Origin of the sequence: Flavobacterium sp. A45 (assembly GCF_002001005.1) — a bacterium.
Classification (GTDB): Bacteria; Bacteroidota; Bacteroidia; order Flavobacteriales; family Flavobacteriaceae; genus Flavobacterium.
Map to the genome: position 1 here is coordinate 1 of NZ_MUNX01000086.1, position 47405 is coordinate 47405.

Annotated in this window: 43 protein-coding genes and 1 tRNA gene; 19 read left to right on the forward strand and 25 right to left on the reverse strand. The window is 35.0% G+C overall.

The annotated features are described in order from the left end of the window. Positions 1–141 precede the first annotated feature (141 nt). On the reverse strand, positions 142–1683 hold the full coding sequence (locus tag B0E44_RS10225) for a glycine--tRNA ligase (RefSeq protein WP_077373997.1): 1542 nt from the start codon (positions 1681–1683) through the stop codon (positions 142–144). Between the two features lie 96 nt (positions 1684–1779). Between B0E44_RS10225 and B0E44_RS10230 the strand changes: the two genes are divergently transcribed. Next, positions 1780–2463: a ComF family protein gene (locus B0E44_RS10230; protein ID WP_077374000.1), complete on the forward strand. Its 684-nt coding sequence runs from the start codon at positions 1780–1782 to the stop codon at positions 2461–2463. 167 nt (positions 2464–2630) lie between these two features. Here B0E44_RS10230 and B0E44_RS10235 read toward each other — a convergent pair whose 3' ends face one another. From B0E44_RS10235 to B0E44_RS10245, 4 genes are read right to left on the reverse strand one after another with little or no spacing between them, the layout of a single operon-like run. Beyond that, a complete protein-coding gene (locus B0E44_RS10235) occupies positions 2631–4892 on the reverse strand; it encodes a hypothetical protein (protein WP_077374003.1) in 2262 nt (753 codons plus the stop codon). Continuing rightward, the gene (locus B0E44_RS10240) at positions 4852–5856 is read right to left on the reverse strand and encodes a hypothetical protein (RefSeq protein WP_077374006.1); all 1005 of its coding nucleotides are present in this window, start codon (positions 5854–5856) and stop codon (positions 4852–4854) included. The genes B0E44_RS10235 and B0E44_RS10240 overlap by 41 nt, the downstream gene beginning before the upstream one ends. A gap of 21 nt (positions 5857–5877) precedes the next feature. After that, complete coding sequence (locus tag B0E44_RS18810) at positions 5878–6048, reverse strand: hypothetical protein (protein WP_165688787.1); 171 nt, start codon at positions 6046–6048, stop codon at positions 5878–5880. Positions 6049–6050: 2 nt separating this feature from the next. Then, complete coding sequence (locus tag B0E44_RS10245; RefSeq protein WP_077374008.1) at positions 6051–6809, reverse strand: enoyl-CoA hydratase/isomerase family protein; 759 nt, start codon at positions 6807–6809, stop codon at positions 6051–6053. 126 nt (positions 6810–6935) lie between these two features. Here B0E44_RS10245 and B0E44_RS10250 point away from each other — a divergent pair. Continuing rightward, positions 6936–7009: transfer RNA gene (locus B0E44_RS10250), tRNA-Ala, on the forward strand. Positions 7010–7238: 229 nt separating this feature from the next. On the opposite strand, the gene B0E44_RS10255 is transcribed toward B0E44_RS10250, so the two are convergent. Next, a complete protein-coding gene (locus B0E44_RS10255; RefSeq protein WP_077374011.1) occupies positions 7239–8531 on the reverse strand; it encodes an FISUMP domain-containing protein in 1293 nt (430 codons plus the stop codon). Positions 8532–8833: 302 nt separating this feature from the next. Here B0E44_RS10255 and B0E44_RS10260 point away from each other — a divergent pair, with 302 nt between their 5' ends. From B0E44_RS10260 to B0E44_RS10270, 3 genes are all read left to right on the forward strand, one after another. Beyond that, positions 8834–10930 (forward strand): prolyl oligopeptidase family protein, encoded by a 2097-nt coding sequence (locus B0E44_RS10260; protein WP_371594754.1) that lies wholly within the window; start codon positions 8834–8836, stop codon positions 10928–10930. 530 nt (positions 10931–11460) lie between these two features. Beyond that, positions 11461–12234, forward strand: coding sequence for a threonine/serine exporter ThrE family protein (locus tag B0E44_RS10265; RefSeq protein ID WP_077374017.1), 774 nt, complete (start codon positions 11461–11463; stop codon positions 12232–12234). Between the two features lies 1 nt (position 12235). Further along, positions 12236–12757, forward strand: coding sequence for a threonine/serine exporter family protein (locus tag B0E44_RS10270; RefSeq protein WP_077374020.1), 522 nt, complete (start codon positions 12236–12238; stop codon positions 12755–12757). A gap of 71 nt (positions 12758–12828) precedes the next feature. Here the strand turns inward: B0E44_RS10270 and B0E44_RS10275 are convergent, their stop codons facing one another. Beyond that, positions 12829–13956, reverse strand: coding sequence for a Fic family protein (locus tag B0E44_RS10275; protein ID WP_077374023.1), 1128 nt, complete (start codon positions 13954–13956; stop codon positions 12829–12831). A 483-nt stretch (positions 13957–14439) separates the two neighbouring features. Between B0E44_RS10275 and B0E44_RS10280 the strand changes: the two genes are divergently transcribed. Then, positions 14440–14754 carry an HPF/RaiA family ribosome-associated protein gene (locus B0E44_RS10280; RefSeq protein WP_077374026.1) on the forward strand — a complete coding sequence of 105 codons (315 nt, stop codon included), beginning with the start codon at positions 14440–14442 and terminating at the stop codon, positions 14752–14754. Positions 14755–15013: 259 nt separating this feature from the next. On the opposite strand, the gene B0E44_RS10285 is transcribed toward B0E44_RS10280, so the two are convergent. Further along, complete coding sequence (locus tag B0E44_RS10285) at positions 15014–16606, reverse strand: murein L,D-transpeptidase (protein WP_077374029.1); 1593 nt, start codon at positions 16604–16606, stop codon at positions 15014–15016. Between the two features lie 99 nt (positions 16607–16705). Continuing rightward, complete coding sequence (locus B0E44_RS10290; protein ID WP_077374032.1) at positions 16706–17236, reverse strand: porin family protein; 531 nt, start codon at positions 17234–17236, stop codon at positions 16706–16708. Between the two features lie 310 nt (positions 17237–17546). On the opposite strand from B0E44_RS10290, the gene B0E44_RS10295 reads away from it, so the two are divergent. The 9 genes from B0E44_RS10295 (at position 17547) to B0E44_RS10335 (ending at position 25178) form a co-directional block, all read left to right on the forward strand. Then, the gene (locus tag B0E44_RS10295) at positions 17547–20024 is read left to right on the forward strand and encodes an AsmA family protein (protein ID WP_077374036.1); all 2478 of its coding nucleotides are present in this window, start codon (positions 17547–17549) and stop codon (positions 20022–20024) included. After that, positions 20021–20530 carry a nuclear transport factor 2 family protein gene (locus tag B0E44_RS10300; RefSeq protein WP_077374039.1) on the forward strand — a complete coding sequence of 170 codons (510 nt, stop codon included), beginning with the start codon at positions 20021–20023 and terminating at the stop codon, positions 20528–20530. Before B0E44_RS10295 ends, B0E44_RS10300 begins: the two co-directional genes overlap by 4 nt. A 73-nt stretch (positions 20531–20603) precedes the next feature. After that, entirely contained in the window at positions 20604–21278 is a 675-nt protein-coding gene (gene trmB / locus B0E44_RS10305) for a tRNA (guanosine(46)-N7)-methyltransferase TrmB (RefSeq protein WP_077374042.1), read from the forward strand. A gap of 59 nt (positions 21279–21337) precedes the next feature. Beyond that, the gene (locus B0E44_RS10310) at positions 21338–21973 is read left to right on the forward strand and encodes a LysE family transporter (RefSeq protein ID WP_077374045.1); all 636 of its coding nucleotides are present in this window, start codon (positions 21338–21340) and stop codon (positions 21971–21973) included. A gap of 4 nt (positions 21974–21977) precedes the next feature. Next, on the forward strand, positions 21978–22310 hold the full coding sequence (locus tag B0E44_RS10315; protein ID WP_077374118.1) for an MGMT family protein: 333 nt from the start codon (positions 21978–21980) through the stop codon (positions 22308–22310). A 284-nt stretch (positions 22311–22594) separates the two neighbouring features. After that, a complete protein-coding gene (locus tag B0E44_RS10320) occupies positions 22595–23722 on the forward strand; it encodes an Mrp/NBP35 family ATP-binding protein (protein WP_077374049.1) in 1128 nt (375 codons plus the stop codon). A 77-nt stretch (positions 23723–23799) separates the two neighbouring features. After that, a complete protein-coding gene (locus B0E44_RS10325; protein WP_077374053.1) occupies positions 23800–24039 on the forward strand; it encodes a NifU family protein in 240 nt (79 codons plus the stop codon). 294 nt (positions 24040–24333) lie between these two features. Continuing rightward, the gene (locus B0E44_RS10330; protein ID WP_077374056.1) at positions 24334–24810 is read left to right on the forward strand and encodes a hypothetical protein; all 477 of its coding nucleotides are present in this window, start codon (positions 24334–24336) and stop codon (positions 24808–24810) included. Between the two features lie 50 nt (positions 24811–24860). Then, a complete protein-coding gene (locus B0E44_RS10335; protein ID WP_073205174.1) occupies positions 24861–25178 on the forward strand; it encodes a 2Fe-2S iron-sulfur cluster-binding protein in 318 nt (105 codons plus the stop codon). Positions 25179–25184: 6 nt separating this feature from the next. On the opposite strand, the gene B0E44_RS10340 is transcribed toward B0E44_RS10335, so the two are convergent. The 3 genes from B0E44_RS10340 to B0E44_RS10350 form a co-directional block, all read right to left on the reverse strand. Further along, positions 25185–25925: an SGNH/GDSL hydrolase family protein gene (locus B0E44_RS10340; RefSeq protein ID WP_077374059.1), complete on the reverse strand. Its 741-nt coding sequence runs from the start codon at positions 25923–25925 to the stop codon at positions 25185–25187. Between the two features lie 49 nt (positions 25926–25974). Next, positions 25975–26757: a DUF3050 domain-containing protein gene (locus tag B0E44_RS10345; RefSeq protein WP_077374061.1), complete on the reverse strand. Its 783-nt coding sequence runs from the start codon at positions 26755–26757 to the stop codon at positions 25975–25977. Between the two features lie 93 nt (positions 26758–26850). After that, positions 26851–28029 carry an acyl-CoA dehydrogenase family protein gene (locus tag B0E44_RS10350; protein ID WP_077374064.1) on the reverse strand — a complete coding sequence of 393 codons (1179 nt, stop codon included), beginning with the start codon at positions 28027–28029 and terminating at the stop codon, positions 26851–26853. Between the two features lie 423 nt (positions 28030–28452). On the opposite strand from B0E44_RS10350, the gene B0E44_RS10355 reads away from it, so the two are divergent. Continuing rightward, positions 28453–28839 (forward strand): hypothetical protein, encoded by a 387-nt coding sequence (locus B0E44_RS10355; RefSeq protein WP_077374067.1) that lies wholly within the window; start codon positions 28453–28455, stop codon positions 28837–28839. Positions 28840–28978: 139 nt separating this feature from the next. Here the strand turns inward: B0E44_RS10355 and B0E44_RS10360 are convergent, their stop codons facing one another. From B0E44_RS10360 to B0E44_RS10380, 5 genes are all read right to left on the reverse strand, one after another. Next, on the reverse strand, positions 28979–30385 hold the full coding sequence (locus tag B0E44_RS10360; protein ID WP_077374070.1) for a carbohydrate porin: 1407 nt from the start codon (positions 30383–30385) through the stop codon (positions 28979–28981). A gap of 155 nt (positions 30386–30540) precedes the next feature. Further along, the gene (locus B0E44_RS10365) at positions 30541–31212 is read right to left on the reverse strand and encodes an RDD family protein (RefSeq protein ID WP_077374073.1); all 672 of its coding nucleotides are present in this window, start codon (positions 31210–31212) and stop codon (positions 30541–30543) included. 89 nt (positions 31213–31301) lie between these two features. Next, complete coding sequence (locus B0E44_RS10370; RefSeq protein ID WP_077374076.1) at positions 31302–32015, reverse strand: tRNA1(Val) (adenine(37)-N6)-methyltransferase; 714 nt, start codon at positions 32013–32015, stop codon at positions 31302–31304. A gap of 77 nt (positions 32016–32092) precedes the next feature. Then, the gene (gene rimM / locus B0E44_RS10375) at positions 32093–32617 is read right to left on the reverse strand and encodes a ribosome maturation factor RimM (RefSeq protein WP_077374079.1); all 525 of its coding nucleotides are present in this window, start codon (positions 32615–32617) and stop codon (positions 32093–32095) included. 14 nt (positions 32618–32631) lie between these two features. Further along, complete coding sequence (locus tag B0E44_RS10380) at positions 32632–33195, reverse strand: 30S ribosomal protein S16 (protein ID WP_077374082.1); 564 nt, start codon at positions 33193–33195, stop codon at positions 32632–32634. A 199-nt stretch (positions 33196–33394) separates the two neighbouring features. On the opposite strand from B0E44_RS10380, the gene B0E44_RS10385 reads away from it, so the two are divergent. Both B0E44_RS10385 and B0E44_RS10390 read left to right on the forward strand, forming a co-directional pair. Then, positions 33395–33883, forward strand: a complete 489-nt coding sequence (locus B0E44_RS10385; protein ID WP_077374086.1) for a DUF6252 family protein — start codon at positions 33395–33397, stop codon at positions 33881–33883. 239 nt (positions 33884–34122) lie between these two features. Continuing rightward, positions 34123–34482 (forward strand): RNA-binding protein, encoded by a 360-nt coding sequence (locus B0E44_RS10390; RefSeq protein ID WP_077374089.1) that lies wholly within the window; start codon positions 34123–34125, stop codon positions 34480–34482. A 128-nt stretch (positions 34483–34610) separates the two neighbouring features. On the opposite strand, the gene leuB is transcribed toward B0E44_RS10390, so the two are convergent. The 7 genes from leuB to leuC form a co-directional block, all read right to left on the reverse strand. Next, positions 34611–35672, reverse strand: coding sequence for a 3-isopropylmalate dehydrogenase (leuB, locus tag B0E44_RS10395; RefSeq protein ID WP_077374091.1), 1062 nt, complete (start codon positions 35670–35672; stop codon positions 34611–34613). A gap of 55 nt (positions 35673–35727) precedes the next feature. After that, the gene (locus B0E44_RS10400) at positions 35728–37251 is read right to left on the reverse strand and encodes an alpha-isopropylmalate synthase regulatory domain-containing protein (RefSeq protein WP_077374094.1); all 1524 of its coding nucleotides are present in this window, start codon (positions 37249–37251) and stop codon (positions 35728–35730) included. A gap of 74 nt (positions 37252–37325) precedes the next feature. Then, positions 37326–38117 carry a methyltransferase domain-containing protein gene (locus B0E44_RS10405; protein WP_077374097.1) on the reverse strand — a complete coding sequence of 264 codons (792 nt, stop codon included), beginning with the start codon at positions 38115–38117 and terminating at the stop codon, positions 37326–37328. Positions 38118–38121: 4 nt separating this feature from the next. Continuing rightward, positions 38122–38826, reverse strand: a complete 705-nt coding sequence (locus tag B0E44_RS10410; RefSeq protein WP_077374100.1) for a class I SAM-dependent methyltransferase — start codon at positions 38824–38826, stop codon at positions 38122–38124. A 16-nt stretch (positions 38827–38842) separates the two neighbouring features. Next, positions 38843–39163, reverse strand: a complete 321-nt coding sequence (locus B0E44_RS10415; protein ID WP_254423282.1) for an antibiotic biosynthesis monooxygenase — start codon at positions 39161–39163, stop codon at positions 38843–38845. 53 nt (positions 39164–39216) lie between these two features. Beyond that, positions 39217–39813 (reverse strand): 3-isopropylmalate dehydratase small subunit, encoded by a 597-nt coding sequence (gene leuD, locus B0E44_RS10420; protein WP_077374106.1) that lies wholly within the window; start codon positions 39811–39813, stop codon positions 39217–39219. Positions 39814–39920: 107 nt separating this feature from the next. Beyond that, positions 39921–41315: a 3-isopropylmalate dehydratase large subunit gene (gene leuC, locus B0E44_RS10425; RefSeq protein ID WP_077374109.1), complete on the reverse strand. Its 1395-nt coding sequence runs from the start codon at positions 41313–41315 to the stop codon at positions 39921–39923. A gap of 887 nt (positions 41316–42202) precedes the next feature. Between leuC and dnaE the strand changes: the two genes are divergently transcribed. Continuing rightward, complete coding sequence (dnaE, locus tag B0E44_RS10430) at positions 42203–46726, forward strand: DNA polymerase III subunit alpha (RefSeq protein WP_077374112.1); 4524 nt, start codon at positions 42203–42205, stop codon at positions 46724–46726. 160 nt (positions 46727–46886) lie between these two features. Here the strand turns inward: dnaE and B0E44_RS10435 are convergent, their stop codons facing one another. Continuing rightward, positions 46887–47177 carry a hypothetical protein gene (locus B0E44_RS10435; RefSeq protein WP_077374115.1) on the reverse strand — a complete coding sequence of 97 codons (291 nt, stop codon included), beginning with the start codon at positions 47175–47177 and terminating at the stop codon, positions 46887–46889. Positions 47178–47405 lie beyond the last annotated feature (228 nt).

Below are 47405 nucleotides of genomic sequence, written 5' to 3' on the forward strand. Positions count from 1 at the left end.
GTTAAAAATTGTTTAAAAACTAAATAGTATTCAATTGTGAACTAAAGATATACGCTTAATTATAAGAGTTTTTTAATGATTTATAAGTAAAAAAAATGCTTCTCGATTGAGAAGCATTTTTAATATTTTATAATGAAATAATTACATTTTCATCAACCAATTTTTCATCGAAACTTCATTTTCGATAATTGATTTTAATTCGGAGATAGCAACGCGATCTTGTTTCATCGTATCTCTATGACGAATGGTTACCGTTTGGTCTTCGATAGTTTGGTGATCCACCGTGATACAGAAAGGAGTTCCTAAAGCATCTTGTCTTCTGTAACGTCTTCCTACTGCATCTTTTTCATCATAGGCCACATTGAAATCCCATTTCAAATCATCGATTATTTTTTTGGAAATTTCCGGTAATCCATCTTTTTTAACCAATGGTAAAACGGCTGCTTTTGTTGGAGCTAAAACAGCTGGTAATTTCAATACAGTTCTTGTTGAACCATCTTCTAGCGTTTCTTCTTTTAAAGAAGTAGCGAAAACGGCCAAGAACATTCTGTCTAAACCTACTGAGGTTTCCACCACATAAGGAACATAGTTTTGGTTCAATTCAGCATCGAAATATTGTAGTTTTCTACCAGAGAATTCTTCGTGTGCTTTTAAGTCAAAGTCAGTTCTGGAGTGAATTCCTTCCAATTCTTTGAAACCAAAAGGAAAATTAAATTCGATATCGGCAGCAGCATTCGCGTAGTGAGCCAATTTTTCGTGATCGTGAAAACGGTAATTCTCTTTTCCTAAACCTAGAGATAAATGCCAATTCAAACGAGTGGTTTTCCAATGTTCGTACCATTGCATTTCCTCACCTGGACGCACAAAAAATTGCATTTCCATTTGTTCAAATTCACGCATACGGAAGATGAATTGTCTTGCAACTATTTCATTTCTGAACGCTTTTCCAGTTTGAGCAATTCCAAAAGGAACTTTCATTCTTCCTGATTTTTGAACGTTCAAGAAGTTAACAAAAATACCTTGAGCCGTTTCTGGACGCAAGTATAAATCCATTGCTGTATCTGCAGAAGCTCCTAATTTGGTACCGAACATCAAGTTGAATTGACGCACTTCAGTCCAATTTCTAGAACCTGATTCAGGACAAGCAATTTCTAATTCTTCAATTAATGCTTTTACATCTTCCAAGTCTCCAGCTCCTAAAGAACGCCCCATTCTTTCCAGAATTTCTCTTTCTTTAGCTAGATATTCTACAACTCTAGTGTTTGTTGTGATGAATTCTTGTTCATTAAAAGCCTCTCCAAAACGAGCTTTCGCTTTTTCGATTTCTTTTTTTGCTTTCAGATTTAACTTTTCAGCATAATCTTCAATCAAAACATCGGCTCTGTATCTTCTTTTGGAATCTTTGTTGTCTATCAATGGATCGTTGAAGGCATCAACGTGACCTGAAGCTTTCCAAGTAGTTGGGTGCATCAATATTGCCGCGTCCAACCCTACGATGTTCTCGTTCATTTGAACCATCGATTTCCACCAATATTCGCGTATGTTCTTTTTTAATTCTACTCCGTTTTGTGCATAATCATAGACTGCACTTAAACCATCGTATATTTCGCTTGACGGAAAAATAAATCCGTATTCTTTTGCGTGCGAAACTACATTCTTAAATAAATCTTCTTGTTTTGCCATAATAGTGCAAAAATATAAAAAGGGAAATTAAAAAAAGAAAAAAAATGAAGTTTGAAGGGGGCATTTTCTTATTTTTATGGATAAATCATTTTTTTTATGTTTAATTCCTTGATTAATTTATTTTTTCCAAAGGTTTGCGCTGGTTGTAAATCATTTATAGGTACTAATGAATATATAATTTGTACGGTTTGCCGTCATGAATTGCCTCTTACGAATCATCATTTGAATTCTGAAAATGAAGCATTCAAAAAGTTTTATGGTCGAATTCCGGTCGAACACGTTTCGGCATTATTGTATTTTCATAAGAAAGGAATGGTTCAGGAAATAATCCATAATTTGAAATACAAAGGGCATGAAGAAATAGGAAGCTTTTTGGGCGAATGGTATGCATCCGATCTGAAGAACAATTCTATTGTGAATAATGTAGACGTAATTATTCCAGTTCCTTTGCATAAAAAGCGATTGAAAGAACGGGGTTATAATCAGGTTACCAATTTTGGATTAGCCTTGTCCGAGAATTTTAAAATTCCAATGAACGATTCCATTCTAAAGCGGAAAGTGTATTCTAAAACGCAATCAAAGAAAAATCTTTTGGGACGAACCGAAGGAATTGAAACGGTTTTTGATGTTGCTTTCACCGAAGAAGACATCAATAAACATTACTTACTAATTGATGATGTGCTGACTACAGGTGCCACTCTCGAAGCCTGTTCCAAAGCGTTGTTGAAAATTCCCGGAGCCAAGATTAGTATTGTTTGTATGGCGATGGCACATTCTTGATGTTGTATTTGATACTTGGTTCTGTCCTCAAGAGGTGAATCTTTGTCAAAGTTCAAAACTTTGACAAAGATGAAGTTCCATAGTAGAACATCTTGTGTTTATAGTAAAGATCTTGATGATATGCGTGAGGGATAGAAGCTAGCTACCGAAGTAAATTATTTTTAGAACTATTTTTGGACGTAGGTCTTGAAATACCCGCATTCATTGATGATTTCTTTGTAATACTTGGTTTTTGAATAATTTGCCTTAATATTTTGGAAGCCTTGCCAAGCAATAAAGTTTGTTTGGTCGTCCTGAATGTCCCAAGTGGATAAATTAAGTGAATAGTATTTTTTGTTGTAATAATCGTTACGCTCACATTTAGCCATCATATATTGGGTTTTGGCTCTTTGTTCGCTGTTTTTAGCGGCAGAAAATGCTTTTTCATAATAGGCTTTCGCTAAAGAGCAATTGGTAATCATGTCTCTAATTGGATCTCTAAAAAAATCGGGAGTTGAGCCAGAACCAGCAATGTTTCCTTCATAAAACAGTCGGCCGTTGCCAAAATGTGTAATGTTGTAAAAGGCATGACCGAGCAAAAGACTGTTGTTGTACACATCGACTTTTTTAGCAATATCGCTCTGCATTTTTTGGATAATGGTTAGGAAGTCAAGCATAGTATATTTCTTTTTTTGAGCGGCCTGATGATCACAATCATGGCAGTCTTTTATATTTCCAAGAAATGGATTCCCATAAAAAACAGTGTTTTGAAGCTTGTCTGATTGTTTCATAAAAGCAATGGCTTCTGGGATTTTGTTATCGAAAGTGGCTTTAACCGCTTGAAAATAATTGATGTCAGCCAGTTTTATTTCATAAGTGGAAGCACCAATTTTTTCTAATTCGGTTTTATTTGCTTTGGATAAAAAAGCCTTCATGTTTAGCAATTGTTTTTCATTGTCATAAAAGTTGGATTCATGATTGAAAATTTCTGTCATTACGGTATTTTTTTGAGAGCGGTATAATGCCGCCAAATAGTTTTTGCTCCAAGCGGAAGCATTTTCATAACGAAAATTTTCAACAGCATTTTTAGGCAATTCAAAATACAACCAAGATAAATCGGCCAAGAGGGTTTTTTCGTTTTCTGGATTCAGTTGGTCTATTTTACTGAGATTATTTACAAATCGTAACAAACGTACTTGGTCAATTGCCAAAGGAGTTTTGGGCATTTTGTTTTCGGCTTCAATAAAATTTTTGTCGGCTTGTTTGAAATTTCCGTTTAGTGTTTCTAGATAGCCCGCAGCCACATTCCATAAATAAGGTTTTGATGTTTTGTCCGATTCTGCAATTTTGGTAACCAAATTGATTGTTGATTTTTGAATGCTGTCTTTGGTTCTTTTTTTGTTTTCAAGTACCGTTTTGTCTTTGAAAGATTGGTCTATTTTATTTTCCTGATTATTGATTAATCGGGTCAATAAATAGTCTAGGTGTTGGCTTTTTGGTTGCAGTTTGTAGATTTCTGCAATGGCTCTCTCTTCGTCATTGTAGTAGCCTTGGATGGCCCAAAGTGCCGCTTTTTCATCGTCTGTTTTAGCCATAGCCAAAGATTGTTTCCAGTCTTTTTGTTCTTGTGGATGAAAACAATAGGCCGAAACTACTCTCATAGTTGGGCATTTGTCAAAAACCTGACTGTAGAGAAAATTGGATTTGGCATAATGCTTTTGCTTGTATTCTATTCCGGCTACATAAGCTAATGCTCTGTAATATAAAGTATTTTTGGGTGCAGATTTTTCGGTTTGGTTAAAGAAAGTAATTCCATTTGCTGGTTTGTCACTGTAAAAATTAGCTTTTACAATCAAAAACCAATACCTGTTTTTTAAAAATGGGTCTTTGGTGTCGCTGTATTTTTTAACCAATAATTTAATCCAATTGCTATCAGACAAAACCTCTGGCTTCACCGTTTCGTCATAATTCCATGAATCAAATTGTTGAGTAGAATAGGTTTCTACAGTTTGGGCATCATTCAAAAACATTAGGAAGTTTTTTATTTTGTTATCGTTTAGGTTGAATTTTTTATTCCATTTTTCAGTCCATTTGGTTGTTTTCCCCTTTTTGAAATAGACCACCAAATCAGCAACATCTGTACTGCTTGAATCGGTCAAGAAAAAGGTCAAGTCTTTTTCGTCGATCTTACCTTCAAGATAGGTTGACCAGTCTTTTATGTTCTCGGAGTTGAATCGTGTACGGTGATCAGTATCAAAACCTATTCCATAAAAAACATCGGTGGATAGGAAAAGCGGAGAGTAGGATTTGTCCACAAAAGTTTCGGGTGTGAAGTTGGAATCAAATGACCAGCCCCAATCTCCATCAGCGCAAGCATAAATAGTTCCATAGACTAAAAGCGCAAGAGCACTAAAAGCAATCAATAATTTTTTTAAAAAGGCCTTTTTCATAGTTTTTTAAATTGAATTCGTCAAGATCATAAAAGATAATTTCTTTCGGATTTTGAGTAATATTTTCTTCAAGATTACCTGCCATCTCTAGCAAATCGTTTTCTGATATTGTTTCTATTTTTATCTGGTCATTTTTTTTGTAAAAAATGCCATTATTAAAGGTAGAGTTTGAAACAGCAAACTGATTATTTTTTGTAAGAACAAAACTACTGCTATTTTTTAAATTATGGATATCAATTTTGTTTCTTAAACCAATTATTTTTCCCTCTCTAATGTGAATTCCCCATGAATAAATAGGCAGTGCAATGTCTATAGGCAAAGGATAGCTTTTTAGACTTGATAAATAACGATTGGCAATGCTGGAATCGTATATCGAATTTAAAGAATCGGTCGCTATTTTTCCCATATTGTAATACATCAATACTCCACGATCCACATTTGGGATTTTAGTCTTTTTATAATATTTTATCTGATGGAGGCGAATAGTAGCCGATAGTTTTTTGTTCGAAACCTTTTTGAAAGTTTCTATAAAACGCAAATAATTGTCTTTGCTTTCAAGAGTCCAATCACAATCGATTTGGATTTCCTGAATGGTAATATTGTTTTTGGTGTTGATTTGCTGAATGAAGCTATTTGTTTTTTGTGCCAAATCCATCACATCTAATTTTTTGTCCAGCATCACCTTATTTTTGATGTAGACCACAGGAATAATTTCAAAACCAGAAGTTATATCTTCGAAACGAATAGGAGTCCTTGGGAATGGTTTTTGAGTTTTCGAACTTAAGTCAATATCAAAATACCGAATATAAAGTCTCTTGACCTCGTTTGTAGTCAAGGTGTTTTTTTCTTTTGGCGAAAGCCTAAAAATAGTTTTCCAATAATAAAAAGAGATTGTAGGTTGTTCCTGTTGCTGGCAGGAAAAAAGGAGACAGAGGATAATACCAAAAAGAATTATTTTTTTCAAAGAGAAGTTGTTTTTAATGAGTTACTCTTTTCTGTTTTTGGCTCGAGTGTAAGTCCAATAGGCTAGTAAAACCAATATAACAAACGGTAAGTAGGAACCGATAAGAACACCTATTTGATAGCCTTCGTCGGGAGCATTTTTAATTTTTTCGTTAATGTTTACCTTTTGAAGTAGTAAAATGAAAGCCGTCATTGTTATTTAATTAGAGCGTTTTTTGTAAAATCAGAAAGGACTAGTTTACCGGAAATGGCGGCTCTTTCCTTTAATAGTCTGTCCCAATGGGCTGTTCCTTCCCAAAATACTTTTTTCATTTCGGCAAGTGCCTCTGGATTGTAATGGGACAGTTTTTTGGAGAAAGTGGTCACTTCTAGATCTAGTTCTTCTTGGGTTTCCAGCACTTTGGCATATAATCCTTTTTGGTGGGCCCAGGAAGCTGCTTTCCATTCGTGTGCGGCCAAAGTCATTTCGGCCATTGCTGTTTTTCCAATTTTCCGGCTTACGGCAGGTTCTATCACAAATGGACCAATACCAATTGCCAACTCTGATAATTTGACAGCACTTTCTTGGGTTGCCAGAGCATAATCACAGGCTGCAATAATACCAACACCACCACCTACAGCTTTTCCTTGAATACGTCCTATAATTATTTTTTTGCAAGAGCGAATAGCATTAATCAAATTGGCAAACCCAGAGAAAAAGCGGGTGCCTTCATCAAGATTACTTACCGCAAGTAATTCGTCAAAGGAAGCACCTGCGCAAAAAGCCCCGTTGCCTTCACTTTTTAAAACTATTACTGAAATTTCGGGATTATCACTCAAAAAAGTAAGTTCATTGGTCAATCGATCCAACAATACTCTGGGAAAAGAGTTACTTGCTGGATGACCAAACTGCACCGTAGCGATTTTGTTTTCTATGGTTGTTAAGAGTGTTCCGTTTTTATCAGGTGAAAGCATAAGACTAATTTTGATGTAAAGTTAAAAAAGTAACCGAAGCAAAATGGTATTATTTTTGGATTTGAAGAATAGTCTTTTTGAAATTTGCATATTCCTATAATTATATGTTATATTTGCGGCACAATTGGGGGATTAGCTCATTTGGCTAGAGCGCTTGCCTGGCAGGCAAGAGGTGGTCGGTTCGAATCCGATATTCTCCACTAATAAAAACCGTAATTACTTTTCAAATAGTAGTTACGGTTTTTTGTATTAATTTCTATACTTGAACTGTTTTTCAGAATCAAATTCCCTTTTTCAGTTGACTAAGAAGTGTGTTTTTTTTATATTTTCATCTACATTTTGTACTAATATAAATGGTATCGGCACAATTGTCTTTATAATATTTATGCTTTTAAATCATGGTAATTTCATCATGGCTAAATTTTAAGTTTAATCCTTGACACAACGTATCGAGAAAGCGTAGGATTTATGAGCAACAGCCGTATTACCTCTATATAGTGTTCCGTTATTGTAATAGAGGGGTCGATACCATGCTTCTAGTGCATTGTCCTCAGTCGAACTCCACCAGTGACCAAAGGAGTTGCCAGTACATGACGTTCCAAAGCGGTCCATATAACCTCCAGGAAGACCGGTAAAACCACTGCTGTTAGTTGCTTCTGTATTAGGACTTTTCCAGTTCGCGAAGCCTGTTTCTTTCATCTTTCCTCCTGCAATGGTTTCGCCGCCTAAACAATTGGCAAGAGTTGTCCACTCTGCATCAGAGGGGATGTGATAACCCGCTGGCGCTAATCCTCTTGGGTCGTTTACAGCATACCAATTGTATAATTTCCCGAATGTCGTGCCATTTGAAGAAGTATAGGCATAATAACACCAAGCCCCAGTTGTTAATACTGCCCAATGAGCAGCGTCACTTACTTGGGGAATTTCATCTCCATTGCGGTATTTTGTAACATTCAAATTTGATTTCAACCAAGTTTGGTTGCATATAGTCACCAAATCATAAGAATTACCATCAATGTCTGTTGCGATGTTGGCTTGTGGGTTTGTTGTTGTAAAACTTACTTCATTACCATAATTTGTACCAATACTATTGGTTGCATATGCTCTTGCGTAGAAGGTAGTATTGCCAGTAAGTCCTGTAATAGCACTTGTAAATGTCCCTAATGATATACCATCATTCGTTTTTGTGGTTAAGGCTATTGTTGGGTTAGGGCTAGTGCTCCATACGATTCCCCTATCAGTTACAGGAGCTCCTCCATCATTTGAAATGGATCCGCCACATGAGGCAGTTGTTTGGGTTATTGACGATACTATTGAAGTTGTTAATGTAGGAAGCACTATTGGTGAGCCAGTTGTTAAGGAAGCCTCATTAGAATAAGAAGAGGAATTTCCAGCCGAATTGTACGAATACACACGGTAAATGTAAGTAGTGCTTGGTGTTAAGCTAGTATCGCTAAATGTAAGGGCATCAGCTGCAACGGTGCCAACAATGGTATAATCACCTGTTTTTGTTTTTCGTTCTATTTTAAATCCAGTTTCATTGGTGGAGTTATCAGTCCAAGATAAATTGATTTGGGTTGTTGAAAAAACTGCTGTTATTAAATTGGTAGGAGGTACTGGAGCTATTATTGTTGGAGAATTTCCATTGGAATCACTACTTGTTGAACATCCGAAAAAGATGATTAATGATAGTGTGATTAATGCTAATTTTATTATTTTCATACTTTTATTATTACAATTAAGTTTGGTAAATTTACATAATAATCCTATTAAAACAAAAAGCAATCTATTAAAGTTATATTTAACTCATTTAAGAAAAAATTAAACAATTTGAGTTAAGATATACTGATTTCCAGTTGTTGTAATATTTGAATAATAAAAAGACTAGCTGTTTTAAATTGCTTTTTTTTAAGTAAAATTGCGGTTTTGTTAGACAAAGTATTTTTACTTCAGCTTCATAAAAACTTTTCCTATTTTTGTTAGGTACTTAAACTAACTTCAAAATGAAAAAAATCCTATTTCTGATGGCTGTATCTACTTCATTGGCTACTTTGGGGCAAAGCCAAAAAGCAACTCCATTAACTTATCCCAAAACTGCAAAGGGGGAAACAGTTGATGTTTATTTCGACACCAAAGTAAGCGACCCCTATCGTTGGCTCGAAGATGACAAATCGGCCGAAACAGGTGCTTGGGTGAAAGAACAGAACAAAGTAACCTACGATTATTTGGCAAAGATTCCTTTTAGGGATGCTTTAAAAGCCAGGCTTGAAAAACTTTGGAACTACGAAAAAATAAGCGCACCATTCAAAGAAGGGAATTTCATTTATTATTACAAAAATAACGGCTTGCAGAATCAGTCCGTTTTGTATCGTAAAGACGCCAAAGGCAAAGAAGAAGTTTTCTTAGACCCAAATACTTTTTCAAAACTGGGAACAACCTCATTGGGCGGAGTCGATTTCTCCAAAGATGGTTCCAAAGTAGCTTATTCGATTTCCGAAGGCGGAAGCGACTGGCGAAAAGTAATTTTGATGGATGTCAACAACTTCAAAAAATTGGAAGACACTTTGGTGGATGTTAAATTTAGCGGAATTGCTTGGAAAGGAAACGAAGGATTCTACTATTCCAGTTATGACAAACCAAAAGGAAGTCAACTATCAGCTAAAACGGATCAGCATAAATTGTATTACCATAAATTAGGAACGGCTCAAAAAGACGATCAAGTAATTTTTGGTGCAGACCAAAAACGTCGTTATGTAGGCGGAGGCGTAACCGAAGACAATCATTATCTAGTGATTTCGGCTGCCAATTCCACTTACGGAAACGAATTGTATATTCAGGATTTGACCAAACCCAACAGTCCTATTATAACGATTGTAGACAATTTTAATAGTGACAACAACATCATAGAAAACGAAGGCGGAAAATTATTTATAGAAACCGACTTAAATGCTCCCAATAAACGCATAGTGAGTGTAGATATTAGCAATCCAAAACCAGAGAACTGGAAAGACGTTATCCCTGAAACGGAAAACGTTTTGACGCCAACAACAGGAGCTGGGTATTTCTTCGCCAATTATATGAAAGATGCGGTGTCGATTGTGAAGCAATACGATTACTCGGGGAAATTAGTGCGCGAAATTCAATTGCCGGGATTGGGGACAGCCACTGGATTTGGAAGCAAGAAAGAGGAGAAAACCCTTTATTATTCGTTTACCAATTATATTACACCGGGAACGATTTATTCTTTTGAACCAAAAGCAGGAAAATCGGCGGTTTATGCTCAGCCAAAAGTGGATTTCAAAAGCGAAGATTACGTTTCTACCCAAGTGTTTTATACTTCCAAAGACGGAACCAAAGTTCCAATGATAATCACCCACAAAAAAGGTCTGAAACTCGACGGAAACAACCCAACCATTCTTTATGGATACGGTGGATTCAACATCAGCTTGACGCCAAGTTTCAGCGTTTCCAATGCAGTTTGGATGGAAAATGGCGGAATCTATGCAGTGGCCAACCTTCGCGGAGGTGGGGAATACGGCAAAAAATGGCACGATGCAGGAACCAAAACACAAAAACAAAATGTATTTGATGATTTCATCGCTGCAGCCGAATACCTAATTGCCCAAAAATACACCTCGTCCAATTTTCTAGCCATCCGTGGTGGATCCAATGGCGGATTATTGGTGGGAGCTACCATGACCCAACGTCCCGATTTGATGAAAGTTGCATTGCCGGCCGTGGGCGTGATGGACATGTTGCGCTACCACACCTTTACCTCTGGAGCCGGTTGGGCTTTCGATTATGGAACTTCGGCAGACAGCAAAGAAATGTTTGAGTACTTAAAATCATATTCCCCAGTTCAAAATGTGAAAACAGGGGTTCAATATCCTGCTACTTTGGTTACTACGGGCGATCACGACGACAGGGTAGTTCCTGCGCACAGTTTTAAATTTGCTGCCGAATTACAGGAAAAACAAACAGGAACCAACCCCGTTTTAATTAGAATAGATATCAACGCAGGACACGGCGCTGGAAAATCACTCGCGGCAACCATTCAGGAAATCTGCGACATACAAGCCTTTACGCTATACAATATGGGATTCACAACATTGCCACAATAAGTAATCCATAGTTTAATACGGAGCTTGATCCTGCTGTAGGCTGCAAGCTTTTTCATAAAACGCCCTTTTTCTAAGAATAAAAAGGAGCTTCCGCTGGTCGCTCTTTTTATTCAAGAAAAAGGGCATTTTATTTCAAAAGGCTTTTCGCTCCCATCAGGGCTAGGGCATGCCTTTTCATAAGAAGATTTCATTTATCCAAAAGATTAAAATATCCTTTTTAAATCTGTAAAAAAGCAATAATTAGACAAAATTCCACCCAAAAAAATGCGCTTTTGATAAATGTCAGTGGTCAGGCTGACGTTTTTTTCGTTTTATGACCCCAAAAATTACCTCCAAAAACCCAAATAGTAACTACAACAATACCTTGTCATTCCCAATTTAAGTTCTTTTTTCACCCTTACCCACAGGCGAAATCGATAGAAATCACTTGTTATTTATTTTCCAAATAAATTAATGCTTTCGGGGTTTAATCAACGTTTTTTCGGGGTTAAAAGAGTAAATTTGAGAGTAAAATTAACAGCCACATTTATATGGAAATTGTTGCAAAACCAAACAAATATGAACTGGGAGAAATGCTCCTGGAAATAGGTTCCTTACTCATGGTTTCAGGAGCCAATACCGAACGCGTCAAAGTTACTATCAGCAGAATTGCCAGTGCCTTTGACTGTGACTCGGATTTAATGATTACCAATCATGCTTTGATGATTACTTTGACGTATAAAGACAAAATCAAAACCTTCACCAGTGTAAGATGGGTGCCCAATATGCACCTCAATTTCAATCTCATTTCGGATATCAGTACGATGAGTTGGAAAATTGTGGAAGAAAAATGGTCTGTGGAGCGCATCAATAAAGAAATGAAATTACTGGACCGAAAACCATTATATCCAAGATTTGCAGTTTTGTTTTTGGTGGCCTTGGCAGGAGCTTCCTTTTGTAGATTGTTCGGTGGTGGATTAATCGAAATGATACTTTGTTTTTCTGGAAGTTTCTTAGGACTTTTTGTGAGACAGGAAACCATGAAACTCAAATTCAATTTTTATGTGTGCATTTTCTTTGCAGCTTTAACCTCTTCGTTCTTGGTAGGACTCTATTCGTTTCTAAATCCCGAAGGAGAATTTATACATGCTTTATCCACTTCGGTGTTGTTTTTAATTCCTGGAGTGCCTATGATTAATTCCTTCTCGGATTTGATTGACGGAAACATATTAAACGGAACCACCAGAGGCGTAAACGTTTTGGTTATCGCTTTTGCCATTGCATTAGGATTGATGGTTTCATTATTAATTTTTAATTTACACTAAAATGGATTTTGCATTATTAGAAAAAGGAATATGGCTGGGTTGTGCAGGTATCGGTTTTGCCGTTTTGTTCAATGTGCCTCGCCGTACTTTAGGAGTTATATATATCATCGCAGCATTGGGCGGATTGCTCAAATTTTATTTAATTTCACTTGAAATAGGATTAGTTTTTGCAGCCTTATGCGGTTCGAGCCTAATTGGTTTTTTAAGTGTCTTGGCGGCACATTACCGTAAAGCACCACCCATGACCTTTGCGCTTCCGGCATTAATACCTATGATTCCTGGATTTTTTGCCTACAAAGCCATGGTAGGAGTAATGAAATTAACCGCCGAAAAAGACCCAGATGTCTATCCAAAACTCTTTTTTGAAACGGTAAACAACGGACTTTCGGCTTTGTTTATCATCTTGGCCTTGGCCGCAGGAGTTGCCATTCCACTACTGATTACCCGCAAAGAAACTGTCAAGAGAATTAAAACAGATATCGCTTTAGAAAAACAAATTGAAAACTTAGAAGAAGAAAATTAGAATAAACCTTTTATAAACTGAAAACGCCAGTCGAAAGATTGGCGTTTTTTTGTACTTAAATGCGATGAATGTTAATCTTGATTGAATAAATCTAAATAATCTTTAAAAACATACAATTTATTCCGTTGTGCTCCTGATATTTCTTTTATAACATCGAGCCGTTCTAAATCTGCCAAAAGCTTATAAGCAGTGACAGATGATTTTTGCAATAGCTCTTCTACTTTTGAAACTTCTATGATAGGCTGTGTATAGAGATAATCGACTACTTTGCGTGCATCAATATTGCGATTACCTAATGATTTTAGTTTTTCTTCTAGACTTTTTTGCAGTTGTAAGATACCATCGAAGGTGGTTACTCCTTTTTTTGCAGTTTCAATAATTCCAGTTAAGAAAAATTTTAACCATTGGTTAATGTCATTGTGGGTCCGAGTTCGCATTAAATTATCATAATAGAGCATTCTGTTTTTTTCAAAAAAATCAGAAAGATATAATATGGGTTGTTTTAAAATTCCTTTACTTACTAAATATATAGTTATAAGCAATCTGCCTACTCTACCGTTTCCATCTAGAAAAGGATGAATTGTTTCGAACTGATAATGTATAATTGCAATTTTTATTAAATCGGGTAAAGGCGATATTTCGTCGTTTGCAAATATTTCTAGATCAGAAATTAACTCATTAATACTAGAATGAATAGGAGGTATAAAAGTTGCATCACTAATACTTGCGCCACCAATCCAGTTTTGACTACTTCGATATTCACCAGGCAATTTGTGTTCACCTCTTACCCCTTGTAAAAGTATTTTATGGGTTTGTTTGATAAGTCGTGATGAAAAAGGAAGTTGGTTTAAAAGTTTTACCGCTTCGTTCATTGCACTTATATAGTTTTGAACTTCTTCCCAATCGGCTCTTTTTTCAGATGAAATTTCATCTTTATTTAGAAAAACTTCTTCCATATTGGTTTGAGTACCTTCAATTTTTGAAGATTGAGTAGCTTCTTTGGCAATGTGCATCCTGATAAACAAATCGATGTTTACATATTCTGAATACATATCTAACCTTCCTAAATGTCTATCAGCTTTACTTAGCAACCGAATAACTTCCATATCATTTAATATCCAATTTTTTTGAATAATATTGGGTTGGAAACTTTTGTAGTATCCTTGATTGATATATTTTCCTGAGATGAATGTTTCCATTTTGATGATTTAAAAACTTAAACAAATATAGCGTTATTTAAGAAAACAGGCAAAAAACTTAAATAGCTTTTTTTTTAATTAACAAAAACAGCAATAAACTTAAATAAACAATAAATAGATTAAGGAAGTAGCTAAAAATCTTAATTAATAAATTGGTTTCTTTTAACAGTGTTTTTTTTAACTTAAAAAGTATCTAAAACGTCAAATTTGAGGCTATGTAGCTCCATATTTGACCTTCGAGACATCAAATTTGTCATCGATAAGTCCATACATGACGTTAACAACTCCAAATTTGACGGTTTTGAGCTAATTGTCTAACTTTGAGTAGCAGTTTTAAATTGTTATGCCATGATCGTATTACGCCGCAACAACGTTCAAAAAAAACAACTTTTTTCTTTCATAATGTTTTGCTAAAACGAGACTGTTTTAGGGAATAATTTTTAACTTTGAGAATAAGCATTAAAAATTAATAAATAACATAATATGAAAGTACAAATCAACACAGACAAGAATATTGAAGGAAGTGAAAGATTAGAATCTTATTTTTCTACTGAAATCACAAGAGTATTATCCCGTTTTGATGATAAAGTGACTCGTGTAGAAGTACATTTTGGTGATGAGAACAGTGCTAAGACCGGTTTTGGAGACAAACGTTGCCTTATCGAAGCGCGCCCAGCCAATATGCAACCCATAGCCGTTACAGAACACGCCGATTCTATAGAGAAAGCATTCAACGGAGCTTTGGATAAAATCAAAAAAGTACTAAACACTACATTCGATAAACAAAAAGCGCATTAAGGCATTACAACCATAAGTAAATGAAACAAATGAGGCTGTCCCAAAAAGACAGCCTCATTTGTTTTATGTTGAGGTTTGAATATTCTAGATTCATATTGGGATCATGTTAGTTTAATTTTGCAATGGTAAATTGCCCACTGATATCACGGATTTAGCTGATTTCTTACGGGACTTTTATATAGTCTTTTGAGTCGGGAATAAACAAACTGTATAAATCCGTTTGATCAGTAAAATCCGTGGGCTATTTCTTAATTCAAGGTTATTCCTCAAACAGCATCGTTGCTAATCGATCGTCTCTTTGGTACACATCGTCATAAAAATGAATAACCCCCTCGTTATCCACCCACGCGGTAAAATAGCCAATGTAAACCGGAATTTTGTTCTTGAGCGTATACCAGGATTCTTTGCCTTTATGCATGGCGGCATCAATCTTTTCGGGAGTCCAGCTTTTATCGTCTTTTAGGATTTCATTAGCTAGTTCCACAGGTTTCGCAACTCGTATGCAACCGTGGCTAAAAGCTCTTTTTTCTTCGTTAAACAAACTTTTTGAAGGTGTGTCGTGCAAATAAATTGAGTTCGAATTGGGGAACAAAAATTTCACTAGACCCAATGAATTTTTAGGCCCTGGTTTTTGTCTAACAGTGCCATTGTTCCATTCCATATTGTGTTGGGCAAGATAGTTTGGGTTTTTGGCAATGCCGGGTTTGATTTCTTTTGCGATAATACTTTTGGGAACATTCCAATAGGGACTAAAAACGATATAACGCATATCGGCACTAAAAATCACGGTTTTGTTCATGTCTTTTCCCACGACCACATTCGAGATCAAAACAGGTTTTCCTTCCTTGAAATAGGTCAGTCGATACGAAGGAATGTTAACCACGATTAGCTCTTTGGCTTTTGCGACATCAACATCGATCCATCGACAACGTTCCATATTGACGGTAATGGTTTTAATACGATCTTCAATTGGGATGTTTAAAGAGGATATGGTTTTTTTGGTAATCGTTTGATTTTCGAGTTGACCATTACGCTTTTGGTATTTTTTGATTCCAGTAGCAAGAACGTCATCGTAAATGGCACTTTTGGAGTCAGTTGCGATGTCTTCCAGAATAAACAAGCGTTGTCTGATTTGTGCAATGGTTTGTGAAGAATCGCCAAGCTTCAAAGCAGTGGTGCTGGAATCCAGTACTATGGGATTCCAGGAATTTTCTTTTTGAATCTTTCTGTATTTATGAAGTACTTCTTTTAGGCTGTAATACTCATTCAATACTTCTTTTTCATTTTTATTAATCAGAGAAGGATTGGCAATAATTGAATCTAAATAGTTTACATAGGATTGTTTTTTTCGAGGTAGATACCAACCCAATTCGGCAATTTTTTTGTCGTCTATTCCTTTTAAAACTTTGTGGGTATAAAAAAAATAAAGAGATGTAATCAATAATTCATCATTGACATTTGCGCTTTGATTTTCAAGCGCATTCTGAAAAAGGAAGTCCAACTTTTCTTTGTATGGAATAGTGGCTTTAATTCCTTCATCTTCCATATTGTTTAATTTGTTATACAACAAATGACTTACTTCCAAGATGCCTTTGGTGTCAAACCAAATGTATTGATAGTTGCGTTTTCGATACAATTCGGTTGTTTCTTCTTGGTATTTTTGAAGGTCTGGATATTTTGTAAAAAAGGAGCTGACCAGAGTACTGTCAAAAGGAGCTAGACTCTTTACTTTGCTGAAGGCATTGATCTTATGAGGCAATTTTAAATTAGCATCTTCCTTCTTTTTACAGGAAATAGAAGAAAATGAGAAGCCCAAAATAAATAGGATAAGCAACAAAATAGATTTTCTCATGAGGAAGTGTTTATTTGAGACTACTATAAATGTACAAAAAAAAGTTGCCTTAAAGAAATGAACTTTAAGGCAACTTTTAGGTGGTAGGTTGGTGTTTTTTTAAAATTGGAAAGCGGCTCCTATTTGAAAATTTTGATTTTTAGCATCGATGTTTTCAAAAGTATCATCCAGACCTGTGATGTATCTAGCATTTATAGACAATCCAAGAGGTAGGTTAAGAGACGTTCCAAAAGCCCATGAAGGCACAAAACTGTTTACATCTGTATAGTCAACATTGTCTGAAACTACAAAACCAAATTGTGGTCCTGTTTCAAAGCTTAATAATTTAACAACATATATTTTTGCTAAAACAGGCACAGTAAGGTAATCGATCTTAGTGTCTTCAAAATTATCAGTCTCAAATCCTTCTTGAGAGTATTGTAATTCTGGTTGTATAAAAAGTAAACTCTTTATCAATGGGATTTCTTTATAAACACCAACATAAAGACCTGTTTTGGCACTTGTGTCCAAACCATTTCCACTAATATTAGAAATGTTGGCCCCTGCTCTAACACCCCAAGCTTGTGCTGAAACTGCATTAGATACTAATACTATGAAAGCACTTAACAATAAAATTTTTAATGATCGCATATCTTTTGTTTTTAAATTAGTAACTCATTCATAGAGTTTATTGACCTCAAAAGTAGTATAATTTTTCAATTTTTACATGAATATACTACAAAAATACCTTTAAGCATATATTTAAATTTTTATAAATAAAGCGTTTAAATAGCTGAATATAATTACAATACAATGTTAAAGTTTTTAAGATATAACGCCCGTTTTTGTAATATATTATGTTAACTTTGATTTAAGACGAGTAGTTTTGCGGATTATTAAATTTAAGTTGTTGGGACCAATAAACATTATTTTTTTAAAATATAAAATCTAAATAAAAAGTATGGGTGGGATTATAGAAAAAGGAAAAGGATTTTTCAAAACAGATAGATTTAGAAAAATTTTAAAAAGAATTAGCTATTTTATTATTGGTTTCTTAGGGTTAATACTTGTTTTCTTTATTGGATTGCGGATTTATTTTATTCAAAACAAAGAAAGCATAATGACCGAGATCAATCAAAAAATCAATGATAATATTTCGGGTCATGCGAGCATTGGCGATGTGGGGTACAAATTTTTAATAGGTTTTCCCAACTTTACGGTAGTTCTGAATAAAGTAGAATTGCAGGACAGTTTGTATGCCGTGCATAAAAGAAGCGTGCTTAAGGCCGAGGAAATCGAAGTGCGACTGAATGTGCTAAGTTTGTTGAACAAAAAAGTCGATATTGAGAAAGTTGTATTGATCGACACTAAAATCGATTTGTTTAAAGATAAAAACGGTGTTTCCAATTCGAATATTTTTAGACCAAAACCCAAAACAAATAAGCCAAAAAGTAAAACTGAAACTGAAATCGATGAGGTTGATTTTAAGAATGTGGTCTTTATTTCTCAAAATCTGCAAAGAAATAAATTATTCCATTTTGAAGTGGCTTCTTTAAAAAGTAAAATAAATTATACCGATGATGGTTGGGATACTGATTTGCATCTTGATGTTTTTGCCAAAAGTATGGCTTTCAATACCAAACACGGAAGTTTTATTAAAGACAAAAGAGTAAAAGGAAAATTAGCGGTTCAATTTTCTAAAGCAAAAAATAAAATCGATGTGCTTACAGAAGAACTTGGGATTGGTGAAGATGATTTTGATATTAAAGCGAGTTTTGGCTTAGAAAAAGAACATCCAATAATGAATATTAATATCAAAACAAAGATTTTATGGCTGAACGCAGCTCATTTGTTGGACCCACATTTGTTTAAAATTCTGAATCATTTTAACTTAACCAAACCTCTGGATGCCCAATGCAGTATTATTGGCGACATGAATGCCGAGGGAGATCCCGAAATTATTGTTGATGCCCAAATCAAGGATAATGTCTTGGTTTCTTCAGAAGGGGAAACCACAGATTGTAGTTTTGAAGGGAGATATATCAATAATTTTAAGAATGGCTTGGGGAATAATGATATCAATTCGGCCGTTATAGTCAAAAATTTTAAAGGAAATTATAAGGGAATACCAATAGTAATTCCAGCGGCAGCTATTAATAATTTAGAAAAACCGGTTGCAACTGGAGATTTGCATTCCAAGTTTGAGGTGGAAAATTTAGGAAATGTTTTTGGGGATGAATTTATAAAGTTTAATGGTGGAACAGCCAATGTTGATTTAAAATTCAATGTCAATATTGTGGACTTGCGAATATCAAAACCTCACTTTACTGGAAAAGTAAATATAGAAAAGGCCAATATGCTTTTAAGGTCTAAAAACCTTACTTTTCAAACGAATATTCTCCTTGATTTTACAGACGAAGCTTTATTTATTAGAAATATTAAGTATCAAAGAGATAAAAATATTTTTTTCTTAGATGGAAGAATAAACAATTTTCTTAATCTCTATTATGATGATCCCGCAAAAATGGTGGCTGTCTTGAATATCAATAGCCCTTTTATGGATGTAAAAAAGTTTATGAGTGTTTTGGCTCATAGTGAAAAAAAGAACGAGGTTAAAAAAGTAGCAAGCAAATCAGATATTAAAAAACGAATAACGCTTGTTGAAAAATGTCAAGTAGTTTTAAATTTAAATCTTGACAAAATGGTGTATTCTAATTTGACTGCCAAAAATGCAAAAATTATTGTTGTCGCCAAGAATCGACAATTTTTTGTCAAACAAGGAGCAATTGAAACCTGCGGGGGGAAAATAACATTCGCTTCTCAATTAATTCCAAATGGTAATTTATTTGATGTAAAAACAAATGTAAATATTGCAACGGTTAACATTCCTCAATTTTTAACATCTTTCAAAAATTTCGGAATTACATCCTTTCAGCCTAATGATATAAAAGGAAATCTTTCGGCAACGGCTGACATGTCGGCAAAAATGACTCAAAATGGAGATTTGGTTGACGATTCGGTTAAAGGAAATTTGTATTATGATATCAAAAAAGGGGAACTGAACGATTTTAAGCCAATAATAAAAATTGGCAAGTTTGCTTTTCCAAACAGAGATGTAAAACATATTGTTTTTAATGATTTGTCAGGACAATTGAATATGAGTGGTAGTTTTGTAAATGTTGATTATTTTAAAGTGAGTTCGAATGTGTTGAATTTTGATGTTGAGGGTATTTATTCATTCAAGAAAGGGACTAAATTAGGGTTGACGATTCCGCTTAGAAATCCAGAAGATGATTATAAAATTAAAGATCTAAAAGAAAGAGAAGCCAAGCGATACAAAGGAATCGTGTTGCATTTGTTGGTTGTGGACGGAAATAATGGTGAAATGAAAATTAAAATGGGAAGTCTTCCAAAGGATAATAAAAAAAGTAAATCATGAGAGCATTATTTTTAAGTTTAGCGGTATTGACATTAGTCAGTTTTGATTCTTTGCAATATAAAGAATCCGACGAAAAAGAACAAGTTAATAAAACGCTTGATGCTTGGCATAAGGCGGCAGCCGAAGCTAAATTCGATGTTTATTTCGGAATGATGACCGAAGATGCTATTTATATTGGAACCGATCCTACTGAAAATTGGGACTTGAAAGCGTTTCAAGCATTTGCAAAGCCTTATTTTGATAAAGGAAAAGCTTGGAGTTTTAAAGCTATTGACCGCAATATTTATTTTGATAAATCCGGTAAATTAGCTTGGTTTGATGAGTTGCTGAATACTCAAATGAAAATTTGCAGAGGTTCGGGCGTTCTCGTAAAAATAGGTAAAGAATGGAAAGTTAAACATTATGTTTTATCGATGACCATTCCAAATGATAATACTAATGAAGTGGTAAAGATCATTGCACCTATTGAAGATGTTTTGATACAAAAGATGCAACCCAAACGATAATTTTTGATTTTTTCGTTACTTAAGCTTTCATTCTTATATTATTCCTTAATTTTGCCGAAATAGCAATTATATCGTGGGAAGTAAAAATAAATTAAAAAGGTTCAAAGAAAACGAAACATTCAATAACGTTTTTCAACCAACAAGAGAAGAAGTAGTCGGAGATTTATTCCCCCTGAGAGGAAAATGGAATTCAGATTTTTTTAAAAACGAAAATCCATTAGTGCTTGAATTGGGTTGTGGCAAAGGAGAATATTCTGTTGGATTGGCCGAGAGATATCCCAATAAAAACTTTGTAGGAATCGATATCAAAGGAGCCCGTTTTTGGCGTGGTGCAAAAACTGCTGTTGAAACAGGATTGCATAACGTGGCTTTTATTCGAACTCAAATCGAATTAATCAACCACATTTTTGCTGAGAACGAAGTGGATGAAATCTGGATTACTTTTCCAGATCCCCAAATAAAATATAAAAGAACGAAGCATAGAATGACCAATTCAGAATTTCTGCAATTGTATAAAAAAATCCTCAAAAAAGAGGGCGTTGTCAATCTTAAAACCGATAGTGAATTCATGCATGGCTATACTTTGGGATTGTTGCATGGCGAAGGTCACGAGGTTTTGTATGCCAATCATAATGTTTATGTAAACGAAGGAAGTCCAGAAGAAGTAACTGCTTTTCAGACATTTTACGAAAAACAATATTTGGAAATTAACAAAGCAATTACGTATATTCGTTTTAAAATCAAATAGTTTTCAGAGGTGGTTTTCAGTTTGTAGCTGATACTACAAATTGGAATTTCAAATTAAGTATGACATTATTATTGCCTTTTTTTCTCGGATTTATTATAGCTGCAATTGGAATTACTCCTCCAGGGTTGATTAATATGACAGCGGCAAAAGTAAGCTTGAAAGACGGCAGAAACGAGGCTATTTCTTTTGCCATAGGTGCAACAGTCATTGTTTTTTTTCAGACATTCTTAGCTTTATTATTTGCAAATTTTATCAATAGTCGACCTGATATCATAAGCAGTCTTCAGGAAATTGGGCTGTTTATATTTATTACGCTGACCATTTATTTTTTTTGGAAGGCCCAAAAACCAAAATTGCCTAAGTCGGAAACCAAAGTTCGCAGTAAAACGAATCGCTTTTTTTTGGGAATGTTACTCTCAGCATTGAATTTATTCCCTATTCCGTATTATGTTTTTGTGTCCATCACGCTATCTACTTATGGGTATTTTTATTTTTTGGAATCTTTTATTTCTGCATTTGTAGCTGGTGTTGTGGTTGGTTCATTCTTGGTTTTTTATCTCTATATTGTATATTTCAAAAAAAGGGAAGCAAAATCCTCTTTTTTGATCAATAATGGAAATTATATTATAGGTTCTATTACCGGATTGGTTTCGATAGTTACACTTTTCAAGCTCATTAAGGGGTATTTTGGATAAAAAAATGGAATTAACAAACGACAATTTTTTTGAAAGAGTTTATGCTGTAGCCAGACAAATTCCATATGGGAAAGTCACATCTTATGGCGCAATTGCCAAAGTTTTGGGAGCAGCACGTTCTGCCAGAATGGTGGGTTGGGCTATGAATGCTGCGCACAATCTTGAAGACGTTCCTGCACATCGAGTGGTTAATAGAAAAGGATTGCTAACAGGAAAACACCATTTTGACGGAACCAATCTGATGCAACAATTACTCGAAAGTGAGGGTATTGTTGTCGAGGATAATCAGATTATTAACTTTGAGGATGTTTTTTGGGATCCCCAAATGAAGTTTTAATTCTGTATTTCTTCTATTTGTAGTTACTGTTTTTGAATGATTTTATAAGTGCAAAAACGACAACAGTAACTATAGGTTTAAATATGTGTCACTATCAATAAATCCAATCCAAATCCTTTATAATAAGAACATAATCCGTTATCTTTGCAATCTAAAATTAGTTTAAATAAAGATAGGTTTTAAAGGTGTTCTAGACTTAAAAATCTGTAAGAGTTAATCACAAGATTTTAAATAAAATCAATTTTAGGGTGATAGAATGTTCCAAATAAAAAAAATACTTACGCATGAAATTAGATAGAAAAGATATTCTTAAGGCATTAGAAACAATAACTATTGCTGGAGAAGGTAAAAATATGGTAGAAAGTGGCGCCATTGCAAATGTGGTGACTTTTGGAGATGAGGTTGTTGTTGATTTAGTTTTGCATACACCAGCAATGCACATCAAGAAAAGAGCTGAAGATGATATTAGAAAAACAATTCATGATTTGGTTTCACCAGATGCCAAAATTAAAGTAAACATAAAAGTAGAAGTTCCGGAAAAGAATGAAATCAAAGGAAAAGCTATTCCAGGGATAAAAAATATTATCGCAGTTGCTTCTGGTAAAGGGGGTGTTGGAAAATCAACTGTTACGGCCAATTTAGCGGTAACATTAGCTAAAATGGGATTTGCAGTAGGGATATTGGATGCCGATATTTATGGCCCATCGATGCCAATCATGTTTGATGTAGAAAATGAAAAACCAATTTCGGTTGAGGTTGATGGGAAATCAAAGATGAAACCGGTTGAAAGTTATGGCGTAAAAATGCTATCTATAGGATTTTTTACTTCTCCAAGTCAAGCGGTAATCTGGAGAGGTCCAATGGCATCTAAAGCGTTGAATCAGATGATTTTTGATGCCAATTGGGGAGAATTAGACTTTATGTTGATTGATTTGCCTCCAGGAACAGGAGATATTCATTTATCAATTATGCAATCACTGCCAGTTACTGGTGCTGTTGTAGTAAGTACACCACAAGCTGTTGCACTTGCTGATGCCAAGAAAGGAGTTTCTATGTTTTTGTCAGAAGCGATAAATGTACCTGTTTTGGGAATTGTAGAGAACATGGCCTATTTTACACCAGAAGAATTGCCTAACAATAAATATTATATCTTTGGAAAAGAAGGAGCTAAGGATCTTGCAGAAGATTTAGGAGTTGCTTTTCTAGGAGAAGTGCCAATTGTGCAGTCTATTCGCGAAGCTGGAGATTATGGTCGTCCGGCAGCATTGCAAACAGGTTCTATTATTGAAAATGTTTTTGACGAGATAACACGAAACGTAGTTAGTGAAGTTGTAAACAGAAATGAAAATCTCGAACCTACTGAGGCAATCAAAATTACAACAATGGCCGGATGTTCGGCTGTTAAGAAATAAGATTTTTAGAGCGCTCGATTTTTAGAATAATCGAGCAATCCAATAATCGAATAATCATAAATTCGAATAATCTAAATATGAAAACAGAAGAATTAACAAATAATGTTCTAAAAGCACTAGAGGAAATCAGACCTTTTCTGAATTCAGATGGTGGAGACATTACGCTTATTTCAATTGATGAAGGAAAACACGTAAAAGTACGCCTTGAAGGAGCGTGTACAAGTTGTAGCGTAAATCAAATGACTTTAAGAGCAGGAGTGGAGACAACCATTAAAAAGTATGCTCCTCAAATAGAAACAGTTGTTAATGTTATGTAAGGCGCTGAAAAATAGATAATTGGTTGTTTGTTTTGATCTTAAGGATGATTTTGTATTGAAAAATAGTCAAGTAAAAAATGATAAAAGTCATATTTACTCTTGTTAAATAAAGGGTTCGTACTTGTTAAAATTCAATAAAAAGGTTTTTTTAAAAGATTATTATTAATGAATTACCAATAAAACAGCAGTTTATTTTATTATACACAAAAAAGCATGTGAATAATTCAATATTTTTTTCTTTGAAAATTCAAATAAAAATTTACTTTTGTAGCACTAACCTATAAAATTTGAATTATGAGAAAGAAGTACTTATTAATTGTTCTATTTTTGTGTTTTTATAAAAATTATGGACAAGAACCAATTCAAGAGGCATATGTGTCCAAAACACATGTTCTGGTTGAAGATGATGAATGGAATGAAGTTAATTACAGTTCCATGGTTGATATTTTTTCAAATAGACAAGGACAATTAAAGATAGCTAATGCTGAATTTTTGACTGAACTAAGCGGAGGCAAGGCTAAGATGTTGGATAAAAGCGCATACATTACAGCGGTATTGGATTCGCAAGTATTAACTAAAAGTAAAACTGAAAAAAATGGTTTGCTGAGTTTAACCTATGAGGGAAAATTAGTGTTTAAAACTTTTGAAGGTTCTTACGCACCGCCAGTGAAAGTTACTTTCATAGTGAATCAGGCAGATGTTATTGGTTTGAAAATTCATAATAACGAAAATAGTAAAGATTACGCATTGGATCTTACAATAAAGGATTAAAATCGAGGTTTTAAACAACTTCGATTTTTTAATAAAAGTTAAATTACAGAATGGACGTTTTAATAAAAATTAAAGATAGAGAAGGAGTTGTTCATGAATTACAAGCCCCGACAGATATGGCGATGAACATAATGGAATTGTGCAAAGCCTATGAGCTTCCGGTTGAAGGAACTTGTGGTGGTATGGCGATGTGCGCTTCCTGTCAATGTTATGTTCTGAATGATGTCCCATTGCCAGAAATGGGTGATGATGAAGAAGCTATGTTATCAGAAGCTTTTTATGTAAAATCAAACAGCCGTTTGGGGTGTCAAATCCCTATTACTGAAAGCCTTGAAGGGTTGGAATTGGAGTTGGCTCCAGAAAATTAATAATTTTTATTTTTGTAAAACACTAACTGCTTTTGGTAAAATGCGTTCTACAAATAAAGTATATGCTTTTTCAGAAGGATGTAAATTGTCTGAAGCAACTAGACTCGTATTTGATATACCTTGTCTGGTGATTTCTGTAATGTTTACAAATACTATGTCGTTTTTTGCACAATAGTTTTGCGCATAAGAATTGTATTGATCTATTTCTGTAGAGATTTTTTTGTTTCCATTGCCAAATGGTGTGAATGCATAATCTGGAATTGAGACTACTATTAAATTCGATTTATCCCCCTTTGCCAATAAAATGGCTTTAGTAACTAAATCAGGAAATTCTTTTTCATATACTGAGAAAGAATTTCCTTGATATTGATTGTTTACCCCAATGAGTAAAGTGATTAGATCATAATCATTACTAGGCTTTTGATTGCTTATTGCCGATATTAAACTACTGGTTGTCCATCCTGTTTTTGCAATTATATCTAGCGAAATGGTGTTTTGTGTGTTTAAATTATAAAGTTTGTTTTTTAATTGTTCAGGGAAACGACAGCTTTCACACACACTTTGTCCTATAGTATAACTGTCTCCTAAAGCTAAATATTTGATCGGTTTAGATTTGGTTGGCAATGTTAACTCCGTCGGTTTAGGATTTTGCGAAGGAACAACAGATTTTATTTCAGTATTGTCTGATTGGCAATCTATAAAAAGAAGACTTAAGAATAACAGGCCTATTTTTAATGTATAATCCATTTTTTGGGAAATTAAAATTAAGGAATTCTTACGTTGAGTATTTATTTCTTTAAACCATTTCGGCTTTGAGGACAATCTGTTCTTCTATGGCATCCCAAAGTCCGATTCTTTTTTCTAAAGCTAAAATCGAGATCGCTTCCACTTCTGACCATTTTTTGGAATCATCACCACAAAGTTCGGTAATCATCTTCATTGCCATGGGACCATGCTCATCAGCATCTAGTTCGATATGTCTTTCAAAGTAATACAGTAGTTTGTTTAAATCATTGTCAGGAAATTTTGATTGAAAATTTTTTAAAATTTCGGTAAACATTTTTGGAATCAAATCTTCTCTTCCAAAAGTAAAAGCTGCGGCTATTTTGTGTGGTTTCCCTTCTTCGATAACTTTAAAAGTAAAATCAAGAAATGCTTTAATATTTGGGTGTAAGTTACTTTTTTTGATGGCTACAAATATGTTCTGTAGGGAATTGACTTCTTCTAAAAAATGCTCAATGCTGTTCGTTTTGGCGCCACAATCTTGCATCGCTTCTAAATACATTTCAAAATGACTTAGGCGTCGGCCGTCAATGCTTAAGTCGCTTTCTTCTGCTAATACAATTTCATTAATTAAGTATCTAGTCTCAGGATGTGGTGTCGCAAACCAAGGTGTTGAAGTACATGTTAATTTATTTTGCAAAGCTTTTAACAAAGACATAAAATCCCAAACAGCATATACGTGGTTTTCTAAGAATTGATGTAAATCTTCAACGGTATTTATTTTTTGGTATAAAGAATGGTTTAATAATTGTTGTTTTTGGATTTGAATGCCAGTATTGATTGTTGCAATATTCATTGGTTACTTTTTTTGATGTAAAATTAAAAAAGCTTCTCGTTACCAAGAAGCTTTGACTATCAATTTTATAAATACTTTAATAGTTGTCTAGTGTTATTTGAAAGCTGGAATTCCGGTAATATCCATCCCTGTAATCAATAAATGAATGTCGTGGGTTCCTTCGTAAGTAATTACCGATTCTAGATTCATCATATGACGCATGATTGAATATTCTCCGGTAATTCCCATCCCGCCAAGCATTTGTCTTGCTTCACGTGCTATATGAATGGCCATGTCGACATTGTTTCTTTTTGCCATAGAGATTTGTGCAGTTGTTGCTCTGCCTTCATTTCTTAGAACTCCAAGTCTCCAAGTTAGCAATTGTGCTTTGGTGATTTCGGTAATCATTTCGGCCAATTTTTTTTGCTGTAATTGAGTTCCAGCAATAGGTTTGTCAAATTGAATTCTTTCTTTGGCGTAGCGTAGAGCAGTGTCATAACAATCCATTGCAGCGCCAATAGCACCCCATGCAATTCCATATCTTGCAGAATCCAAACACCCTAGCGGAGCTCCCAATCCGGATTTGTTTGGCAATAAATTTTCTTTAGGCACTTTTACATTGTCAAATATCAATTCACCAGTAGAGGATGCGCGAAGCGACCATTTGTTATGCGTTTCAGGAGTTGTAAAACCTTCCATTCCGCGTTCTACAATTAATCCGTGTATTCTTCCCTCTTCATTTTTTGCCCAAACAATGGCAATATCTGCAAAAGGAGCATTGGAGATCCACATTTTGGCACCATTCAAAAGATAGTGATCTCCCATATCTTTAAAATTGGTAATCATACTTCCTGGATCCGAGCCATAATTAGGTTCGGTTAAACCAAAACAACCCATGAATTCTCCTGTGGCTAGTTTTGGTAAATATTTCATTCTCTGTTCTTCATTTCCATATTTCCAAATAGGATACATTACCAAAGAGGATTGTACTGATGAAGTAGAACGAACGCCTGAATCACCACGTTCTATTTCTTGCATTATTAAACCATAAGAGATTTGGTCTAATCCAGCTCCACCATATTCAACTGGGATATAAGGACCAAAACCACCTATTTCACCAAGGCCTTTTATAATTTGTTTAGGAAATTCAGCTTTTTGAGCGTATTCTTCTATAATGGGAGAAACTTCTCGTTTTACCCAAGCACGGGCGGAGTCACGAACTAGTTTGTGTTCCTCACTTAATAAATCATCTAGATTGTAATAATCTGGGGCTTGAAATAAATCGGGTCTCATGATATAACTGTTTTATTGTTACAAATCTACACAAAGAAATATAACAAAACTAATCTATATTGTTATAAAAAATATTTTTAATAAAAAAATGATACTTCAAGTGAGTATACAGCAATGGATTTATATCTGACCATCACTGGAATAACGAATAGCAGTCAAAAAATAAATTTATTAGAAAAATATTAGTTTAAATTATTTAAGAATTTCAAACATTTTTTTCTGGTTTAAGTATTTTTATTTTTTTTAAAAAGTAATATAATACATTAATTTTTAATGTATGTTTAAGTAATTCAGGTGTTTAGATGAATGCAAGAAAGTAAAAGTAAGTATTGGATTGAGATATACAATTTTGTAATATTGCTAAACAAATTAATAGATATTAATCCGTTATTTTTTCCCCAAAAATTAACCTAAATCAAAATTATGAAAAAGAAACTTTTACTTATTTTATTTCTAGTAGTAGGAACAATAGGGTATTCGCAAGCCTTAGATTGTAGTAAATTAAAAAATATAAAAGCATTTAATCCTGATTATCCTAAAAGGACTTTTGTGATAAAAGGAGCGACTCAAGAAAGTTATGATAATGGAGTGCTTCAATTGGTTTGGAGTGTAAAGTGGACGACCGACTGTGAGTATGAAGTTACCTGTGTAAAAAAACTTGCCGAGTCTCAAATGGAAGTAGGTGATAAAATCGTTATGACAATTGTGAGTATTGACGATGATTGTTTTACAGTTAAAAGAACTTTTCATTGTAAAAATATACCAGACGGAGATGTTGATCCAGAAAGCACCTTTTGTTTAGCTAAATAATATTGTCAAGGGATAATGATTATCTCTAAAAATATAATAGAGACAAGTCTTTTCAGCTATGATAAGTTTGTTTGATAAAAGTAATAAGCCCTAATAATGTTTTGATTTTGAATCTGAATATTATTAGGGCTTTTTTTATTTACCAGATCCACCATTCTACTTTTGCTCCTATATATTGCCCCCAACTTTTGATTCCGCTTTGTGCGAGATAGGGAGAGTAGAGGTTGTTTGAAGCAAATTCGTTATAATGTGCCACGCTATAAACGAGTCTGAAATGTGGTCGAGCCCATACACTTCGTTCAGAGGTTGGGACGAATGTTGGAGCAATGGTAAATTTGGTCATTTGTGCAAAATCCTGAGTACCATCCTTCCGCCAGGCAAGATCAACTTCATGGAGCAAATGCAGCCAGTTTTTAATATACCACGTGCCCCTTGCGCCAAGAGCAATATCTTGTTTTCGGTTGAATAATATTTTTTTGCCCAAATAATCCGTTGTAGTATTTAGACTGTCGCTAGCTCCCCTGCTTTTGGTGTAAATCGCATATCCATTAAGAGAGTATTTTTTGGTGAGGTTCAATAAAAAAGTTTCGGTAAGAGCAAGAGAATAGGCTTTTCTAAAACTGTTGGTTTCCAAATTTGGACCACCATAAGTTACATAGGTTCGACTGCTTCCTCCATCGCCTCCATTAGCGATTCCGGCGCCATAACGAGCACTTATGGTATTAAATGAGCCAGGGAGTTTGGTTGAAATGTTTTTAAAGTATTTTGCACCAACTACATAGCCAACATCCGCTGGGTAATTGTACTTTGTGGTTGCATCTTGGGTGGTACCTGATGGTAGTCGTTGAAATTCACAAAGTAATTTTACATACCCTTTCTTTGTAATTAAAGTATGCTCTAATATAGAAACATAGCGGTTGCGTAAACCCAGAGTTGGTGTTCCATTGACAATATTCAGATAGAAGTTGGGAGGTAATGTTGATGTAGTATCGATTGAACCAGTGTAAATAACCGCAAACTGAGTGTTTTTATGTTTGATCCCAACACCTTGTCCGCTGTGATCATCAAAATAATAATGATCTGCTATATGGATATCATCACCTCGAAATAATCGCGCTCCTAACCATACGCTCCAGTCACTACCCATTATGTTATTGGCTTCAGCAAATAATTCTGGCAAAGCCGTTGTGATTCCGCCGATGGATTTGTCGGATACATTTCCTATTAATTGACCTTGTGAAGTATAAAAGGCAAATCGTGCCTGAATATTGATTTTGGTAGTATCTTTGCCAGCAATAGTTGGGGTCAAATGCAAGGCAGTTGCTAATTCTAAATAGTCGTTTTCTTCAAACCTCCCTCCAATAGATCCCATTCCGTTTAAATTGAGAGATTGAGGGAATTCGCTATCAGCTGCTCCCAAACTATGGGCTATTCCGATTCGTCCATAGCTTCCAATTGAAAATTTTTTATTGGAAACAGCTGGAGCTTGAGCTAATATTTTTATTGATAAAAAGAAGACAAGAAAAAGAGTAAATTTAATTTTCATAAGTATTGATCGGAGGTTGGTTTATGAATTAAAGTTTGAGGTTGAAGTGGCAGGGGATTTAATAGCAGGGTTTTGAATAAAAGTAATTATTGATAAAAATGTCTATTCTACTAAAACCCTATTGAATCCAAATGCCTGTGGTTGATGAAATCAATTTAGTTCTTAATATTCATCGTTTCTCGAATTTTTTCAATGTATTTTGCTTTCACAATTACTGTTCCTGCTATATAATCATGAATAGCTCTTTTTCTTTTATTTGTTAAAAGAACTATGAATTCGCTGTAAATCCAAATATTAGTAGCCCATGTATAAATTAAAAAAAACAGTGGAGATAAAGACATTAAATATTGTGAGCGTTTTAGCCATCCTAAATTATTGAAAATTATTTCATCAGCTGATAAAAGACATGAGGACATCATTATAATACTTAATAATGTTAAAGCTAATAATACAGAATGTCTTAGAAAGGCTTCTCTCCATTCAATTGATTCTCCATTCAATTTGATTATTTTCATGCCAGTAATTAATTTGCCTGGTGTGCCGCCGTATTTTTTAGTTAAGTAAATATAATACCAAAGGCCAAAACCAAAATTGGGTATAAGAGTGTAGAAATAAATATTTTTGCCTAGACCATTTAGATATAATGTCAGATATATTATAGGTAAGGTGATAATAGCATCTAAAAGAAGTGAGGCAAATCTCGTCCAGAATCCTGCATATATACTTTCACTTATTCCGTTAATTTCTAATGGTATTTGGTTTTTATTCATAATAAAGTTTCTTGTGGTTCTAGGTTTTTGAATTGCTTGCCATAAAACTGTTCGCAATTTGGATAGATTTTAACCCAAATTTAAGAAATTATTTATTAATCCAAATGTATTTATTTGAAGGGAGTATTGTTCGATGTTGATAATATTTACATCTTTAGATAGAAGTCTTTTGTCAATTCGATATATTCAGGAGTGTAGATATGTCTGCCTGTTTCGATAATCAATTCATCTGTCAAAACAGTATCACTTTCATTTCTGCTAAAAGCTAATAGGCTGCGTTTAATTTCAGAGGTTGGATTACCTTTAACTCTAGTCATTTTAAAAGGATGTAATTCGTATTCTTTGGCAATAGCTACAAATTTTTCTTCTTCTTTAAAAGGAATAATAACGCTAAAGATTCCATTTTCCGAAAGTAACAATGCTGCTGCTTCAATTAAATCTTCAAAAGGCAATGCATCGGCAAAACGAGCCAAATCACGTTGTGGGTTTTCTGTTTTGTAATCTTCGGTATAAAAGGGAGGATTGGAAACAATTAAGTCATATTCATCTTCGGGTTCTTCTACAAATTCATCTACTCCGGCATGAAAGCAAAATAAACGATCACTCCAAGGGGAGTTTTCAAAATTATCGACGGCTTGTTCATAAGCATCTTCGTCAATTTCCAGTGCATCGATTTTTTCAGCATGGCTTCTTTGCGCCAGCATCAAAGCTATAATTCCGGTTCCAGTTCCAATGTCTAAAATGCTGAATGGATTGTTTTCTATAGAAGCCCATGCGCCCAATAATACACCGTCAGTACCGATTTTCATCGCACAGCGATCTTGTTCAAGAGAAAATTGTTTGAATTGGAATTTAGACATAGAGAGTTGCGATTGAAGATTAACAATTTCAGATTTTTGAGCAACTGTAAACTAAAAACTGAACACTGAATACTTTTTTATAGGTACATCTCAATCAAGCCTTCCGGTAAATCCATAATGACTTTTTTGTTTTCCCTGTCAATTTTAACCAAGAAATGGTCAATCATAGGAATTAGGATTTCAACACCATCTTTGAGTACTTCAAAAAGAGGCTGAGCAGTGGTATCATTGATAGATTGGATTTCTCCAACATATCCTAGACGTTTGTCTTCTACTTCAAAGCCAATAACTTCATGAAAGTAGAATTTATTACCCGTAAGTTTGGGTAACATTTTTAAAGGAAGATACAAGTCATTACCTAATAAAGCATCGGCTTCTTCTTCGGTATTAACATCTTCAAAACGAATTCTGAGGAAATCATTTTTGTGTAACGAGCTATTTTCAATAAAAAAAGGAACCAAGTGTTTGTTGCATTCAACAAACACTGATTCCAAGTTTTCGTATAACTCAGGTTCGTCCGTGTCTAAATAAGCAAGAACTTCCCCTTTGAAACTAAATTTTTTGGCGATTTTACCCAAATAGAAACAATCTTCTTTACGCATTTTCGCCTTCTAAATTATGCTTCAGTTGTTTCGTTATTTTCTTCTGCAGCAGGAGCTTCTTCGGCTTCTACTTCAGCAACAACTTCTTCTTCAACAGCAGGAGTTGCAGCAGCAATAGCATCAGCTTCTGCTTGTGCAGCAGCAGCTAAACGTTTTGCGTTTACTTCTTGTTCTGCTTTGAAAGCTTTTGCTTTATCAGCAGCTTGAGCTTTAGTCAAACCTTCTTTTTTAGCATCCACTTTTCCAGCTTTAGCTTCTAACCAAGCAGCTAATTTTGCATCAGCTTGTTCTTGAGTTAAAGCTCCTTTACGGATACCTCCATCAAGGTGGTGTTTCAATAAAGCACCTTTGTAAGAAAGAATTGCTTTTGCAGTATCAGTTGGTTGAGCACCATTGTGCAGCCATTTTACTGCACTATCAAGGTTTAATTCGATAGTTGCTGGGTTAGTGTTTGGATTGTAAGTACCGATTTTCTCTAAGTATTTACCATCTCTTTTTGAGCGAGCATCTGCTGCTACAACCCAGTAAAAAGGTTTTTGTTTTTTACCGTGTCTTTGTAATCTAATTTTTACTGACATAATCTTGTGATTAAATTTTGAGGTACTCGACCTCGATTAATTAAGGGTGCAAAGATACATCTTTTCTCGAAACAATCTAAAAAGTTTATTATTTTAATGATTTATAGTTTGTTAGCTGTTTTTTTTAGTTTTATTTTAAATAAGAAAACACATAAATGAGATTGAAAACCTTTATTTTTGTGAATCAAAATCAATTTATATGAGTAGGTTCTTTTCGGTTATAGCCCTGTTTTTTATTTTAGTATCTTGTGAGGATCAAGTCAAATTTAATAATCCTGCTGTTCAAGGATTAAAAGACAATGTGATTTGGAGGGCTACCTTGTTTACAGCTGTTGAAGCAGCTGATGGTTCCTTGACTATTGAGGCATATCAAAAAAATGAAATTTTAACACTTAAAACTTCGTCAACTTCGGTTCAAACTTATCCTTTGGGAGTTGACCTTATTAATAAAGCAACATTGGCGGAAAAAGTAGGTGATGTAAATACTATCTTTTCAACTGGTATAAATAGTGGTGAAGGCCAAATTGTAATCACTGAGTTGGACGCAGTAAACCATACAATTACGGGAGAATTTAAATTTAATGCAATCACTACATCAGTAAATGCTTCCACGGTCCAAACAGTAAATTTTCAAAAAGGTATTTTTTATAAAGTGCCAATTACTATTGATACAAAATTGAAGAATTAATTTGTTTCCAATTGCAATGAATCGAAATTCCGCAATGATTCTGGTCTATTTAAAAATTCAATTTGAGTTGATTTTGAAATTAATAATGACACGAAAAACGGATTTAGAGTGTTAAATTAAAAGAGGTGCAAGATAAGAAAACAGAGCGTTTTCATAAATTATCTGATAAATAAGCTAATTTATAGTTGATTAGAAAAAAAATAGAGTACATTTGTTTCAATTATTATAAATAAGTACTTATGAATATTTTTGTTGGAAGCCTTCCATTCAGTATTGAGGAAGCAGATTTAAGAGAGTCTTTCGAGGCTTACGGAGCAGTTGATTCAGTTAAAATTATCACAGATAAATTTACAGGAAGAAGTAAAGGATTCGGATTTGTTGAAATGACAAATGACGATGAAGCTCAAAAAGCAATTGACGAATTGAACGGAGCTACTGTTCAAGGACGTGCAATCGTTGTTAATAAATCTGAACCGAAACCAGAAGGCGAAAGAAGAAGTTTTAACAACAACCGTGGAGGTGATTCTCGCGGAGGTTATGGTGGAAACAGCCGTGGTGGAGATAACCGTGGTGGTGGAGACAGAGGAGGAAGATATTAATATTTTTTTCAATCATATATTAAAAAGGTGTCAATGTAAATTGACACCTTTTTTGTTGCATTCTATTTTGTTTGTTTTTGCAGAGATGTACAGTAGCATCATCTCTACAAAAACAATAATTATTTATTTTACAGATTAGCAACCAACCAGTCACCTACTTCGCTAGTAGAATACGCTTTTGTTCCTTTAGCAACTAAATCTTCAGTTACAATTCCTTGTTCCAAAGATTTGTTAACTACAGCTCTGATAGCTTCTGCTTCTGCTTTTAATCCAAAAGCATCTTCAAACATCATAGCTGCTGATAAAACAGTCGCCAATGGATTGGCAATATTCAAACCAGTTGCTTGTGGGTAAGATCCGTGGATTGGTTCGTATAATGAAGTATGTTCTCCAACTGATGCTGATGGCATTAATCCCATTGAACCAGAAATAACAGAAGCTTCATCAGTCAAAATGTCTCCAAATAAATTCTCTGTAATCAATACATCATAAGAGTTTGGCCATTGAACTAGACGCATTGCAACAGCATCAACAAATTCATAACTTACTTCAACCTCTGGGTAATCTTTTTCCATAGCTTGAACAGTTTCTCTCCACAAACGAGAAGTTTCTAATACATTGGCTTTGTCCACACAACATAATTTTTTAGAACGTGTCATTGCCAATTCGAATCCTTTTTTTGCCAAACGTTGAACTTCAACTCTAGTGTATACACAATTGTCAAAGGCAGTTTCTCCGTCGTCTCTTCTTCCTTTTTCTCCAAAATAAATTCCTCCAGTCAATTCTCTCAAGAAAACCAAATCAGTCCCTTCGATACGCTCTCTTTTTAATGGAGAATTATCAATCAATGAAGGGAAAGTAAATGTTGGACGAACATTGGCAAACAAACCTAATTTTTTGCGCATTAACAATAAACCTTGTTCTGGACGAACAGGTGCGCTTGGATTGTTATCGTATTTTGGATGTCCAATAGCTCCAAAAAGAACAGCATCGGCAGCCATACAAATTTCGTGAGTTTCGTCTGGGTAAGGAACACCAACGGCATCAATAGCGCAAGCACCTGTAAGTGCAGGAGTCCAAGTGATTTCGTGATTGAATTTTTTGGCAATGGCATCCGAAACTTTAACTGCTTCGTTAATTACTTCTGGTCCGATTCCGTCTCCAGCTAAAAGGGCAATGTTGAATTTCATTGTTGTTAATTTTTAATTATATTTTTAATAGATTTTTTTCAATTGTAATTTCTTTTTAAATCACCACCACGTTCAACATTTTTTGAGTGGCAATAATAGCGGCAACGGTTTGATCGGAATCAAGTCCTCTTGTTTTAAATTCTTTTCCGTTGTTGGTCCAAGTGATGATGGTTTCGCATAAAGCATCCGAGCTACTGCCAGGAGGAATACGAACCGCATAATCGACTAATTTAGGCAAAATCATTTTTTTGGTTTTATAAATTTTGGAAAGCGCATTCATAAAAGCATCAAATTGACCATCACCTTGTGCATTTTCTTCAAAAATTTCACCGTCGATTTTTAAACATAAAGTAGTTGAAGGACGTAATCCTTTGGCATGAACCAATACATACGATTCCACTACAATTTTTTCTTCATAAGATTGGCTGTCCAATACATCTGAAATGATGTATGGTAAATCTTCTTTGGTAACTGTTTCTTTTTTGTCTCCCAATTCGATGATTCGTTGGGTTACCAATTTCAAATCTTCAGGGTTTAGTTTTAATCCCAATTCTTGAAGATTTTTTTCAATATTGGCTTTGCCTGATGTTTTTCCTAAAGCATATTTTCGTTGTCTTCCAAAGCGTTCTGGAAGCAAATCATTAAAATACAAATTGTTTTTGTTGTCACCATCAGCGTGAATTCCTGCTGTTTGTGTAAAAACATTATCACCTACAATGGGTTTGTTGGCGGGGATTCTATAACCTGTAAAGGTTTCAACAAGTTTGCTTACTGAGTATAATGAGGATTCCTTGATGTTGATTTTTACCTCAGGCATAAAATCATTAATCACAGCAACGGTACTTTCAAGTGGCGCGTTTCCAGCGCGTTCTCCCATTCCGTTTACGGTAACGTGTAATCCATTGATGCCTGCTTTTACAGCTTCCATTACATTGGCAACGCTCAAATCGTAATCGTTGTGAGCGTGGAAATCAAAATGAATGTTAGGATATTTTGCAGTGATTTTAGATATATATTCAAAAGTGTCCGATGGAATAAGAACACCCAAAGTATCGGGTAATAATATTCTTTTAATGGGTTGCGTCACCAAAAAGTCCAGATATTGAAAAACATATTCAGGAGAATTGCGCATACCGTTGCTCCAATCTTCCAAATAGACATTGGTGGAAATTCCATTTTCGTTTGCCAAAGCAATAGATTGTGCGATTTCGGCAAAATGCTGTTCTGGTGTTTTTTTTAATTGATGGGTCAAATGATTTAAAGAACCTTTGGTCAATAAGTTTTGTACTTTGGCTCCTGCTTTTTTCATCCATTCGATAGAAATTCCGCCATCGACAAAAGCCAATACTTCAATTCTGTCGGCATATCCTTTTTCCTCAGCCCAGGACATAATACCACTTACACCTTGAAATTCACCTTCGCTAACACGAGCTGATGCGATTTCAATACGGTCAATATTTAGTTCTTCTAGCAATAATTGCGCAATGGTTAACTTTTCTGCAGCAGAAAAGGATACCCCTGAGGTTTGTTCACCGTCGCGAAGTGTGGTATCCATTATTTCTATTTTTCTTTTTTCCATATTGCTTTTCTATAAAATCCTTTTACAAAAGGGTATTGTGTGTTTTATATTATTGTTTTGCTTTGTAGCAAGCTTTATATTTTTCCTCGCACTTCATTTAATTTCATTGTCATAGAAATCGCTTCGGTTTCTACCCAATGGTTGTATTCTTCAATGGCTTTTAATCTCAAATCATTGTCTAAATAGCCTTCTTCTACCATTTGAAGAGGACCTGCCACTTTTGACCAAATTCCTATTTTCGATTTGTAATCTGAACGTTCGTCATTATAAAGTTCATCAGAATTAATTTTTTCGACAGAATGAAAACCTACTTCGTTTAATAGCTTAGGTAAATCTTCCCCAATTCTATTGTTCATTCCAGCGTCCTGTCTCCACTTCAAGAACGTATCGTAAAAAGTCTGCATGCTTTCTGGCGGTGATGGATTCCAATCTAGATTGGTATGATCATAGTCCAAAATTGAAATCTGACCATTTGGTTTCAAAAGTGATTTCATTTTTAGTAAAGCCTCTTTCGGATTGCTTAACCATTGCAATACTCTGGCTGAAACGATTAAATCAAATTTTTCTTCTGGATGGAAATCAAATAGATCAACGTGAATTAATTCTAAATTCTTGACGTCCATATGCGATTCCTTTCCGCTTAAAATTAAACTTTCGGTGTTGTCAATTCCTGTGACTTTTCCATTTTCTCCAACTATAGCTGCAATGTCTTTTGAAATAAAACCTGTTGCACAACCTATATCCAAGACACTCATGCCTGGTTTTAGAATAGAAGAAAGATGCCTGTAATCATTTGCTAGGCTTCTGTCATTATATACTTTATTGGCTTCCTGTCCGTCTCTTTGTATGTGTTTGTTTGCACTCATAAGTTTATTTTATACCTCCAAAGACAGAGAAATTACTATTTTTATGCAAAACATCTACATACGAAAAACCTACTTTTCTCAACACCTCCAATTGATACATCACAGAACGAGGTGTATCTTCTTTGGCAATATAATCGAACACATTTTCTTGATATGTTTTTCCTCCCACACCTTCTAAATAATCAGCATAACGGTTCCACATCAATTGGTCAATTGCAGGATGATCGTGTTTTATTAAATCTGAAATCCAAAAACAACCTCCCTTTTTTAGACTTTTATATATTTTGGAGAAAACAGATTCCCATTCTTCATCAGATCTTAAATGATGCATTGCTGCTCCGGTTACCACAATATCAAAAGTTTCGTCAGGCAATTCCATATTCAAAAAATCAGTTTGAATAGTAGTGATTTTTCCTTCTGAAGCTTTGAAGATTCTTTCTTTTGCTTTGTCCAACATCGGTTGACTTAAATCAATCAAAGTGGAATCAAAATCAGGAATAAGTTCTAATAATTTTAAAGTATAATTTCCCGCACCACAGCCCAAATCCAGAACTTGTTTAGCATCGGGACAACAGGCACTAGCTGTTTGGGTCAATAATTCTAAACTCAAAGTAGCATCAACAGTACTGATTTGACCTGTTTCCAAATTAGAAAAACGGCTTACTTCATTGTCAAAACGCTGTTGTATTTCAGATAATGTTGATTTCATTTTTTATAATTTAAAATTATTTTTTAGACTCCAAAACCATTTCATAATGCTCCACAACTGGGAACGGATTGTAATAATGGTGTAATAATCTTTTCCACTCTAAATAGGCATCTGATTCTCTAAAGCCAACAATGTGATCTTCTAATTTCTCCCAATTAACCAATAACAGATATTTATTTTCCTCCTCAATGCATTTTCTCAAACTATGATTTACATAACCTGGAATCGAAGCTATAAATTGGCTGGCAACTGCAAAGTCACTTTCAAATTGAAGGTTTGAACCTTCTTTTACCTGCAGAATAGCCATTTCTAAAACCATATCTATTTTTATATACAAACCCGACAGATTTAAAAAATGTGTCGGGTTTCTTAACTAATTGTATTTATTTTTTAGTAAGGCAGTTTATCTGCAAACCCTGTGATTTCTTCTTTAATGTTTTGCAAGTAGTCAATATCATCAAATCCGTTAATCATATTGTTCTTTTTATATCCATTAATGTCAAAAGATTCTTTTTGACCAGTTACTTTAAGCGTAATGGTTTGCTCTGGCAAATTAATTTCCAATTCTGTTTTTGGATCTGCTTCGATTGCTTTGAAAATAGTTTCAGCAAATTCTGGACTAACTTGTACTGGTAAAACACCAATGTTCAAACAGTTTCCTTTGAAGATATCTGCAAAGAAACTAGAAACTACTGCACGGAATCCGTAATCGTAAACAGCCCAAGCCGCGTGCTCTCTTGAAGAACCCGAACCAAAGTTTTTTCCGCCCACTAATATTTTTCCGCTGTATGTTTTATCGTTTAAAACGAAATCTGCTTTTGGAGTATCGTCTCCATTGTATCTCCAGTCTCTGAAAAGGTTGTCTCCAAAACCTTCACGTTTAGTAGCTTTCAAGAAACGAGCTGGGATGATTTGATCTGTATCAACGTTTTCTATTGGTAGTGGCACTGCACTACTCGTAAGGATGTTAAATTTATCGTATGCCATTGTTATTTGTAATTTTAAGTCCCCCAACCCCCGAAGGGGGAGTTGTAGGAGCGTATATTTATTGTGTTTTTTACCTATTTATATTCCCCCTTCGGGGGTTAGGGGGATTACATCAAATCTCTTGGATCTGTCAACTTTCCTGTAACAGCAGCAGCAGCAGCCATAATTGGGCTAGCTAATAGCGTTCTTGAACCAGGACCTTGACGACCTTCAAAGTTTCTGTTTGATGTACTTACAGCATATTTTCCAGCAGGAACTTTATCGTCGTTCATAGCCAAACAAGCGGAACAACCAGGCTGACGCAATACAAAACCAGCTTCAGTTAGTATGTCCAAAAGACCTTCTTCTTTGATTTGTGCTTCAACAACGTGAGAACCAGGAACTAACCAAGCAGTAACATTGTCTGCTTTTTTTCTTCCTTTTACAATTTCAGTAAAAGCTCTAAAATCTTCAATACGTCCATTGGTACAACTTCCCAAGAAAACGAAATCAATTGGTTTTCCAATCATCACGTCATCTTCGTGGAAGCCCATATAGGCCAAAGATTTTTTATAAGTTTCCTCACCACCTTCCACTTGGTTAGCGTTTGGAATATGTTTTGTGATACCAATTCCCATTCCAGGATTTGTACCATAAGTAATCATTGGTTCGATGTCAGCTGCGTCGATGTTCAATTCAGCATCAAAAACGGCATCAGCATCAGTTTTCAAAGTTTTCCAATACTCAACTGCTTTTGTCCAAGCTTCTCCTTTTGGAGCATATAAACGTCCTTCCAAGAAATCGAAAGTTTTTTGATCAGGAGCAATCATACCACCACGAGCACCCATTTCGATACTCAAGTTACAAACCGTCATACGACCTTCCATTGACATTTCTTCAAAAACATTTCCTGCATATTCAGCAAAATATCCTGTACCTCCAGAAGTAGTTAATTGTGAAATGATATACAAAGCCACATCTTTTGGCCCCACACCTTTACTCAAAGTTCCATTAACGTTGATACGCATTTTCTTTGGTTTTGGCTGCATAATACATTGAGTAGCCATAACCATTTCCACTTCTGAAGTTCCGATACCAAAAGCAATCGCTCCAAAAGCACCGTGAGTAGAAGTATGAGAGTCACCGCAAACGATAGTCGCACCTGGTAAAGTAATTCCGTTTTCAGGCCCTACAACGTGAACGATACCATTTTTTTGATGTCCCAATCCCCAGTGTGAAATACCATATTCAGCTGCATTGTCTTCCAACGCTTTCAATTGATTGGCAGATAAAGCATCGGCAACCGGTAAGTGTTGGTTTATAGTTGGTGTATTGTGATCGGCAGTTGCAAAAGTACGCTCAGGATATAATACCTTGATACCTCTTTCTTTTAAACCTAAAAAAGCTACAGGACTAGTCACTTCGTGAATAAAATGACGGTCAATAAAAAACACATCTGGTCCATCTTCTATTTTACGCACCACGTGCGAATCCCATACTTTGTCGAATAATGTAGTACTCATTTTAACTATTTTTTAGTGTATTTCTCTTTTATAATTTTGATAGTTTCCTTACAATTATATCATTGGCAACAAATTTAAAAAAGAAAAGAGAGGCGTCAATTTCGAAAAGTATTTATATACGATACCCAAAAGGGCTTTACAACACTATTGCACTTTAGTTCGTTGTTTTCGATAAAAAAATACACTTTCTAAATTTGACTTTGATTTCCCTTTCAAAGTAGATTTGATGCTTTTTGTCGTGTTTTTAATAATTTGCAAATTTATTACAAATAAAACGCATAAATATCTAATTTGGTTAAAAAATCACAACAAAAATTTAAAAAATAGTGATTATTGTTATATTTTGTATTCTTGATATTTGATAAAAATGAATCAAAAAACCAATTTATGAAGGGGTAAATAATGCCGTTTTCGAGTTTTTTGGCCTTCTTTTTTTTGCTAAAATACTACGACATCCAAAAAAGAGAAGAGATGAATATTTGATAAGAAAGTAGGTTTTTGGATGAATCTAAAACTATAAATAAGTTGGGCGTGCCACCGTTAAAAAAAGGGGCTTACTTTTAGTATCGCTTATACAGCCCCTTTCCTCAACGCTGTCGGGCTATCCATGCTACTTCGGTAGCTTATTCCTATCCCTCGCGCGACCGCAAGAACATTTGAGGATTCAAGAAATGTTTTTTTTCTATCGAAATTTAGAACCTACAGATTGATCTTCGTTTAATCAAATGTCATTTTTGTTGATAACTTACCTATCTCAATCCCCATAAAAAACCTAAATTTGAACTTCCACCATTTTGTGTTTGAACACTTTTTACTGTCCATAAAATCAATATTTTAAGGCAAATAAAACTTGGTAATTGGAACTTTAATTTTGCTTTTCAGAAACTATGTACTTAATATTCGATACCGAAACCACAGGATTACCTAAGAAATGGGGCGCACCCATTTCTGACACCGACAACTGGCCAAGATGTATTCAAATCGCGTGGCAGTTGCACGATGACATGGGGAAACTCATCGAGCATCAGGATTATTTGGTAAAACCCGAAGGATTCAACATTCCGTATGATGCCGAGCGTATCCACGGAATCTCTACCGAATTGGCTGAAGCCGAAGGTATTTCATTGGCCGAAGTTTTGGAGAAATTCAATATTGCTTTAGGCAAAGCCAAATTTATTGTGGGTCAGAATCTAGGTTTTGACATCAATATTATGGGTTGTGAATTCTACCGAATGGGCGTTAATTCACCTATGGGTGAAATGCCAATTTTGGACACCTGTACTGAGGTTACCGCTTCATTATTAAAATTGCCTGGAGGACGTGGAGGAAAATTTAAATTGCCTACGTTAACCGAATTGCATAGTTATCTTTTCAACGTTCCTTTTGCGGAGGCGCACAACGCCACCGCCGACGTTGAGGCTACCACTCGTTGTTTCTTGGAATTAATTCGTAGAGATATTTTTACCAAAGAAGAGCTTGATGTTGAGGTAGGTTATTTCAAGGATTTCAAAAGTAAAAATCCACACGAAATAGAGTTAATTGGTTTAAAACACATTAACCTAAAAGAAGCTTCAGAAAGAATCCGACTCCAATTTGGCGAGAAACAAGCCGTTTCGATTTCCAAAGAAGAACTTACAGAGAATAAAAAAGTATTGATAGATGCGACTTTTGCGCATTTACACAATCATACACAGTTTTCGGTTTTGCAATCGACAATTGGTATTGCTGCATTGGTTACGGCTACTGCCAAAAATAAATTTCCTGCCGTGGCAATGACCGACACAGGAAATATGATGGGTGCATTCCATTTTGTGAGTGCGGTTATGAATCACAACAAAGCGGCTTCTGCAAAAAATGCAGCTTTGGTTGAAAGTGGTGAAGAACCAACGGAATCAGAAATGAAACCTATCGTAGGTTGCGAATTTAATATCTGTGACAACCGTTTGGACAAATCCAAAAAAGACAATGGATATCAAGTCGTTTTGTTGGCCAAAAACAAAAAAGGGTATCATAATTTGGCAAAAATGGCTTCTATTGCTTACACAGAAGGCTTTTATTATGTGCCTAGAATTGATAGAACGATAGTAGAAAAATACAAGGAAGACATTATGGTTTTGTCCGGAAATTTATATGGAGAGATTCCAAGTAAAATTCTGAACATTGGTGAAAACCAAGCTGAAGAGGCTTTGATATGGTGGAAAGAACAGTTTGGTGCCGATTTTTATCTTGAAATTATGCGTCATAATCAAGAGGATGAAAATAGGATAAACCAAACCTTAATTTCCTTTTCGCAAAAGCATAATGTAAAGTTAATTGCTACTAATAATACCTATTATGTAAATAAGGAAGATGCTAATGCACACGATATTTTGTTGTGCGTAAAAGATGGAGAGAAACAGGCAACACCTATTGGTCGCGGTCGCGGATATCGTTATGGATTGCCTAATCAGGAATATTATTATAAGTCGGAAGAGGAAATGAAAAAACTCTTCGCCGATTTGCCTGACGCCATTATGAATATTCAGGAAATCATTGACAAGGTCGAAACTTATTCACTGTATCGTGATGTATTGCTTCCTAAATATGATATTCCGCAGGAGTTTGTGGTACCAGAAGATGAGGCAGATGGAGGCGTTCGTGGTGAGAATAAATATTTACGTCACCTTACGATGGTTGGTGCTGAAAAAAGATACGGAGATATTACGCCTGATATTCAGGAACGATTGGATTTTGAATTACTCACGATTTCGAATTCGGGTTATCCGGGTTATTTCTTGATTGTACAGGATTTCATCGCCAAAGCAAGAGAAATGGATGTTTCGGTTGGTCCTGGCCGTGGATCTGCAGCGGGTTCTGCGGTAGCTTATTGTCTTGGGATTACCAATATTGACCCGATAAAGTATGATTTGCTTTTTGAGCGTTTCTTGAATCCGGATCGTGTGTCCATGCCCGATATTGATATCGATTTTGACGATGAAGGTCGTGGTCGTGTAATGGATTATGTAATCAATAAATATGGAGCTAATCAGGTAGCGCAGATTATCACCTATGGTAAAATGGCAACCAAGTCAGCCATTCGTGATACCGCTCGTGTACTGGATTTACCATTGTTTGAAGCTGATAAAATTGCGAAGCTGATTCCGGGTATGATGCCATCTAAATGGAATTTGGCCCGTTTTATTTCAGAAAAAGAAGAAGATGTCAAAAAAGCCCTGCGATCGGATGAGTTTGAAAATGTAAAAGAACTGATCGCTATTGCCAATGAAGATAGTTTAGCTGGAGAAACCATTCAGCAGGCCAAAATATTGGAAGGTTCAATGCGAAATACTGGTATTCACGCCTGTGGAGTAATCATTACTCCATCGGATATTACCAATTTCGTTCCGGTTACTACCGCTAAAGATTCGGATTTATATGTAACCCAATTTGACAACTCGGTTGCAGAAAGTGCCGGACTATTAAAAATGGACTTCTTGGGTCTGAAGACTCTTACCTTGATAAAAGATACCGTAAAATTGGTAAAGTATCGAACTGGAATTCAATTAGATCCTGATACTTTCCCGATCGATGATGTTAAGACTTATGAGCTGTTCCAAAGAGGAGAAACGGTTGGTATATTCCAATACGAGTCACCTGGAATGCAAAAATACATGAAAGATTTGAAGCCTACGGTTTTTGGGGATTTGATTGCGATGAATGCATTGTATCGTCCAGGACCTTTGGAATATATTCCTTCTTTCGTTCGAAGAAAAAATGGCGACGAGGAAATCAAATACGATTTGGATGCCTGTGCCGAATATTTATCGGAAACCTACGGAATTACCGTTTACCAGGAGCAGGTAATGCTTTTGTCCCAGTCGTTGGCAGGGTTCACCAAAGGTGAGGCCGACGTTTTGCGTAAAGCGATGGGTAAGAAACAAAAAGACGTACTAGACAAAATGAAACCTAAGTTCGTTGCCCAGGCAGCTGAGAAAGGACATGATGCGAAAATTTTGGAAAAAATTTGGAAAGACTGGGAAGCTTTTGCGAGTTACGCATTTAATAAATCGCACTCGACTTGCTATGCTTGGATCGCTTATCAAACGGCTTTTCTAAAAGCCCACTATCCAGCAGAGTATATGGCGGCGGTTTTGTCCAATAATATGAGTGATATCAAGCAGGTTTCTTTCTTTATGGAAGAATGTAAGCGTATGGGATTACAGGTTCTTGGACCCGATGTCAACGAATCGTTTTACAAGTTTACGGTAAATGATGATTATGCTGTTCGTTTTGGAATGGGTGCCATAAAAGGAGTGGGACAAGGTGCTGTTGCAACTATTGTAGAAAACCGAAAAGACGGAAAATACAAGTCTATTTTTGACTTGACCAAACGTATTGATTTGCGCGCAGCAAATAAAAAAGCATTAGAAAACTTAATTCTGGCAGGTGGATTCGATTCATTCGAAGGAACAACCAGAGCACAATATTTTCATGATGACGGTGATGGAATAACCTTTTATGAAAAATCCATTAAGTATGGATCCAAATTTCAGGAGAATGAAAATTCATCACAGGTGAGTTTGTTTGGTGAGAGCAGTGATGTGCAAATTGCGGAACCTATTGTGCCTCCTTGTGAAGACTGGAGTACTATGGAAAAATTGGCCAAAGAGAAAGAGGTAGTTGGAATTTATATTTCGGGACATCCGCTGGATGATTACAAATTTGAGATGAAATATTTTTGCAATGCAAAGCTAGAAGCTCTAAAAAATATGGAAGCTTATGTTGGTAAGAATTTGACTTTTGGTGGAATTATTACCAATGTTCAACATCGTGTGGCCAAGAACGGAAAAGGATGGGGAACCTTTGTTTTGGAAGGCTATGATGAGAGTTATGAATTTAAAATTTTTGGGGAAGAGTATTTAAAGTTTAGGCATTTTTTTATTCAAAACAATTTCACTTTTATGAAGGTGATGATAAAAGAAGGTTGGGTGAATCAGGATACGGGAAAAAAAACCGAGCCAAGAATGCAGTTTGTATTGGTGCAATATTTGCAAGATGTGTTGAGTACTTTTGCCAAAAAACTAATTCTTCTGCTGAATATTAAAGATATTGAGACTGAATTTATTCATAAGCTAAATCGCCTTTTTCAAGAATACAAAGGAGAGAATACGGTAGCTTTTGAAATTATGGAATTGGAAAAAATAAAGCGAATAGTTGAAGCAACTCCTGAGTTTGCAGAAAATGAAGAGGAGTCTTTTGTGGATGAAAATGAAGAAGCGACAGAAGTAGTTGAAATAAAACCGGTCACCGAAGTGGAAGAAATAAAAGTTGTCACCAAACTCGCCATGCCAAGCCGAAAGCTTAAAGTACAAATTTCGAATGAACTGCTGTTTGAATTAGAAAAAATGCAGATTAATTTTAAGTTGAATTAATTTTTATAAGCAGGTGTTTTGGAGATTTAAAGAAATTTTTCTTCTACCCAAAACTGTTTATTTGCTTTAGAAAAAAAGAACCAAGTCAAACTTTTTTTTAGTAATAATGGTAAAAAAACAAAAGAGGCTGTTTCACGAGTTGTGAGACAGTCTCTTCTTTTTAATTCCCTGCGAAAGGTGTTCCAAAAATCCCAACTGCCAATTCAATCCAAGTAAGTATTAGTATTGCTAAAATGATTGTACAAATAGCGATTCTATAGTTGGTTTTCTTTACATTTCTAATCACTAACTCACATCCTAAACCTGTACTTATTAACAGAACACCAGCAATTGCAAAATCGGATAAAGTCCAGTTCACTTCATTTGTGAATTGCATTGATACAAACGGTATCAGTAAGATAAATGTAACTGCAAACAAAATTGCAATTAACCTTTTGTTATTTATAGCCATAATTGTTTAGATTTAAATCTGCAGTTCAAAAACAACAAAAGTGCTTTGTATTTCAAAGTAAAAATGTTAAAAATTTTTATGAATTAAAAAAACTGCACATAGTATTGGTTTCTTAAAAGTATGATAAGAGATGACACAAACTTAAATATGTGTAATCAGTACAAATTGAAATAAATTAAAGTTTGTTAGTTATTTGTAAAAATTAACGACTAAATGCTTGTTTTTAAT

What these genes read in the sequence shown, in the direction of transcription:
- B0E44_RS10225 (WP_077373997.1), bottom strand. Translation starts at nt 1,683, where the DNA reads ATGGCAAAACAAGAAGATTTATTTAAGAATGTAGTTTCGCACGCAAAA.
- B0E44_RS10230 (WP_077374000.1), top strand. Translation starts at nt 1,780, where the DNA reads ATGTTTAATTCCTTGATTAATTTATTTTTTCCAAAGGTTTGCGCTGGT.
- B0E44_RS10235 (WP_077374003.1), bottom strand. Translation starts at nt 4,892, where the DNA reads ATGAAAAAGGCCTTTTTAAAAAAATTATTGATTGCTTTTAGTGCTCTT.
- B0E44_RS18810 (WP_165688787.1), bottom strand. Translation starts at nt 6,048, where the DNA reads ATGACGGCTTTCATTTTACTACTTCAAAAGGTAAACATTAACGAAAAA.
- B0E44_RS10245 (WP_077374008.1), bottom strand. Translation starts at nt 6,809, where the DNA reads ATGCTTTCACCTGATAAAAACGGAACACTCTTAACAACCATAGAAAAC.
- B0E44_RS10255 (WP_077374011.1), bottom strand. Translation starts at nt 8,531, where the DNA reads ATGAAAATAATAAAATTAGCATTAATCACACTATCATTAATCATCTTT.
- B0E44_RS10260 (WP_371594754.1), top strand. Translation starts at nt 8,834, where the DNA reads ATGGCTGTATCTACTTCATTGGCTACTTTGGGGCAAAGCCAAAAAGCA.
- B0E44_RS10265 (WP_077374017.1), top strand. Translation starts at nt 11,461, where the DNA reads ATGGAAATTGTTGCAAAACCAAACAAATATGAACTGGGAGAAATGCTC.
- B0E44_RS10270 (WP_077374020.1), top strand. Translation starts at nt 12,236, where the DNA reads ATGGATTTTGCATTATTAGAAAAAGGAATATGGCTGGGTTGTGCAGGT.
- B0E44_RS10275 (WP_077374023.1), bottom strand. Translation starts at nt 13,956, where the DNA reads ATGGAAACATTCATCTCAGGAAAATATATCAATCAAGGATACTACAAA.
- B0E44_RS10280 (WP_077374026.1), top strand. Translation starts at nt 14,440, where the DNA reads ATGAAAGTACAAATCAACACAGACAAGAATATTGAAGGAAGTGAAAGA.
- B0E44_RS10285 (WP_077374029.1), bottom strand. Translation starts at nt 16,606, where the DNA reads ATGAGAAAATCTATTTTGTTGCTTATCCTATTTATTTTGGGCTTCTCA.
- B0E44_RS10290 (WP_077374032.1), bottom strand. Translation starts at nt 17,236, where the DNA reads ATGCGATCATTAAAAATTTTATTGTTAAGTGCTTTCATAGTATTAGTA.
- B0E44_RS10295 (WP_077374036.1), top strand. Translation starts at nt 17,547, where the DNA reads ATGGGTGGGATTATAGAAAAAGGAAAAGGATTTTTCAAAACAGATAGA.
- B0E44_RS10300 (WP_077374039.1), top strand. Translation starts at nt 20,021, where the DNA reads ATGAGAGCATTATTTTTAAGTTTAGCGGTATTGACATTAGTCAGTTTT.
- B0E44_RS10310 (WP_077374045.1), top strand. Translation starts at nt 21,338, where the DNA reads ATGACATTATTATTGCCTTTTTTTCTCGGATTTATTATAGCTGCAATT.
- B0E44_RS10315 (WP_077374118.1), top strand. Translation starts at nt 21,978, where the DNA reads ATGGAATTAACAAACGACAATTTTTTTGAAAGAGTTTATGCTGTAGCC.
- B0E44_RS10320 (WP_077374049.1), top strand. Translation starts at nt 22,595, where the DNA reads ATGAAATTAGATAGAAAAGATATTCTTAAGGCATTAGAAACAATAACT.
- B0E44_RS10325 (WP_077374053.1), top strand. Translation starts at nt 23,800, where the DNA reads ATGAAAACAGAAGAATTAACAAATAATGTTCTAAAAGCACTAGAGGAA.
- B0E44_RS10330 (WP_077374056.1), top strand. Translation starts at nt 24,334, where the DNA reads ATGAGAAAGAAGTACTTATTAATTGTTCTATTTTTGTGTTTTTATAAA.
- B0E44_RS10335 (WP_073205174.1), top strand. Translation starts at nt 24,861, where the DNA reads ATGGACGTTTTAATAAAAATTAAAGATAGAGAAGGAGTTGTTCATGAA.
- B0E44_RS10340 (WP_077374059.1), bottom strand. Translation starts at nt 25,925, where the DNA reads ATGGATTATACATTAAAAATAGGCCTGTTATTCTTAAGTCTTCTTTTT.
- B0E44_RS10345 (WP_077374061.1), bottom strand. Translation starts at nt 26,757, where the DNA reads ATGAATATTGCAACAATCAATACTGGCATTCAAATCCAAAAACAACAA.
- B0E44_RS10350 (WP_077374064.1), bottom strand. Translation starts at nt 28,029, where the DNA reads ATGAGACCCGATTTATTTCAAGCCCCAGATTATTACAATCTAGATGAT.
- B0E44_RS10355 (WP_077374067.1), top strand. Translation starts at nt 28,453, where the DNA reads ATGAAAAAGAAACTTTTACTTATTTTATTTCTAGTAGTAGGAACAATA.
- B0E44_RS10360 (WP_077374070.1), bottom strand. Translation starts at nt 30,385, where the DNA reads ATGAAAATTAAATTTACTCTTTTTCTTGTCTTCTTTTTATCAATAAAA.
- B0E44_RS10370 (WP_077374076.1), bottom strand. Translation starts at nt 32,015, where the DNA reads ATGTCTAAATTCCAATTCAAACAATTTTCTCTTGAACAAGATCGCTGT.
- rimM (WP_077374079.1), bottom strand. Translation starts at nt 32,617, where the DNA reads ATGCGTAAAGAAGATTGTTTCTATTTGGGTAAAATCGCCAAAAAATTT.
- B0E44_RS10380 (WP_077374082.1), bottom strand. Translation starts at nt 33,195, where the DNA reads ATGTCAGTAAAAATTAGATTACAAAGACACGGTAAAAAACAAAAACCT.
- B0E44_RS10385 (WP_077374086.1), top strand. Translation starts at nt 33,395, where the DNA reads ATGAGTAGGTTCTTTTCGGTTATAGCCCTGTTTTTTATTTTAGTATCT.
- B0E44_RS10390 (WP_077374089.1), top strand. Translation starts at nt 34,123, where the DNA reads ATGAATATTTTTGTTGGAAGCCTTCCATTCAGTATTGAGGAAGCAGAT.
- leuB (WP_077374091.1), bottom strand. Translation starts at nt 35,672, where the DNA reads ATGAAATTCAACATTGCCCTTTTAGCTGGAGACGGAATCGGACCAGAA.
- B0E44_RS10400 (WP_077374094.1), bottom strand. Translation starts at nt 37,251, where the DNA reads ATGGAAAAAAGAAAAATAGAAATAATGGATACCACACTTCGCGACGGT.
- B0E44_RS10405 (WP_077374097.1), bottom strand. Translation starts at nt 38,117, where the DNA reads ATGAGTGCAAACAAACACATACAAAGAGACGGACAGGAAGCCAATAAA.
- B0E44_RS10410 (WP_077374100.1), bottom strand. Translation starts at nt 38,826, where the DNA reads ATGAAATCAACATTATCTGAAATACAACAGCGTTTTGACAATGAAGTA.
- leuD (WP_077374106.1), bottom strand. Translation starts at nt 39,813, where the DNA reads ATGGCATACGATAAATTTAACATCCTTACGAGTAGTGCAGTGCCACTA.
- leuC (WP_077374109.1), bottom strand. Translation starts at nt 41,315, where the DNA reads ATGAGTACTACATTATTCGACAAAGTATGGGATTCGCACGTGGTGCGT.
- dnaE (WP_077374112.1), top strand. Translation starts at nt 42,203, where the DNA reads ATGTACTTAATATTCGATACCGAAACCACAGGATTACCTAAGAAATGG.
- B0E44_RS10435 (WP_077374115.1), bottom strand. Translation starts at nt 47,177, where the DNA reads ATGGCTATAAATAACAAAAGGTTAATTGCAATTTTGTTTGCAGTTACA.